The 57,277-nt window shown below is 74.6% G+C and carries 51 protein-coding genes and 1 pseudogene (1 of these 52 cut by a window edge); 29 read left to right on the forward strand and 23 right to left on the reverse strand.

Annotated elements, in window-relative coordinates:
- Positions 1–2,809: glycoside hydrolase family 48 protein (locus tag CUD01_RS03875; protein ID WP_141318886.1), on the reverse strand; the 2,809-nt coding region annotated here is incomplete at its 3' end.
- Between the two features lie 270 nt (positions 2,810–3,079).
- On the opposite strand from CUD01_RS03875, the gene CUD01_RS03880 reads away from it, so the two are divergent.
- The 4 genes from CUD01_RS03880 (at position 3,080) to CUD01_RS16945 (ending at position 6,464) form a co-directional block, all read left to right on the forward strand.
- On the forward strand, positions 3,080–3,673 hold the full coding sequence (locus tag CUD01_RS03880) for an NUDIX hydrolase (RefSeq protein WP_141318888.1): 594 nt from the start codon (positions 3,080–3,082) through the stop codon (positions 3,671–3,673).
- Between the two features lie 9 nt (positions 3,674–3,682).
- Complete coding sequence (locus tag CUD01_RS03885; RefSeq protein ID WP_141318890.1) at positions 3,683–5,161, forward strand: hypothetical protein; 1,479 nt, start codon at positions 3,683–3,685, stop codon at positions 5,159–5,161.
- A 149-nt stretch (positions 5,162–5,310) separates the two neighbouring features.
- Positions 5,311–5,586, forward strand: a complete 276-nt coding sequence (locus CUD01_RS03890; RefSeq protein ID WP_094180891.1) for an iron-sulfur cluster assembly accessory protein — start codon at positions 5,311–5,313, stop codon at positions 5,584–5,586.
- Between the two features lie 29 nt (positions 5,587–5,615).
- Positions 5,616–6,464 (forward strand): M15 family metallopeptidase, encoded by an 849-nt coding sequence (locus CUD01_RS16945; protein WP_141318892.1) that lies wholly within the window; start codon positions 5,616–5,618, stop codon positions 6,462–6,464.
- Positions 6,465–6,484: 20 nt separating this feature from the next.
- Here CUD01_RS16945 and CUD01_RS03900 read toward each other — a convergent pair whose 3' ends face one another.
- The gene (locus tag CUD01_RS03900) at positions 6,485–7,105 is read right to left on the reverse strand and encodes a CE1759 family FMN reductase (protein ID WP_094180889.1); all 621 of its coding nucleotides are present in this window, start codon (positions 7,103–7,105) and stop codon (positions 6,485–6,487) included.
- 23 nt (positions 7,106–7,128) lie between these two features.
- Positions 7,129–8,304, reverse strand: a complete 1,176-nt coding sequence (locus tag CUD01_RS03905; protein ID WP_094180888.1) for an LLM class flavin-dependent oxidoreductase — start codon at positions 8,302–8,304, stop codon at positions 7,129–7,131.
- Between the two features lie 288 nt (positions 8,305–8,592).
- Here CUD01_RS03905 and CUD01_RS03910 point away from each other — a divergent pair, with 288 nt between their 5' ends.
- The 6 genes from CUD01_RS03910 to CUD01_RS03930 are packed head-to-tail and all read left to right on the forward strand — an operon-like array spanning position 8,593 to position 14,896.
- Positions 8,593–9,702 carry a response regulator gene (locus CUD01_RS03910; protein WP_244937646.1) on the forward strand — a complete coding sequence of 370 codons (1,110 nt, stop codon included), beginning with the start codon at positions 8,593–8,595 and terminating at the stop codon, positions 9,700–9,702.
- Positions 9,699–10,691: an ATP-grasp domain-containing protein gene (locus CUD01_RS03915; protein WP_141318896.1), complete on the forward strand. Its 993-nt coding sequence runs from the start codon at positions 9,699–9,701 to the stop codon at positions 10,689–10,691. Before CUD01_RS03910 ends, CUD01_RS03915 begins: the two co-directional genes overlap by 4 nt.
- Positions 10,691–11,434, forward strand: coding sequence for a PHP domain-containing protein (locus CUD01_RS03920; RefSeq protein WP_141318898.1), 744 nt, complete (start codon positions 10,691–10,693; stop codon positions 11,432–11,434). The genes CUD01_RS03915 and CUD01_RS03920 overlap by 1 nt, the downstream gene beginning before the upstream one ends.
- Complete coding sequence (locus CUD01_RS03925) at positions 11,434–12,924, forward strand: glycosyltransferase family 2 protein (RefSeq protein ID WP_141318900.1); 1,491 nt, start codon at positions 11,434–11,436, stop codon at positions 12,922–12,924. Before CUD01_RS03920 ends, CUD01_RS03925 begins: the two co-directional genes overlap by 1 nt.
- 11 nt (positions 12,925–12,935) lie before the next feature.
- Positions 12,936–13,100 carry a hypothetical protein gene (locus CUD01_RS16410; RefSeq protein ID WP_166772184.1) on the forward strand — a complete coding sequence of 55 codons (165 nt, stop codon included), beginning with the start codon at positions 12,936–12,938 and terminating at the stop codon, positions 13,098–13,100.
- Positions 13,097–14,896, forward strand: coding sequence for a sensor histidine kinase (locus CUD01_RS03930; protein WP_141318902.1), 1,800 nt, complete (start codon positions 13,097–13,099; stop codon positions 14,894–14,896). Before CUD01_RS16410 ends, CUD01_RS03930 begins: the two co-directional genes overlap by 4 nt.
- A 19-nt stretch (positions 14,897–14,915) precedes the next feature.
- On the opposite strand, the gene CUD01_RS03935 is transcribed toward CUD01_RS03930, so the two are convergent.
- The 4 genes from CUD01_RS03935 to CUD01_RS03950 form a co-directional block, all read right to left on the reverse strand.
- Positions 14,916–15,167, reverse strand: a complete 252-nt coding sequence (locus tag CUD01_RS03935) for a hypothetical protein (RefSeq protein WP_141318904.1) — start codon at positions 15,165–15,167, stop codon at positions 14,916–14,918.
- The gene (locus CUD01_RS03940; protein ID WP_243861265.1) at positions 15,148–15,867 is read right to left on the reverse strand and encodes a signal peptidase I; all 720 of its coding nucleotides are present in this window, start codon (positions 15,865–15,867) and stop codon (positions 15,148–15,150) included. The genes CUD01_RS03935 and CUD01_RS03940 overlap by 20 nt, the downstream gene beginning before the upstream one ends.
- Positions 15,868–15,877: 10 nt before the next feature.
- Positions 15,878–16,558, reverse strand: a complete 681-nt coding sequence (locus CUD01_RS03945) for a TasA family protein (protein ID WP_141318906.1) — start codon at positions 16,556–16,558, stop codon at positions 15,878–15,880.
- 108 nt (positions 16,559–16,666) lie between these two features.
- Positions 16,667–18,733: a putative bifunctional diguanylate cyclase/phosphodiesterase gene (locus tag CUD01_RS03950; RefSeq protein WP_244937647.1), complete on the reverse strand. Its 2,067-nt coding sequence runs from the start codon at positions 18,731–18,733 to the stop codon at positions 16,667–16,669.
- 164 nt (positions 18,734–18,897) lie between these two features.
- Here CUD01_RS03950 and msrB point away from each other — a divergent pair, with 164 nt between their 5' ends.
- The 3 genes from msrB to CUD01_RS03965 all read left to right on the forward strand — a co-directional run bounded on the left by msrB (position 18,898) and on the right by CUD01_RS03965 (position 20,830).
- On the forward strand, positions 18,898–19,308 hold the full coding sequence (gene msrB / locus CUD01_RS03955; RefSeq protein WP_141318908.1) for a peptide-methionine (R)-S-oxide reductase MsrB: 411 nt from the start codon (positions 18,898–18,900) through the stop codon (positions 19,306–19,308).
- A gap of 165 nt (positions 19,309–19,473) precedes the next feature.
- Entirely contained in the window at positions 19,474–20,226 is a 753-nt protein-coding gene (locus CUD01_RS03960; RefSeq protein ID WP_141318910.1) for a nuclease-related domain-containing protein, read from the forward strand.
- Positions 20,227–20,353: 127 nt separating this feature from the next.
- Positions 20,354–20,830 (forward strand): MarR family winged helix-turn-helix transcriptional regulator, encoded by a 477-nt coding sequence (locus tag CUD01_RS03965; RefSeq protein ID WP_094180880.1) that lies wholly within the window; start codon positions 20,354–20,356, stop codon positions 20,828–20,830.
- Positions 20,831–20,960: 130 nt separating this feature from the next.
- Here the strand turns inward: CUD01_RS03965 and CUD01_RS03970 are convergent, their stop codons facing one another.
- From CUD01_RS03970 to CUD01_RS03985, 3 genes are all read right to left on the reverse strand, one after another.
- Positions 20,961–22,529, reverse strand: coding sequence for an MDR family MFS transporter (locus CUD01_RS03970; RefSeq protein WP_141318913.1), 1,569 nt, complete (start codon positions 22,527–22,529; stop codon positions 20,961–20,963).
- A gap of 184 nt (positions 22,530–22,713) precedes the next feature.
- Entirely contained in the window at positions 22,714–23,193 is a 480-nt protein-coding gene (locus CUD01_RS03980) for a MarR family winged helix-turn-helix transcriptional regulator (RefSeq protein WP_141318915.1), read from the reverse strand.
- Positions 23,194–23,337: 144 nt separating this feature from the next.
- On the reverse strand, positions 23,338–24,885 hold the full coding sequence (locus CUD01_RS03985) for a sugar porter family MFS transporter (protein WP_094182315.1): 1,548 nt from the start codon (positions 24,883–24,885) through the stop codon (positions 23,338–23,340).
- A 201-nt stretch (positions 24,886–25,086) separates the two neighbouring features.
- Between CUD01_RS03985 and CUD01_RS03990 the strand changes: the two genes are divergently transcribed.
- Positions 25,087–25,722 (forward strand): hypothetical protein, encoded by a 636-nt coding sequence (locus CUD01_RS03990; protein ID WP_232514439.1) that lies wholly within the window; start codon positions 25,087–25,089, stop codon positions 25,720–25,722.
- Between the two features lie 46 nt (positions 25,723–25,768).
- Here CUD01_RS03990 and CUD01_RS03995 read toward each other — a convergent pair whose 3' ends face one another.
- From CUD01_RS03995 to mshD, 5 genes are all read right to left on the reverse strand, one after another.
- The gene (locus CUD01_RS03995) at positions 25,769–26,770 is read right to left on the reverse strand and encodes an inorganic phosphate transporter (RefSeq protein ID WP_141318917.1); all 1,002 of its coding nucleotides are present in this window, start codon (positions 26,768–26,770) and stop codon (positions 25,769–25,771) included.
- A gap of 5 nt (positions 26,771–26,775) precedes the next feature.
- Positions 26,776–27,396 (reverse strand): DUF47 domain-containing protein, encoded by a 621-nt coding sequence (locus CUD01_RS04000; RefSeq protein WP_094180877.1) that lies wholly within the window; start codon positions 27,394–27,396, stop codon positions 26,776–26,778.
- 375 nt (positions 27,397–27,771) lie between these two features.
- The gene (locus CUD01_RS04005; protein WP_141318918.1) at positions 27,772–28,743 is read right to left on the reverse strand and encodes an NUDIX hydrolase; all 972 of its coding nucleotides are present in this window, start codon (positions 28,741–28,743) and stop codon (positions 27,772–27,774) included.
- Complete coding sequence (locus CUD01_RS04010; protein WP_141318920.1) at positions 28,740–30,980, reverse strand: RNA degradosome polyphosphate kinase; 2,241 nt, start codon at positions 30,978–30,980, stop codon at positions 28,740–28,742. Before CUD01_RS04010 ends, CUD01_RS04005 begins: the two co-directional genes overlap by 4 nt.
- The gene (gene mshD / locus CUD01_RS04015; RefSeq protein ID WP_141318922.1) at positions 30,977–31,963 is read right to left on the reverse strand and encodes a mycothiol synthase; all 987 of its coding nucleotides are present in this window, start codon (positions 31,961–31,963) and stop codon (positions 30,977–30,979) included. The genes CUD01_RS04010 and mshD overlap by 4 nt, the downstream gene beginning before the upstream one ends.
- 270 nt (positions 31,964–32,233) lie before the next feature.
- On the opposite strand from mshD, the gene CUD01_RS04020 reads away from it, so the two are divergent.
- Positions 32,234–33,697, forward strand: coding sequence for an NAD(P)-binding domain-containing protein (locus CUD01_RS04020; protein WP_243861266.1), 1,464 nt, complete (start codon positions 32,234–32,236; stop codon positions 33,695–33,697).
- Between the two features lie 70 nt (positions 33,698–33,767).
- Here the strand turns inward: CUD01_RS04020 and CUD01_RS17220 are convergent, their stop codons facing one another.
- The 4 genes from CUD01_RS17220 to CUD01_RS04040 all read right to left on the reverse strand — a co-directional run bounded on the left by CUD01_RS17220 (position 33,768) and on the right by CUD01_RS04040 (position 39,404).
- The gene (locus tag CUD01_RS17220; protein WP_141318924.1) at positions 33,768–35,174 is read right to left on the reverse strand and encodes a cellulase family glycosylhydrolase; all 1,407 of its coding nucleotides are present in this window, start codon (positions 35,172–35,174) and stop codon (positions 33,768–33,770) included.
- A 260-nt stretch (positions 35,175–35,434) separates the two neighbouring features.
- Positions 35,435–37,447: an acetate--CoA ligase gene (gene acs / locus CUD01_RS04030; RefSeq protein ID WP_141318926.1), complete on the reverse strand. Its 2,013-nt coding sequence runs from the start codon at positions 37,445–37,447 to the stop codon at positions 35,435–35,437.
- Positions 37,448–37,577: 130 nt separating this feature from the next.
- Positions 37,578–38,408, reverse strand: coding sequence for a hypothetical protein (locus CUD01_RS04035; RefSeq protein ID WP_141318928.1), 831 nt, complete (start codon positions 38,406–38,408; stop codon positions 37,578–37,580).
- Between the two features lie 48 nt (positions 38,409–38,456).
- Complete coding sequence (locus CUD01_RS04040) at positions 38,457–39,404, reverse strand: formate/nitrite transporter family protein (protein ID WP_141318930.1); 948 nt, start codon at positions 39,402–39,404, stop codon at positions 38,457–38,459.
- Between the two features lie 90 nt (positions 39,405–39,494).
- On the opposite strand from CUD01_RS04040, the gene CUD01_RS04045 reads away from it, so the two are divergent.
- Positions 39,495–40,622, forward strand: coding sequence for an NADH:flavin oxidoreductase/NADH oxidase (locus tag CUD01_RS04045; RefSeq protein ID WP_218023833.1), 1,128 nt, complete (start codon positions 39,495–39,497; stop codon positions 40,620–40,622).
- Positions 40,623–40,659: 37 nt separating this feature from the next.
- Here CUD01_RS04045 and CUD01_RS04050 read toward each other — a convergent pair whose 3' ends face one another.
- Positions 40,660–42,045: an NAD-dependent malic enzyme gene (locus CUD01_RS04050; RefSeq protein ID WP_094180867.1), complete on the reverse strand. Its 1,386-nt coding sequence runs from the start codon at positions 42,043–42,045 to the stop codon at positions 40,660–40,662.
- A gap of 225 nt (positions 42,046–42,270) precedes the next feature.
- Here CUD01_RS04050 and CUD01_RS04055 point away from each other — a divergent pair, with 225 nt between their 5' ends.
- Complete coding sequence (locus tag CUD01_RS04055; protein WP_166772185.1) at positions 42,271–43,185, forward strand: Fic family protein; 915 nt, start codon at positions 42,271–42,273, stop codon at positions 43,183–43,185.
- A 337-nt stretch (positions 43,186–43,522) separates the two neighbouring features.
- Here the strand turns inward: CUD01_RS04055 and CUD01_RS04060 are convergent, their stop codons facing one another.
- A complete protein-coding gene (locus CUD01_RS04060) occupies positions 43,523–44,356 on the reverse strand; it encodes an HAD family hydrolase (protein WP_141318932.1) in 834 nt (277 codons plus the stop codon).
- 279 nt (positions 44,357–44,635) lie between these two features.
- Here CUD01_RS04060 and CUD01_RS04065 point away from each other — a divergent pair, with 279 nt between their 5' ends.
- From CUD01_RS04065 to CUD01_RS17345, 7 genes and pseudogenes are all read left to right on the forward strand, one after another.
- Positions 44,636–45,598 carry a CpaE-like family protein gene (locus CUD01_RS04065; RefSeq protein WP_174773819.1) on the forward strand — a complete coding sequence of 321 codons (963 nt, stop codon included), beginning with the start codon at positions 44,636–44,638 and terminating at the stop codon, positions 45,596–45,598.
- A gap of 152 nt (positions 45,599–45,750) precedes the next feature.
- Positions 45,751–47,031, forward strand: coding sequence for a TadA family conjugal transfer-associated ATPase (locus CUD01_RS04070; RefSeq protein ID WP_141318976.1), 1,281 nt, complete (start codon positions 45,751–45,753; stop codon positions 47,029–47,031).
- Entirely contained in the window at positions 47,028–47,681 is a 654-nt protein-coding gene (locus tag CUD01_RS04075) for a type II secretion system F family protein (protein WP_141318934.1), read from the forward strand. The genes CUD01_RS04070 and CUD01_RS04075 overlap by 4 nt, the downstream gene beginning before the upstream one ends.
- 4 nt (positions 47,682–47,685) lie before the next feature.
- The gene (locus CUD01_RS04080) at positions 47,686–48,234 is read left to right on the forward strand and encodes a type II secretion system F family protein (RefSeq protein WP_244937648.1); all 549 of its coding nucleotides are present in this window, start codon (positions 47,686–47,688) and stop codon (positions 48,232–48,234) included.
- A 202-nt stretch (positions 48,235–48,436) separates the two neighbouring features.
- Positions 48,437–48,715, forward strand: a complete 279-nt coding sequence (locus tag CUD01_RS04085) for a DUF4244 domain-containing protein (RefSeq protein ID WP_094180863.1) — start codon at positions 48,437–48,439, stop codon at positions 48,713–48,715.
- Entirely contained in the window at positions 48,712–49,056 is a 345-nt protein-coding gene (locus CUD01_RS04090) for a TadE family type IV pilus minor pilin (protein WP_141318936.1), read from the forward strand. The genes CUD01_RS04085 and CUD01_RS04090 overlap by 4 nt, the downstream gene beginning before the upstream one ends.
- A pseudogene (locus CUD01_RS17345) lies at positions 49,053–49,421 on the forward strand (hypothetical protein); the annotation flags it as partial. The gene CUD01_RS04090 and the pseudogene CUD01_RS17345, both read left to right, overlap by 4 nt.
- Before the next feature lie 36 nt (positions 49,422–49,457).
- Here the strand turns inward: CUD01_RS17345 and CUD01_RS04100 are convergent.
- The gene (locus tag CUD01_RS04100) at positions 49,458–51,878 is read right to left on the reverse strand and encodes a DEAD/DEAH box helicase (protein WP_141318938.1); all 2,421 of its coding nucleotides are present in this window, start codon (positions 51,876–51,878) and stop codon (positions 49,458–49,460) included.
- A 70-nt stretch (positions 51,879–51,948) separates the two neighbouring features.
- Positions 51,949–52,509: a GNAT family N-acetyltransferase gene (locus CUD01_RS04105; protein ID WP_141318940.1), complete on the reverse strand. Its 561-nt coding sequence runs from the start codon at positions 52,507–52,509 to the stop codon at positions 51,949–51,951.
- A 68-nt stretch (positions 52,510–52,577) separates the two neighbouring features.
- On the opposite strand from CUD01_RS04105, the gene CUD01_RS04110 reads away from it, so the two are divergent.
- The 5 genes from CUD01_RS04110 to CUD01_RS04130 all read left to right on the forward strand — a co-directional run.
- A complete protein-coding gene (locus CUD01_RS04110) occupies positions 52,578–53,324 on the forward strand; it encodes a LamB/YcsF family protein (protein WP_141318980.1) in 747 nt (248 codons plus the stop codon).
- Positions 53,321–54,055 carry a 5-oxoprolinase subunit B family protein gene (locus CUD01_RS04115; RefSeq protein ID WP_244937649.1) on the forward strand — a complete coding sequence of 245 codons (735 nt, stop codon included), beginning with the start codon at positions 53,321–53,323 and terminating at the stop codon, positions 54,053–54,055. Before CUD01_RS04110 ends, CUD01_RS04115 begins: the two co-directional genes overlap by 4 nt.
- The gene (locus CUD01_RS04120) at positions 54,052–54,990 is read left to right on the forward strand and encodes a 5-oxoprolinase subunit C family protein (protein WP_141318942.1); all 939 of its coding nucleotides are present in this window, start codon (positions 54,052–54,054) and stop codon (positions 54,988–54,990) included. The genes CUD01_RS04115 and CUD01_RS04120 overlap by 4 nt, the downstream gene beginning before the upstream one ends.
- A gap of 257 nt (positions 54,991–55,247) precedes the next feature.
- Entirely contained in the window at positions 55,248–57,071 is a 1,824-nt protein-coding gene (locus CUD01_RS04125) for a ribonucleoside triphosphate reductase (RefSeq protein WP_094180858.1), read from the forward strand.
- On the forward strand, positions 57,068–57,277 hold the start of the coding sequence (locus tag CUD01_RS04130) for an anaerobic ribonucleoside-triphosphate reductase activating protein (RefSeq protein WP_141318944.1). It continues 543 nt past the right edge of the window; 210 of the gene's 753 nt are visible here — the first part of the coding sequence; the start codon lies at positions 57,068–57,070; the stop codon falls past the right edge of the window. Before CUD01_RS04125 ends, CUD01_RS04130 begins: the two co-directional genes overlap by 4 nt.

Raw genomic sequence — 57,277 nt, forward strand, 5'->3', positions numbered from 1 at the left:
AGCCGACCTTGGTGTCACCGCGGTAGATGTCGTAGCCCGTCACGCCGACGTTGTCGGTCGAGGCGGTCCAGGACAGCACCACCGAGGTCTCCGTGACCGTGCCCGCCGTCAGGCCCGTGGGCGCCGTCGGCGCCTGCGTGTCGACGACCGTGCCGGTCTTCGTCGTGACCGCGAGGGCCGACGACGCGCTGGAGACGTTGCCCGCGGCGTCCTTCGCCCGGACGGTGTACGAGTACGCGGTCGCGGCGGTCAGGCCGGTGTCCGTGTACGTCGTCGTGGTCGAGGAGCCGACCTTCGTCGTGCCGCGGTAGACGTCGTAGCCGACGACACCGACGTTGTCGGTGGACGCCGTCCAGGACAGCGCGACCGACGTCTCCGTGACCGTGCCGGCCGTCAGGCCCGTGGGCGCGGTGGGCGCCTGCGTGTCGGTGCCGGTGCCGGCCTCGGTGGTGACGGCGAGCGCCGACGAGGCTGCGGACACGTTGCCCGCGGCGTCCTTGGCCCGCACGGTGTACGAGTACGCCGTGGCGGGCGTCAGGCCCGTGTCGGCGAACGACGTGGTGGTCGACGAGCCGACCTTCGTCGTGCCGCGGTAGACGTCGTAGCCCGTCACGCCGACGTCGTCGGTCGAGGCGGTCCACGAGATCGTGGCCGAGGTGCTGGTCACCGCGGTCGTCTTCAGACCCGTGGGGACCGACGGCGCCTGCGTGTCGCCCGGCGTCGTGCCGTCGCCGAACAGGCGGTCGTAGTCGGCCAGGGCCGCCGCGATCGCAGTCTGCGACCAGAACCGGTGGTAGGTGAACTTCGGGGCCACGCCGGTGCTCAGCGCCGTCTCGATCTTCGACCACGCCGGGTCGTTCTTGTAGAACGAGCGGATGTCGAGGAACGACACGCCCGGCTTGATCGCGTCACCGTTGGGCATGGTGCCCGTCCAGCCCGACGGGATGTAGACGCCGTCGCCGCCCGCGACGTACTTGTCGTCGAAGCGCAGGTAGTCCCCGCGCGTCTCCTCGGTCGCCACGCCGATCGCGTCCTGGTTGTTCTCCCACATCGCGTCGAGCAGCGCCTTGGCGGTGTCACGAGCCTCGGTGTCGCCGGACTTCGCGGCGTAGAAGAGGAGGGCACGGGCGGTGTCGCCGGCGACGCCGACGTCCTGGCCGTAGTCCTTGACCGTGACCGTCAGGCCCGGGTTGCCCGTGGGGCTCGTCGGGTTCCACGTGTCCGGCTTGCCGTTCCAGACGAGCGTGCTCGGGACCTTCCAGTCCGCGCCGTCCGTCGAGATGTTGTCGATCACCCAGGGGACCCACTTGTCGAGGATCGCCTTGGCCTTGGCGTTGCCCGACGCGTAGTAGAGCTCGGCGACGCGCTGCACACCCCAGGCCTGCATGCCGAACCACTGGTTCGACGGCGGGTCCTTGTAGACGGGAGCCTCGGTGTAGCCCATGCCGTAGAACGTGGGCGTGCCGGCCGGCGGCGTGGCGTACGCGCCGTCCCAGCTGTTCGTGGCGCCACCGGCGATGCCGCCGTTGGAGGCCTGGAGCCACGTGTAGAACTCGAGCTGGCGCTCGAGCGACTTGGACCAGTCGTCCTTGGCGGTCGGCGACTTCGGCGTCAGGGCCGGGTCGGTCGACAGCGCGTACGCGGCGAGCGGGTTCTGGTACCCGAAGTGCGCGTGCGACGAGCTGATGCGCCACGACCAGCCGGCGCTCGTGTCGAGCGCGCCACCCCAGGCCATGTACCAGGAGAGCAGGTAGTGCGCGCTGGTCCGGCCGGAGCCCGCGGGGCACGACGGCGAGGTGCAGCCGATGGTCTTGAAGTACTTGTCGAACAGCGTGTACCGCAGGTAGTCACCCATCTTGGCGGCCTTCGCGACCGTCGCGGCGACCTGCGCCTGCTTGCCCTGCTCGGTGGCCCACTTGTTGGCCCAGTACACGGCCTCGATGGCACGCGCGTCGGCGTCGGACGCCGAGGTGTACTTCCACTGCTTGGCGTAGGAGGCGTCACCCGTGAAGATGTCGAGGAAGCCGTTCTTGCCGCCGTACTTGAACTCCTCGCAGCTGGGCTGCGGGACGGTCTCCCAGACCGACTCCTGCGGGCCGCGCTGGAAGGTGTTGATGAAGGACGTGCCGGTGGCCGTCGGGCCGAGCTCGCAGCCGGCACCCGGCGTGACGCCGAAGCCGTAGACGTTGTCCACGTCGGCGAGCCAGTGCATCTGGTAGATGTCCGACGTGCCGTACGTCGACTTGAGCTCGTTGGCGATCGGGTCGGTGCCGACGCTCACGCCGCTGCTCAGCTGGCTCGGGTACTGGCTCGGGTGGTTGTACTCCGACGCGTAGGTCGCGGGGGAGTTGGGGTTGTACGAGGAGCTCGTGGGCTGATCCACCGAACCGGGGATCATGTACTTCTCCATGGTGTCCCACGCGTGGTTCAGCGGCGCCCAGTCGCCCGTCACCTGGCCGTACAGCGCCTCGAGCCAGATCCAGTAGGAGTAGGCCTCGGACGTCGTCTCGTGCCCGTAGTCCGGGGCCTCGACGATGAGGGTCTCGACGGAGTGGTACGGGATGCCCTGCGGGGAGAAGTACCCGTTGGCCGGGTCCTTGATCTTGTCGTACTGCTCCAGGAAGCGCTGCGCGTACTCCCCGTCGACGGCGGCGCGCAGTGGCGACGCCGCCGGGACGGAGACCGTCGAGGGCAGTGCGCCCCCGCCGGTCGCGGCAGCAGCGGGAGTGATCCCGGCCGCCAGGAGTGACGACACGCTCAGGGCGGCGAGAGCCACCCAGGCGTGTCGCCGTCGGGTCGAAGAGGACATCGTCCGTACCTTTCTGGCTGGTGGGCGAGCCGGGCGCAGCCGTGCGCGAGGTCGCCCTCGCACCCGTCGGCTGGAACGGGTGCGGTGACGGAGGTGCACGAACCCCTGCGTGCGTCGACTGGGGCGGGCGACGATGCCGACCACCTGCGAGACACGGCGGGACGCGATCACCATCCCCAGTGGCCCTTCGGGCCGTAAACCACCCGAATCGATTCAGGTGGGAGCGCGACCACGGCGGCGGGCAGGTCGCAGCGGGGGCAGGATCGAGGGATGGCTCCCGTCAGCGCCGGACTGCTCGTCTACCGCCTGGTCGCGCGCGCTGCGGGTCCCGAGCCCGGGACCGGTTCCGGGCCGGGGGCAGCTGCCGGTGCGACCGCCGCCGGCCCGCCCGGCGACGTCGAGGTGCTCCTTGCGCACATGGGCGGCCCGTTCTGGGCCCGCCGCGAACGCGCCTGGTCCGTCCCCAAGGGCCTCGTCGAGCCCGACGAGGACCCGCACGCCGCCGCGCTGCGCGAGTTCGCCGAGGAGCTCGGGTTCGCGCCGCCGCCACCGCTGCGCGACGACGAGCCGCTCGGGGAGGTCCGCCAGTCCGGCGGCAAGCGTGTGCACGCGTGGGCCCGCGAGGGGGACCTGCCGGTCGCCACGCTCGTCGGCGGGCCCGGGGCGGACGGCACCGCCGGCGGGACGCCGGTGACCAGCAACCTCGTCCGGGTCGAGTGGCCGCCGCGCTCCGGCCGCACGCTCGAGGTGCCGGAGGTCGACCGGGTCGCCTGGGTGGGCCTCGACGACGCGCGCGGCCTCGTCGTCGCGGCGCAGGAGGGATTCCTCGACCGGGTGGCCGACATCGTGGCGCGCCGGGGCTAGGTTGCGCCCGTGGACATGCAGCGCGTCGAGCTCGACGAGGACGAGGACCGGTCCGACCTCGCGGCGCCCGCCGGGCCCGACGACGAGCTCGCCGACACGGTGCGCCGGCCGCGCCGGTCACGCCGTGGCGCGGTCGTCCTCGGCGCGGGTGCCCTGCTCGTCGTCGGGAGCCTCGTCGGCGCGCAGGCCGTGCTCGACGCGCGCGAGCGTCGGGCCGTCGCCGCGCTCCAGGACGTCGACGGGGTGGTGCCGCCCGTCGGCGACCGGATGACCGCGGTCTTCTCGATCGCCAACCCGCTCGCGTTCGAGGCGGTCGACGACCTGCTGATGACGGTCGCGGCCGAGCCGGACGGCCGGCAGCGGGTCGCGGTGCACTCGGCGCAGGACGGGCGTGAGCTGTGGTCGGCGCCCATCGGTACCGCGCGGACGTCGGACGACGCCGTGCTCGCGCGGCCGCCGTGCGCCACCGGGACGTCGAGCGCCTGGGGCGACGTGGTGCTGTGCCTCGACACCGACGGCAGCGTCCGGTGGGGCGACACGGGCGAGCTCGAGCGGGACGAGGCGACCTACGCGCGCCTGCTCGTGCTCGGGCTCGCGGACGGGACGGAGCACGTGCGCCGCGACCTGGCGCCGGACGTCCGTGACGTCGTGCTGCTCGACGACCTGCTGGTCACGGCGAGGGAGGGCGCGGGCCAGGTGGTGCTCGTCGCGAGCGACGTGGACGGGACGGTGCGCTGGCGCAAGCGGCTCGCCGACGGCGGCGCGGGCGCCGCTGGGGCCGGCCCGATCAGCCTCTCGATCGCAGGCGGCGGCGTGTGGGTCGACGGCTCGTCGGGATCGCCGCTCGGGCTGGTGACACGCGAGGGCGAGGTCCTGGCGAGGGCGGTGGGGAACCGCTGGTTCTCCGACGAGCGGTCGCTGCTCCTCACCACGTCCCGCGGGTCCGCGACGCAGACGCGCGTGGTCCGGGACGCGGCCGTCGTCGCGACCGTCGAGGGCGATCCCGTGTCCAGCACCGTCGACGACGGGAGCCTGGGGGACGTGCTCCTGACGGACGACGAGGGCCTCACGCTGTGGGACGTGGCGACGGGTGAGCGGCGGTGGGTCGTGCCGGAGGGCGACGACGACGGCTCCGACTCCTACCGGCGGACGGCCTCGGGCTCGATGGTGCTGCGCGGCGTGGTCTACGTCTGGGACGACGCCGTGATCCGGGCGTTCGCGGGGTCCGACGGTCGGCTCCTGTGGACCGACGCGCCGCCGGGGTCCTCGGTGGCCGAGGTGCTCACCGACGGTCGGCGGCTGCTCGTGTCGCCGCAGTTCGAGGAGGGCTCGGACACCGTCATGTCGTTGCGCGCCCTCACGCTCGACGGGGAGCCGGCGGGACGGGTCGAGCTGCCCTCCGGTCTGCGGTGGACCACGTCGTTCGAGGGGATGTTCTGGGGCGTGCGGGAGGGCGACGGGGAGTACGACGTGGTGGCGCTGCGCTGAGCCGGGCCGTCTCGCCCAGCGGACCCTCCGGTTGCCCGGACGGCGGCGACCTGGGCACGGTGGTGCCGACCGAAGGCGAGGCACCACGGCGCAGGACCCGCGTGGACCTGTGGGTGGCGCTCGTCCCCAGGCGACGAGAGGAGAGCCCCGTGCTCACCCTGACCGACAACGCCCGCACCGCCGTCGAGACCCTCACCGCCCGATCGGGCCTGCCCGCCGAGTCCGGTGGGTTGCGCATCGAGGAGCAGGAGTCGGGGGCGTTCGACCTCGCGCTGGTCGCGGGACCGACCCCCGGTGACGAGGTCGTGGAGGCGGGCACGGCCCGCGTGTACGTCGACGAGCGCACGGCCGAGACCCTCGCGGCCTCCCGGCTCGACGTCGAGGCGTCGGGCACCGGCCCGGCGTTCACGCTCAGCGCGCAGTGATGCGCTGAGCACGGCGCCGACCGCCTGACATGACACGGCGACCGCCCCGGAGGTCCTGGCAGGACCGCACCGGGGCGGTCGTCGTCTGCGCGCTCGGGCCGGTGCTCGTCGCGGTCCTGGCGGTCGGCGCGTGCTCCGGGCCGACCGCCACCGTGACGGGGGGCGTGACGGGGGGCGCGACGGGCGGCACGACGGGGGCCACGCAGTCCGTCACGGGCACGCCCGGGACCAGCCCGGCGGCCCGCCCGACCTCAGCCCGGACCACGCGGCCTCCCCGCACGTCACCGACCCCGCCCGACGACCGACGCCCGCCGTTCCGCGCGAGCGTCTCGCGCGTCGACGCGGCGTTGGCGGCGCGCATGCACGCCTCGTGGCGACCGGGCTGCCCGGTGCCGTTGGCGGACCTGCGCCACCTGCGGCTGCGGTACGTGGACTTCGAGGGGCGGGTCCGGGACGGCGAGCTGGTCGTGCACGCGGACGTCGCGACCGGCGTCGTACAGGTCTTCGAGCGGCTGTACGACCTCGAGTTCCCCCTTCGCTCGCTGCGGCTCGTCGACGACTTCGGCGCGGACGACGAGGCGTCGATGGCCGCCGACAACACGTCGGCCTTCAACTGCCGAGCGGTCACGGGTGGCACCGCCTGGTCGGAGCACTCGTACGGCCGCGCGATCGACGTGAACCCGGTCGAGAACCCGTACGTGAGCGGCACGTACGTCGCGCCGCCCGCGGGACGGGCGTTCCTCGACCGGGTCCCGGGCCCGGGGGTGATCCTGGCCGACGACGAGGTGGTGCGGGCCTTCGCCGCGCAGGGCTGGTCCTGGGGCGGGTACTGGACCCGGCCGGTGGACCACCAGCACTTCTCGACGACGAACCGCTGACGGGGACGCGGCCGCGGAGCTCAGTGACCCAGCAGGTCCTCGAAGCTCGGCACCGCGTCGTACAGGCCGACGGGCTTGGCGGGCTCACGCTCGGCGACGGTCTCGGCGAGCTCACGGCCCGCGCGCCGGATGCGCTCGGGCAGCGGCTTGACGTCGTCGCCGCCCCCGTCCGCCCAGTCGTCGGTCGCGGCGAACACGCCGGTCCCGACGACGTCCGCGTGCAGGTAGCCGAACAGCGGCCGCAGCGCGTACTCGAGCACGAGCGAGTGCCGGCCGGTGCCGCCGGTCGCGCCGAGCAGCACCGGCATCCCGGCCAGCGCGTCCTTGTCGAGCACGTCGACGAACGACTTGAACAGCCCCGCGTAGGACGCCGTGAACACCGGGGTCACGGCGATCACGCCGTCGGCGGCGGCGAGCTTGGCGAGCGCGTCGGCCAGCGCGCCGGACGCGAAGCCGGTGAGCGTCATGTTGACCACCTCGTGCGCGAGGTCGCGCAGCTCGATCGTCGTGACGCTCGCGCGCAGGCCGCGTGCGGCGAGCTCGTCGGACGTCGCGGCGGCGAGCCGGTCCGCGAGCAGGCGGGTCGACGACGGCTGGCTGACGCCGGCCGAGATCACGACGAGCGAACGCTCCTGGCCCATGGGTCCTCCGATCGGGGGCGTGCTCATCGTGCCACCGCGTCCGCGGCCGCGACGTCGTCCTCGGCGGTCCGGCCGGTCCAGTGGTCGGCGGCGGCGACGGGCTGGGCGTGCACCTCACCGGCCGCGCGGGCAGCGGCGACGCGCTCGGCGTGGCTCGGGGGGTTCGCCGGGACGTGCGCGGGACGACGAGCCTCGGCCTCCTGGCGGAGCACGGGGACGACCTCGCCGGCGAGCAGGTCGATCTGCTCGAGGACGGTCTTGAGGGGCAGGCCCGCGTGGTCCATGAGGAACAGCTGGCGCTGGTAGTGCCCGACCTGCTCCCAGAACGCGCCGTACCGGTCGATGACCTGCTGCGGCGAGCCGACGGTCAGCGGGGTCTCGCGCGTGAAGTCCTCCATCGACGGGCCGTGGCCGTAGACGGGGGCGTTGTCGAAGTACGGGCGGAACTCGTCCCATGCCTTCTGCGAGTCCTTGCGCATGAAGACCTGGCCGCCGAGCCCGACGATCGCCTGGTCGGCGCTTCCGTGGCCGTGGTGCTCGTAGCGCCGGCGGTAGAAGTTCACCATCTGCGCGGTGTGCTCCATGGGCCAGAAGATCGCGTTGTGCAGGAACCCGTCGCCGTAGTACGCGGCCTGCTCGGCGATCTCGGGCGAGCGGATGGAGCCGTGCCACACGAACGGCGCGACGCCGTCGAGCGGGCGCGGCGTCGAGGTGAAGCCCTGCAGCGGCGTGCGGAACGTGCCGGACCAGTCGACGACGTCCTCGGTCCACAGGCGGCGCAGCAGCGCGTAGTTCTCGATCGCGAGGGGGATGCCCTGGCGGATGTCCTGGCCGAACCACGGGTAGACCGGGCCGGTGTTGCCGCGGCCCATCATGAGGTCCATCCGGCCGTCGGAGATGACCTGGAGCATCGCGTACTCCTCGGCCAGCCGGACCGGGTCGTTCGTCGTGATGAGCGTCGTCGCGGTGGACAGCGTGATCTGCTTCGTGACGCCCGCGAGGTAGCCGAGCATCGTGGTGGGGGAGGACGGGACGAACGGCGGGTTGTGGTGCTCGCCGGTCGCGAAGACGTCGAGGCCCGCCTCGTCGGCGTGCTTCGCGATCGTGAGCATCGCGCGCACGCGCTCGGTGTCGTCCGGCGTGCGGCCGGTGGTCGGGTCGGTGGTCACGTCGCCGACGGAGAAGATGCCGAACTGCATCGCGGCTCGCCTCGTTTCGCTGGTCCTGGGCGGTCTCGTCGACCGTCAGATTCATGCGTTTGCATGTACTGCTGGCGACAACCCTACGGCGGGGAGCCCTATTCCCCCGCCCCCGCCACCGACCCATCCTCCCTGCCCGCCGTGCCGACCACCCGGGTCACGGCGCCCCGGTCGTCCCGGTTCGTCCACAGGTGCTCCTGTGAGACGCGCCGCTTCGCCCTCCGACCGTTTGCCGGGTGGCCCGTCCGGTGATGCGATGACCGCACGGAGACAAGGGGGGCGTCGTTGGTGGACGGCCAGATCAAGGTCCTCGTCGTCGAGGATGACGCCGACACGGGGCTGTTCGTCCGGACGGTGCTCGAGCGCCGCGCCGGGATGTCCGTGACCGTCCTCACCGACGCGCTCGGGGCGCTCGCGCACGCGACGACCAGGCCCGTCGACCTCGTGATCACCGACATCCAGCTCCCCGGCATGTCCGGGCTCGAGCTGCTGCGCGAGCTGCGGCGCGCCGTGCCCGGCCTCCCCGTCATCGTCATGACCGCGTTCGCGAGCGTCGACTACGCCGTCGACGCGCTGCACGAGCAGGCCGACGACTTCCTGGTCAAGCCCGTGTCCGCGGCGGACCTCACCGAGCGCGCCACGCAGATCGCCGAACGCGGGCGCGCGCGGCGCGAGGCGGACCGCGGTGCGGTCGTGCTCGCCGTCGGCGCGCACCCCGACGACGTCGAGATCGGGATCGGCGCGACGCTCGCGTCCCACCGCGACGCGGGCGACACGGTCGTCGTGCTCACGATGTCCTGCGGGGCGGTCGGCGGCGCGACCGCGGACCGGCGGCACGAGGCGCTCGCCGCCGCGGGCGTCGTCGGCGCGCGGCTGTTCCTGCTCGACTTCGTCGACACGCAGCTCGAGTCCGCACCGGACCTCATCCCCGCGGTCGAGCGGACCGTCGCCGAGGTCAGGCCCACCGTCGTCTACACGCACTCGGTGCATGACCGGCACCAGGACCACCGGGCGGTGCACCGCGCCGTGCAGGTCGCGTCCCGTGAGGTGCCCACGCTCGGCTGCTTCCAGAGCCCGTCCTCGACCATCGACTACCGGCCCACGCGGTTCGTGACCGTCGACGGGTACCTCGACGTGAAGCTCGAGATGCTCGCGGCGTTCACCTCGCAGTCCCACCGCGTCTACATGGACCCCGACGCGGTGCGGTCCGCGGCGCGGTACTGGGCGAGGTTCGGCACGGGGACCTACGTCGAGCCGCTCGAGATGGTGCGCGCCGCGGGCGGCGTGCCGTCGTCGGGCGCGCGTATGGCCGCCGACGAGCGCGCCGACGACAAGGCCCGAGGCAGGGCCGGCGGCGGCGCCGGCCGCGACACGCAGGACGGATCGGTGAACGCATGACGCGGGTGCTCGTGACCGGGGTCGGAGGACCCGCCGGGGTGGCGGTGGTCCGCTCGCTGCTGCGGCGCGGCGACGTCGAGGTCTACGCCGCGGACATGGACCGCTGGGCGAGCGGCATCTACCTGGTGCCGCCCGAGCGCAGACGGCTCGTCCCCGCGGGGCTCGCCCCGCACTTCGTCGACACCGTGCTCGAGATGTGCGCCTCGGACGGCATCGAGGTGCTCTACCCGACGGTCGACGTCGAGCTCCCCCGCATCGCCGCGCAGCGCGAAAGGTTCACTCAGGTCGGCACGCGCGTCGCGTCACCCGAGCTGCGCACGCTCGAGACCGCGCTCGACAAGCTGACGCTCGCGCGGACGTGCGCGCACGTCACCTACGTCCCGCGCACCGAGCTGGTCGGCACGCCGCAGGCGATCAGCGGCTGGCAGTTCCCCGTGATCGTCAAGCCGCGCCGCGGGGCCGGGTCGCGCGGTGTCCGCGTGATCGCGACGGCGGCCGAGCTCGACGCGGTGCACGACGACGAGGACCTGCTGGTGCAGGAGCTGCTGCCGGGCGAGGAGTTCTCCGTCGACGTGTTCGCGGACCTCGACGGCCACGTGGTCGCCGCGGTGCCGCGGTCCCGGCTGCGGGTCGACTCGGGCGTGGCGGTCGCGGGTGTCACGGTGCAGGACGAGCGGCTCGTCGCGGCGGCCACCGCCATCGCGGAGGCGATCGGGCTGACCACGGTCGCCAACGTGCAGCTCAAGCTCACGGCCGACGGCACACCCGGGCTGCTCGAGGTCAACCCCCGGTTCCCGGGTGCCATGCCGCTGACCATCGCCGCGGGCGTCGACATGCCGTCGCTCGTGCTCGACGCGGTCCTGGGCCTGCCGGTGCCGCGCCACGTGGAGTTCGTCGAGGTCGCCAACGTGCGCTACCTCGAGGACGTGTTCCTGCCGGTCGGCGACGTCCTGCCCCCGATCGAGCCACCGCCCGCGCCGGAGGGCTGATGGTGCCGTCCCCGCCACCGTCGCCCGCCGAGGACCACCACGTCCACTCGACGTTCTCCGACGACGCCGTCAGCACCCCGCAGGAGAACCTCGCGGCGGCGCTCGAGCGCGGGCTGCGCGTCGTGCGGATGGTCGACCACGTCCGTGCGACGACGGCGGACGTGCCGCAGCGGCTCGACGCGCTCGCGCGGCTGCCACGCGCCGCGGGTCTGCGCGTCGAGACCGGCGTCGAGGCGAAGATCCTCGACGTCGCGGGCGGGGTCGACGCCCCGGCGGACGTGCTGCGCGCCGCGGGCGGCCCCGGCGGCGTCGACCGCGTGCTGCTCGCCGACCACCAGCTGCCCGGCCCGGACGGGCCGTGGAGCCCTCGCCGCACGCGCGAGGCGATGGCCGCGGGCGACGTGACCGCGGCCGACGTGCTCGCGATGCTCGTCGACGGGACCGTCGCCGCCCTGCGGCGCACCCCCGCCGCGCAGCTCGCGCACCCGCTGTCGCTCGTCCCCAAGCTCGGCCTGACGGAGGACGACGTGAGCGACGAGCACCTCGACGCGATCGCCGCCGCCGCGCTCGCGGCCGGCGCGCTCGTCGAGGTCAACGAGAAGTGGCGGTGCCCGGGACCGCGCGCGGTCGCCCGGTGGCGTGCGGCGGGCGTGCCGCTCGTCGCCTCGACCGACGCGCACGACGCGCGCGACGTCGGCCGCTACGACTGGCTCCGGCGGTCGGCCGGGGCGGGGGAGCCGTGATGGCGCACGACGCGCTCGTCGTGCTGCTCGTCGCGCTCGTGGTGTGCGGGGCGGTCCCCGTGCTGGTCGGTCTCGTGCAGTACCTCCTGGTCCCCGTCCACGCGGTGCGCAACCACCTGCGCGACGCCTCGCCGTACCTGCCGCGCGTCGTCGTGATCGTGCCCGCGTGGAACGAGGGGGCCGTGCTCGCGCCCTCGCTCGAGCGGCTCATGCGCCTGGAGTACCCGCCCGACCGGCTCAGGGTCTTCGTCGTCGACGACGCCTCGACCGATGACACCCCGCAGGTCGTCCAGGCCAAGGCCGCCGAGCACCCGGGCCGGATCGTGCACCTGCGCCGCGCACTGGGCGGTCAGGGCAAGGCGCACACGCTCAACCACGGCATCGAGCAGGCGCTCGCGGACGACTGGATGCAGGCGCTGCTCATCATGGACGCCGACGTCATCTACCGCCCCGACGCGCTGCGCAAGATGACGCGGCACCTCGCCGACGAGCGCGTCGGCGCGGTCACCGCCTACATCCGCGAGGGCAGCGCGCGGCCCGGCTCGGTCGCGCGGTTCATCGGCTACGAGTACGTGACGGCGCAGGCCGCGGCACGCCGCGCGCAGAACGTGCTCGGCGCGATGGCGTGCCTCGCGGGCGGCGCGCAGCTGCACTCGCGCACGAACCTCGAGTCGATCGGCGGGCGCGTCGACACCACGACCCTCGCCGAGGACACGTTCACCACGTTCCTCACCCAGCTCGACGGCCGCGAGGTGGTGTTCGAGCCCGCGGCGGTCGTGGCGGCCGAGGAGCCGGACTCCGTGCGCGCGCTGTGGAAGCAGCGCGTGCGCTGGGCGCGCGGCAACGTCCAGATCACGCGGCGGTTCTCCGACGTGTGGTTCCGCCGCCCGTGGCCGCTGCGCCGCGGCGGGCAGCGGCTCGGGTCCTGGACGTTCGGGCTCATCTGGTTCTCCGTCTACATGCTGCCCGTCGCGATCGTCCTGGCGACCGCCGGCCTCGTCGGGCTGCACCTGCTCGACTCGGCGGTCGCGCTGACCGCGTTCCGTGCCCTGTGGTGGCTCGGGGTCGTCGCGTACGTGTACATCACCGTCACGACGCTCCTGCTCGACCGCGAGACCGCGGGCCGGGCGTGGTTCCAGGCGTTCACGTTCCCCGGCCTGCTGGCGCTCGTCGTCATGACCGCCGCGTGGGTGCCCGGCCTGTGGGAGGAGCGCGTGCCGGCGCTGTTCGGCCTGCGGATGACCGACCAGGGGCGCGACGCGTGGCAGCTCGCGCTGTACGCGTGGCCGCTCGTCGCGATGCTCGTCGCGCCCGTCGTGCGGGCCGTCGACGGCGTGCGCGGCGTCAAGGTGCTCGCCACGCCGCTGCTGTACGTGATCGGATACGGCCCCGTGCTGTGCGCCATCACGCTGGACGCGTACGTCAAGCAGTGGCGCGGGGCCTCCGCGCAGTGGGACAAGACCGAGAAGACGGGACGGGTCGTGGGATGACGGGTCATGGCATGGCGGGTCCGACGAGCGGGCAGCCGCCCGTGCGGCTGGACCAGCGCGCCCTGGAGCGCGAGATCCGCGCCGATGCGCGCGCCGAGCGCCGGGTGCTCGCCGTCGGGCTCGTCGCGGCCGTCGTGACCATCGCCGCCCTCGCGCTGCTGTCGACGCTGCGATGAGCACGCCACCGGGAGTGGACCGCCGCAGGCGGGGCTCGGGGTTCCTGCGGTTCGTCTCGCGGTACACCGGCCCCGAGGCGGGCGTCGTCGAGCGGCAGCTGCCGTTCGTGCTCGCCTTCTCCGTCGGCATGGTCGTCCTCGCGGTCGTCGACGTGGTCGTCGACCCGACGCTCGTGCTCGCGTCCGCGATCGTGACCGTCGCTGTGCTGGTGCTCGCGGTCACGCTGCCGTGGCGCCGGTGGCCGGCCTGGGCGGCGGACGTGCTGCCCGTGGCCTCGCTCGGCGCGGTGTCGCTGCTGCGGGCCGGCACGGGAGGGCCCAGCTCGGTGCTCGCGGCGCTGCTGTTCATCCCGGTGCTCACGCTCGCGTCCCAGCGCGGGCGACGGGGCGTGACGCTCGCGACGGTGTGCGTCGTGCTCGTCGTGTTCACGCCCGCCGTCATCGACCCGAGCACGTTCACCTCCCTCACCGTCGCGCGCGCCGTCGTCGTCGCGCTCGTCGCGTTCGTCCTCGCGCTCGTCTCGCACGAGACCACCGAGCGCCTGCGGGTGCGCAACGCCGCGCTCGACCGGTTGCGCGTGGACCAGGACGAGCTGCTCGACCTGGTGCGCACCGACGCGGAGGTGATCGCGCGCGTCGCCGCGGCCCGCGAGTCCGCGCTCGAGCAGATGGTCGCGGTGATCGACTCCGCGACCGAGCAGGCGATCATCGCGACCGACGCCGACGGCGTGATCCAGGTGTTCAACGCGGGAGCCGAGCGCCTGCTCGGTCACGCGCAGGGCTCCGTGGTCGGCCGCCTGCGGCTCACCGCGCTGCACGACCCGGACGAGCTGCGCGAGCGGTACCGCAGCGCGACCGGCCACGACGTGCGCGGTGAGGGCGAGCAGGCCGACCGGCGTCTGCTCGACGTGGTCGTGTCCCCCGCGCGGGGCGACGGCTCGAACGTGCGCGACTGGACGTGGGTGCGGCGCGACGGCGAGCGCCGGACCGTGCGGCTCGCGGTCACGCGTCGCGTCGAGGGCGACGGGGCGAGCAGCGGCTTGGTCGTCGTCGCCACCGACGTCACCGCCGAGCGCGAGGCGGCGGCGTTCAAGGACCAGTTCGTCAGCCTCGTCAGCCACGAGCTGCGCACGCCCCTGACCGCGGTGCTCGGCTACCTCGAGCTCCTGCAGGACGGGCCGGACCCGCTGTCCGACGAGCAGCGCGAGTACGTGACGATCATCGAGCGCAACGCGCGCCGCCAGCTGCGGCTCGTGAGCGACCTGCTGCTCACCGCGCAGGTGGACGCGGGCACGTTCCAGGTCTCCCCCACGCGGATCGACCTCGCCGACGTGGTGCGGTCCTCGGTGGCCTCCGCCGCGTACGCCGCGCAGAACGCGGGCGTCACGCTCACGCAGGACGTCGCACCGACCCCCGTGGTGGCCGACGCGACCCGGCTCGCGCAGGTCGTCGACAACCTGCTGACCAACGCGATCAAGTTCACGCGGCCCGGGGGCACGGTCGTGGTGTCGGTCGCGCCCGGCCCGCCCGACGAGTCGGGGCGGACGGGTGCCGTCCTGGAGGTCAGCGACTCGGGAGTCGGCATCGCGCCCGACGAGATCGCACGGCTCACCCAGCGGTTCTTCCGCGCGGCGTCCGCGCAGCGCGGCGCCGTCCCGGGCGTCGGGCTCGGGCTGTCGATCGCCAAGGCGGTGGTCGACGCGCACGGTGGGACGCTGGACGTCGCGAGCACCCTGGGGGAGGGCACGACGATGACCGTGCGCCTGCCGGCGCAGCCGGAGGACCCGCGCGGCTGACGGGCGTCGCGGCGGGCCGTCAGGGGGTCGCGGTCGGCGCCGGCGCGTCGAGCGGCGCGGGTGCGAAGTCGACCGCCGTGCCCACCGTCGCCGGGACCTCGACCGAGTCGGTGAACTGCGCGGACGTGGGCGTCAGCCGGGGTCCGACGAGCGCGGCGAGGCCGAGCAGCACCGTCACGACGAGCCGGACCAGCGACCCGCGGTCGACCGCGAGGAACTCCCGGCGCGCACGCCGGTCCTCAGCGCCGTGCTCAGCCGTGGAGGACCGCATCGAGGTACCTCTCGTCCGGTGGCGGCGTGCGGGGACGGCGGGCGCGCGCCTCACGCACCGCGAGCAGCTCGAGGACGCCCAGGGCGAGCAGCGGTGGCACGAGCATCACGGCCCGCCCGACCGCGGAGCTCGCCCACTGCAGCACCCATCCCCACCCGGGGTGGACGTCGAGCACGATGCCGCGCACGCGCGTGTACGGCGTCGCGTTCGGGTCGTTCTCCGCGTTCGCGTCGCCCTTCGTCACGATGTACGGGCTCGTGATCACGTCGCCGGCGGCGTCGCGCACCTCGACCATCGTCCCCGTGGCGTCCTGCTCGAGCTTCGGCAGGCTGACCAGGTCGACGATGCGGTGGGTCACCATCTGCCGGGAGCCCAGCGGCCAGAACGAGATGATCTGGCCGACCTTGAGCTGGGACGGGTCGTCGACCTTGCGCATGACGACCGCGTCTCCCGCGTCGAACACGGGCGACATCGACCCCGACGTCACGATGAGCAGGCGCTGGTCGCGCGCCTGGAACCACAGCGGGACGGCGAGCGACGCGGTGAACGCGAGCGTCCCGACCGCGACGACCGTCCACAGCGCGACGGACGTCAGCAGACGCCACCGGGGACGACGCCGAGCCGGCTCGGGGCGGGCCGGGCGGCGCTGTGCGCGCCGCTCGCCCTCGAGCCGGATCGGTTGCCGCGGCGGACGAGGCATCGCGCAGGGGTCAGGCGCCGGACTCGTCGGGGTCGGCCGGGTCGAACGTGATCTGGCGCGCGTCGAAGGTCAGCTCGAGCGTGGTCGACGTGTCCTGGAAGGAGTTGTCGGCGGTCTCGTCGAAGTCGATGCGGACGCACAGGTCCTCGGACGCGGTCGCGTTGAGGAACCGGTTGCCGGTCGCCTCGTCGACGCCGGGCGTCCCGACGATCGGGGTGTCGCTCGTCGCGAGCCCGAACGTGCCGGGAGCGCCGCTCTGGCCGATGCGGTTGGTCGCCGTCGACGTCCCCGCGAGCGTGCACGTCGACGTGTCGTAGATGCTGACGCGCAGCGCGCTCGACAGGTCCGCCGTGTCGCCCGAGCGGTCGTCCGCGCGGTAGCTGATCGCGTACTGGTAGCGCAGCGAGCCGTTGTTGCTGACCGTGACCGGCGCGACGACGGACGCCCCGGGGAGCATGTTGTCGACCGGCACCGAGAACTCGAGCTGGCCGAGCTCGAGGTTCACGCGGCCGGTGGTGATCGCGTCGTTCGCCTTCTCCTGGTCGGTGAACAGCGCCGACGTGGTCAGCGAGGTGACGCCCAGGGCCGCCAGGCCGACGATCGTGACGGTCGCCCACAGGCGGCGCCGGCGGGCCTTGTCGGCCTGCGCCGGGGCAGGGTTGACCATCTCCTCGATCAGGTCGTCCATCATCGTGCGGTTCCCCCCTCGGGCGGGTCTCGGCTGACACCACGGGTACTCGGCTCATCGACGCGACGGCCCCGTGACTTGAGCGGTTGGCCCGACTTTCTCCGGATGATCTCACGCGCCCCGGGCGCCCCGCACGCGTGGCGCGCGCGCGGGGCGCTGCGCTGCGGGGACCTCCTCGGGCGGCACGGCGGGGGAGTACCAGAACCCCTGGGCGCGGTCGACCCCGAGCCGGCGCAGCGTCGCCGCGGTCTGCTCGTCCTCGACGCCCTCGGCGACGACGCGCAGCCCGAACGAGTGCGCCAGGTCGACCATGGCCTGCACGACGACCTCGGACCGCTCGCCGTCGCGCAGGTCGGCGACGAACAGCCGGTCGATCTTGAGCTCGCCGACCGGCAGGTCGCGCAGCTGCGAGATGGACGTGTTGCCGATGCCGAAGTCGTCGATCGCGACGTGCACACCCAGCGCGCCGAGCCGCTCCAGCACGGGCACGATGCGCGAGGGGTCGGCGACGAGCGCGGTCTCGGTGATCTCGACCTCGAGCAGCGCCGCGGGCACGTCGTGCTCGACCAGGAGCCCCTCGATTGCGTCGACCACCGCGGTCGTCGTGACGTCGTGCGCGGACAGGTTGACCGCGACCGGCAGCGGCGTGCCCGCCTCGCGCCACCGTGCGAGCTGGGTGATCGCACTGGTCAGCGCGAACCTGGTGAGCTCGTGAATGAGGCCCGACTGCTCCGCCAGCGGGATGAACGCGCCCGGCAGCAGCAGCCCGCGCGTCGGGTGGTCCCAGCGCATCAGGGCCTCGTACCCGACGGGGCGGCCCGTCTCGAGGGACACCTTCGGCTGGTAGTGCATGACGAGCTCGGACTCGCCGACGGGCGCCTCGATCGCGTGGTGCAGGTCGCCGAGCAGGACGAGGCGCTGCGGCGAGGAGTGGTCCTCGTCGGGGTCGTACACCGCGACGCCCGTGCGGTGGTGCTTGGCGGAGTACATCGCGACGTCCGCGGTGCGCATGAGCGAGGACGCGTCGCTCGCGTGGTCCGGGATGCACGCGACGCCCACGGACGTCTCCACGTGCAGGGACATCTCCCCGAGCTGGAACGGCGGGATGAACAGCTGGCGCACGCGGCGGGCCAGCCGCTCGGCGTTCGCGACCGACCGCACGTCGGGCAGGAGCACCGCGAACTCGTCGCCGCCGAGCCGCGCGACGACGTCCTCGTCGCGCAGCGCGCCGCGCAGCCGCTCCGCGACCTGCTCGAGCAGCTCGTCGCCGTGGTCGTGCCCGAGCGAGTCGTTGATGTCCTTGAACCGGTCGATGTCGAGCAGCACCAGGCCGACCCGACCGCCGGACCGCAGCGCCTCGGCGACGTCGCGGCGCATGCGGTCCGCGAGCAGGCGACGGTTCGGCAGGCCGGTCAGCGAGTCGAGCAGCGCGAGCCGCGCGTTCTCCATCGCCGACGCCTGCAGACGCTTGGACGTCGCGTGCACGGTGCGGAACAGCAGGAGCCACAGGGCGACCAGCCCGCCGCCGACGACGAGCGTGACCGTGCCGCGGGCCTGCGTGAGTGTGGCGACCGCCTCGGTGTGGTCGAGCACGATCTCAGCCGCGCCGATCACCGGGTCGGAGCCGCCCGCACCCGGTGCGGCGGTGGGCAGCGGCGAGCCGATCACCGCGCCCGCCAGGTCGCGCGCGTCCGACGCCCGCACGGGCACGTACACGTCGAGCACCTCGGTGACGGTCGCGCCCGTGCCGATCGAGTCGACCTGGTTGACGTCGTCGAGCACCTGCGCGTCGGCCTCGCCGTCGGCGAGCACCTGCGCGAGCCGCTCGGTGTCCGGGAAGCCCACGGTGGCATCGGTCGAGCTGTACATCAGCGCGCCCGCGGTGCTCCACAGCCGCAGCTCGACGAGGCGCGACGAGAACAGCGAGGTCGCGCTGCGCACGGACTCGCGCTGCGCGTCGCTCAGCACCGCGATGTCGAACGCCTCGGGAGGCAGCGGTGCGGCGGCGTACGCCATGACCGAGGCCGCCGACTGCGTGCCGTCGCGCACCGACTGCTCGTGCATGACCCGCCCGGTCATCCACACGAGCGCGACGCCGAGGGCGGCCATGGCGAGGAAGCTCACGACGCCGAAGTAGCGCGTGAGCGACCAGCGTCGCCGTGCGGCGGCTCGCGCCACGGGGCCTCCCTCCGGTCCGCCCGGTCCCTACCGGAGGTTAGGCGGTGGCGGCCCCCGCGGCGAGCACCACCCGTCCTCGACGCGCGGGAACGACCGCGCATGTGGTCGTGTTGAGGGCGATGGACGGCGCGCACGACGCGCGTCGCGGGCGAGGAGGTGGGCACGTGACGTACGAGGTCACGAAGACCGACGAGCAGTGGGCGCTCGAGCTCGAGCCGCAGGAGTTCGCGGTCCTGCGGCGCGCGGGCACCGAGCGCGCGTTCACGGGCGCGCTGCTCGGCGAGAAGCGCCGCGGCGTGTACCGGTGTCGCGCGTGCGGTGGCGAGCTGTTCTCGTCGGACGCGAAGTTCGACTCGCACTGCGGGTGGCCGAGCTTCTTCACGCCGCTCGCGGGCGACGCGGTCGAGCTGGTCGAGGACCGGTCGCACGGGATGGTCCGCACCGAGGTGCGGTGCGCCCGGTGCGGCTCGCACCTGGGCCACGTGTTCGACGACGCGCCCCAGACGCCGACGGGCGACCGGTTCTGCATGAACTCGGTGAGCCTGACGTTCGAGCCGGTGGACGCCCAGGGCTGAGGACCGGGCCGTCAGCCGGACGAGGGCTCCCGACCCGCCGCCCGGGTGCCGGGAGCACCCGTCCGGGCCTCGTCGGCGGGACACGCCTGATCCGTTCGGTCGACACACCGGGCGAACCTGCGAGACGGGCTGAAGCCGGGGCCCGTACGCGCCGATAATGACCGCGTGGACGAGGTGCTCACGGTGCGACGGTGGCGGCGGTACGGCGCCGACCGGCTCTACGTGACCCACGAGACCGGTGCGCGGGTCGGGTCGATCGACCTGCAGTCGGGTGAGGTGGTCGTCGAGGAGCCGGAGCTCGAGGAGGGTCTGCGCCGGGCGGCGCAGGAGTTCCTGCGCGGCGACGGCAACGAGATCACGCTCCCGCTGCCCCGCCAGCCGTTCGGCGAGCCCGAGCGCACCGCGCTGCACGCGTGGCTCGGCCCCACGGACGAGCCGCGCGCGGAGCGCGGCGCACCGCTGCGCACGCGCCTCGAGCGCCTGTACGCCGAGGGCTGGCACGTGGTGCACGACGTGCCGCTGGGCCGGCAGGGGACGGTCGTGGAGCACCTGCTCGTCGGCCCCGGCGGCATCCTCACCGTCGCGGAACGCGGCACGCCCGGCGAGCGCGTCGTCGTGCGTGGCCGGCTCATGACCATCGGCGGGACGCCCGTCGGCCACCTGCACGCGGCCCGCATGGAGGCCGCCCGGGTGCAGGGGCTGCTGCTGCGCGCGGGGTGCGCCGACATCACGGTCCGGGCGCTCGTCGTCGTCCGCGGGGAGCTGCAGGTCGAGGTCCCGCCCGCGCCCGGGGAGGCCGTCGTCGTGACGCGTGGCGAGCTGCCGCGCGCGATCCGCGGGCTCGCACCCGTGCTCGAGCCGGACCGTGTCGCGGCCGTCGCGCACGTCGCCCGGCAGCGCGTCACCTGGACGCGATAGCACCCGGATGCGTCCGATCCGGGCCATCGGGCACGGACCGGCGCAGAACGTTCACCCCTTCGGGCTCGACGTCGGCCCGGGCGAACCGTTCCCACAGGGGCACCTCACGCGCCAAGATGTGCGCGTGATGGACGACGACCTGCAACAGCTCGAGCGCGAGCTCGGCTTGTTCCTGCGCCGAGCGACCGCGTCCTCGACCGCGATGGCGCGGCGGGTGCACCCGGAGCTCGAGCCCTCGGCGTACGAGCTGCTCGCGCTCATCGAGCGGACGCCCGGGGTGCGCGCGAGCGACCTGGCCGCGTACATCGGGGTGGGACGCGGGACGATGTCCCGCCAGCTCGCGCGGCTCGGCGCGCTGGGGCTCCTGACGCGCTCGCCCGACCCGGACGACTTCCGCGGCCAGCTCCTCGCGCTGACGCCCGAGGGGTCGTGCCGGCTCGCCTCCGCGCAGCAGGCGCGGACCGACTTCCTGGCCCGCGCGCTCGAGGACTGGGCGCCGGAGCAGATCTCCCAGCTCACCGCGCAGCTGGGCCGGCTCAACCGCGACCTGTCCTCGGCGTGGGCGACGCAGCCCGCGACGCCGGCCGCGTCGGCGGTGGGCTGACCTCGACGGCTTCACGCCGTGGCTCGACCTGCGGACGACGATCACGCTGGGGTGCACCTGAGCGGACGGTCGGACCGACGACGACGGGGACGGGCGCGGGGCGAGTCCCCGTCGTCGTCGGGGTGGGACGTCAGCGGCGTCGCGCGCCGTCCGCGAGCTCGTCGCGCACCTGCTCGTCGGTGGCCTGCTCGTCGAGGAGCTGCTCGACGCCCGAGCGCCGGCCGAGCGGCACCTCCTTGAGGAACAGCACCGCCACCAGCGAGATGAGCGCGACGGGCGCGGCGAACAGGAACAGGTCGGCGATCGCGTCACCGAACGACTGCTCGACGACGGTGCGCACCGGGCCGGGGAGCGTCGACAGGTCGGGCAGCGTGCCGTCGCCGCCCATCGCGCCCGGGTCGATGCCCAGCTTGCCCAGGCCGGTGACGATGTAGTCCGTCGAGCGGTTCGACAGGACTGCGCCGAGCACCGAGACGCCGATCGCGCCACCGAGCGTCCGGAAGAATGCGACGGTCGAGGTGCCGGAGCCGACCTCGGAGACGTGCAGCGTGTTCTGCACGGCGAGCACCAGGTTCTGCATGAGCATGCCGACGCCCGCACCGAGGATCACCATGTACGCGCTGACGAGCACGAAGCTCGTGTCGTAGTGGATCGTGCCCATGAGGCCGATGCCGGCGGTGAGCACCGCGGCGCCCCAGATCATGAACGCCTTGTAGCGGCCCGTCTTGGAGATGATCTGGCCGGACACGGTCGACGAGACGAGCACGCCCGCGATCATCGGGATCGTCATGAGGCCCGACTCGGTGGGGGTCTTGCCGCGGGCGAGCTGCATGTACTGGCTGAGGAACACCGAGGTGCCGAACATCGCGATGCCCACCGCGATGCTGGCGATGACGGACAGCACGAGCGTGCGGTTGCGGAACAGGTGCAGCGGGATGATCGGCTCCGCGGCGCGGGACTCGACCCACAGCGCGGCCGCGAGCGTGACGACGGCACCGCCGACCATCGCGGCGGTCTGCCACGAGGCCCAGTCGAACGAGCTGCCGGCGAACGTGATCCACAGCAGGAGCAGCGCGATGCCGACCGAGATCAGCGTGGCGCCCCAGTAGTCGATCCGCACCACGCGGCGCGCGACCGTGGGCAGGTGCAGCGTGCGCTGGAGGACGACGATCGCGAAGATCGCGAACGGCAGCCCGACGAAGAAGTTGGCGCGCCACGTGAGCGAGGAGTCGGTGATGACCCCGCCGAGCAGCGGGCCGCCGACCATCGAGATGCCCATGATCGCGCCCATGAGGCCCATGTACCGGCCGCGCTCGCGGGGGCTGATGATGTCCGCGATCAGCACGGTGCCGAGCGCCGTCATGCCGCCCGCGCCGATGCCCTGCAGGGCGCGCATCGCGATGAGCATGTCGGTGTTGTGCGCGAGGCCGGCCAGCGCGGACGACACGACGGTCACGGCCAGCGCGAGCTGCACGAGCAGCTTGCGGCTCACGAGGTCGGCGAGCTTGCCCCAGATCGGCGTGGAGATCGTGGTGGTCAGCAGGGTCGCGGTGACGACCCAGGTGAACGCCGACTGGCTCCCGCCGAGGTCGGTGATGATGCGGGGCAGCGAGGACGACACGACGCTCGTGGCGAGCATCGAGACGAACATCCCGAGCAGGATGCCGGAGAGCGCCTCGAGGACCTCGCGGCGGGTCATGGCGGGCGCGGTGGTGCCGGGCGCGGTGGTGCCGGGCGCGGTGGTGCCGGGCGCGGTGGTGCCGGGTGCGCCGGGCGGGGTGGGGTGCTGGGACACGGTGTTCCTGGTTCTCTTCGTGCGGTCGGGGCCCGGCGTCGTCGGCGGGGTGCGGTGCGGCTGGTGCGAGGGGGAGCGCGAGGCGGCGTCAGGCGGGTGTGCGGTCGGGTAGGACGCTCGCGCGGTCGAACGTCGCGCTGAGCCGGACGAGCATTTCGGTGGCCGCCGCGAGGTCGCGGTCGTCCCAGTCGGCGAACAGGTCGGCGGTGCGCTCCGCGAGGGCCGCCTCGATCTCCTCGGCGCGCGCGACGCCCGCGGGGGTCAGGTGCAGCGTGCGGGCCCGGCGGTCGTCGGTGTCGACGATGCGCTCGACGAGACCGTCGTCGACGAGCTGGCTGACCTGGCGGCTGGCGACGGACACGTCGACCCGCATGAGGTGTGCGACGTCGCCGACCTGGGTGGGGTTCCCCTCGCGGGCGCGTGTCGCGAGGGTGCGGATGAGCGCGGCGGTGGCCCGGCTGCAGTCGATGCCGCGGACGAGGGGTGCGCTCGCGTCGCGCAGCGTGCGCCAGAACGTCTCGGCGGCACGGAGCATCGCGAGCTCGGGGTTCTGCTGGTGGGCGGTCACAGGGTCCTCACTGGTGGTTGCTGCATGCAACTGTACCCGCCGATGTGTGCAGCATGCAACGAATCCGGACGTCTCGTGGCTCACACGCCGAGCGCCGCCCCCGGCAGGGAGCGGCGCTCGCGAGGGACGGCCCGGCGGGGCGCGTCAGGCGGTCTGCCCGCGGCGCTGGACCCGCACCCCCTCCATGTCCTCGAGCTCGACGCCCTTCGTCTCCGGCACGCGCCAGAGCGTGAACACGAACGACAGCGCCGCGAACAGCGCGTACATGAAGTACGGCACCGACGCGCCGAACGCTCCCAGCAGCGGCGGGAACGAGATCGTGATGAGGAAGTTCGCGATCCACTGCGCGGCCGCGGCGACGCCGAGGGCAGCGGCCCGGATGCGGTTGGGGAACATCTCGCCGAGCAGCACCCACACCAGCGGGCCCCACGTCGCGCCGAAGAACACGACGAACGCGTTCGCCGCGATCAGCGCGGTCGTGCCCCAGCCGTCGGGCAGCTGCGTCAGCACCTCGCCCGCGTTCTCCGGGTCGGGCACCTCGTAGGAGTTGAGGAACGCGATCGCCATGACCGCCAGGCACACCGCCATCCCCGCGGAGCCGATCAGCAGCAGCGGACGGCGGCCCACCTTGTCGACGAGCGCGATCGCGATGAACGTGACGACGACGTTGGTGACCGCCGTGATCGTCGAGATCGTGAACGAGTCGCTCTCGTCGAACCCGACGGCCTGCCACAGCGTGTTCGAGTAGTAGAAGATCACGTTGATCCCGACGAACTGCTGGAACACCGACAGCAGGATCCCGACCCACACCACCGGCAGGAGCCCGAACCGCGGCCCGCGCAGGCTCGCCTTGGGCGCGTGCTCGTCGCTGCGGATCGTGTTCTCGATCTCGGCGACCCGGTCGGCGGCCTCCTCGCGCGTGCCGAGCACGTCCGTCAGCACCGCCAGCGCCTCGTCCTGGCGGCCCTTGCTCACCAGGTAGCGCGGCGACTCGGGGATACGCAGCGCGAGGATCCCGTACACCGTGGCGGGCACCACCGCGACGATGAACATCCACCGCCACGCCTCGAGCCCGAGCCACAGCTCGCCCGCCGCGTCCGCGCCCTCGCCCGGCGTCGCCAGCGCGAGCAGCTGGTCGGACAGCAGCGCGGCGAAGATGCCGATGACGATCGCGAGCTGCTGCAGCGAGCCGAGCCGCCCGCGGATCACCGCGGGCGCGATCTCCGCGATGTAGGCGGGTGCGATCACGGACGCGATGCCGATGCCGACCCCCGCGAGGAACCGCCACAGGATCAGGTCCCACACGCCGAACGCGATACCGGACAGGATCGACGAGACGAAGAACAGCACCGCGCCGATGAACATGACGCGCGTGCGGCCGTACCGGTCCGCGAGCCGACCGCCCAGCCAGGCACCGAGCGCGCAGCCCAGCAGCGCGACCGCGACCGCGAAGCCCGACAGCGCGTCGCTGAGGCCGAACTCGTCGGTGAACGCCTTGACCGCGCCGTTGATCACCGACGAGTCGAAGCCGAACAGGAACCCGCCGACCGCCGCCGCCACGGCGAGCGCGACGGCCTTCCCGTGGTGCGGGCTGCGCCGGGCGTCCGCGGGACCCCCGGCACCCCCCGGCCCGCCGCCCGCGCCGCTGCGGACCGTCTCCGGACCTGTGGACGCCTCCGGACCTGTGGACATGGTGTGCGCCCCTCTCGTCACGTCGCGGCCCCGTCGCGCCGCCCCGAGGTCCACCCTGACGCCGACGCCCGTGCGCTGCACGTCGAGAGGTGGCACGTCGAGCGCCCACGGTGCCGTCCGCGTTGCTATCTGCGACGACGGCTGCGACGTCGGCCGATGCCCGGGCGGCCCGCTCGGGGGAGACTGGGCGCGGAGGTGACGATGTCCGACGAACCGCGCCGGCCCCGGCGTCCCGCGATGCTCGACCCCCAGGCGGCGGACGAGCTGCCCGGCGAGCTCGACCCCGCGCTGCGAGCCGAGGTCGCGCACACGACCGCGGCCGCGCTCGTCCACCAGGGCCGCGCCAACCAGGACCCGCAGGTGGTGGCCCGGCTGGTCGCGCTCGTCGAGACCGAGGGGCTGGACGTGGTCGCCGGGCTGTGGTCCGACAGCGCGCCCGCGACGCTGCCCGGCGCGCTGTGGCGGCTGTACGTGCTGCGCGAGTGGGTGCGCCGCGACCCGGAGACCATCGCCGACCGGTACCGGCAGGGCACCGCCGCGGTCCCGGTGCACGACGTGGTCGCGGGCGTCGCACAGGCACCGGGGCCCGCCGACGTGCGGGCGGTGGCCGACGCCGTGCTCTCGGGCGTCTACACGGGCGACCTCGACGTCGCGCTCGAGCGGGCGGGCGCGTTCTGCCGCGTGCTGGCCGCGGGGGCCGCGATCGACGCCGACCACCTGGACGCGGTCGACCCGCGCGGTGCGACGCGTCAGACCTTCGGCGCGTCCGCGCTGCTGCGCACGGCCGAGGAGCTCGAGCACGCCGCACAGCTCTGGCGCGCCGGCCGGCTCGAGTAGGGCCGGGGCCGCGTCGCGATGCGGGTGGTCCGCCGCGGCGTGCGGGTCAGCCGAGCAGCGGGTGCACGAGCAGCGTGAACACCGCGGCGACGAGCGCGGCCGCGGGGATCGTCAGGATCCACGCGATCGCGATGTTCTTGGCCACGCCCCAGCGCACGGCGGACAGACGCTTGGTCGCGCCCACGCCCATGATCGCCGAGGTGATCGTGTGCGTCGTCGAGACCGGCGCGTGCAGCACGAACGCGTTGACGTAGAGCACCGTGGCGGAGACCGACTCGGCGACGAACCCGCGCGCCGGGTCGAGCTCGATGATCTTGCGACCGAGCGTGCGCATGATGCGCCAGCCGCCGGAGTACGTGCCCGCGGAGATCGCGGCCGCCGCGGCCAGCTTGACCCACAGCGGGATCTCGCTCGGCTCGGCCCAGCCGACCGCGGCGAGCGCCATGACGATGACGCCCATGGTCTTCTGCGCGTCCTGCAGGCCGTGCCCGAGCGCCATCGCGGCGGCGGAGACGGTCTGCGCGAGGCGGAACCTGCGCGTCGCGCGCGACGGGTTGGCGTTCTTCACGACCCACAGCAGCGCGACCATGATGAGGAACGCGAGGCCGAAGCCCACGAGCGGCGAGAAGATCATCGGCAGGACGACCTTGTCGACGATCGCGGAGCCGTACACGCCGAGACCCCCGGCGACGCCCGCGCCGACGAGCCCGCCGATGAGCGCGTGCGTCGACGACGACGGCAGGCCGAACCACCACGTGATCATGTTCCAGGTGATCGCACCGACCAGCGCGCACAGCACCACGACGAGCTGGGTGTGCGCGGGCGCGTCGCCGAGGTCGACGATCGACTTCGCGATCGTCTCGGCGACCTCGGTACCGAGCAGGGCGCCGGCGAAGTTCATCACCGCGGCCATGAGCAGCGCGATGCGCGGCGTCAGGGCCCGCGTCGACACCGACGTGGCGATGGCGTTCGCGGCGTCGTGGAACCCGTTGGTGTAGTCGAACCCGAGAGCGAGCGCGACGACGAGGATGGCGAGCGCGACCTCCACGACGCTCAGGACTCCTTGAGGGCGATCGTCTCGACCGCGTTCGCGACCTTCTCGAAGGCGTCCGCGGCCTCCTCGAGCTTCTCGACGATCTCCTTGAGCTTGAGCAGGAGGATCGGGTCGCTGATCTCGTCGAACAGCTGCGCGAGGAGCTTGCGGTAGGACTTGTCGGCCTGGTTCTCGAGGCGGTTGACCTCGACCCAGTACTCGGCGAGCGAGTCCATCGAACGCAGGCGGGGCATGGCCTCGGCCGTGAGCTCGGCGGCGCGCTGGAGCACCTGGACCTGGTCGGCGACGCGCGGCGGCAGCTCGCCGATCTTGTACAGGACCATGAGGTCCGCGGCCTCGTCCATGAAGTCCATGCAGTCGTCGAGCGCGGACGCGAGCATGTAGATGTCGTCGCGGTCGAACGGGGTCACGAACGTCTGGTTGAGCCGACGCATGATCTGGTGCGTCGCCTCGTCGGCCAGGTGCTCGGCCTCCGACATCCGCTTGTTGAGCTCCTTGCGGGCGGCGCTGGACGCACCGAGCATCTCGCCGAGCAGGTTCGACCCTGTGACGAGGTGCTGCGCCGAGGCGGCGAACAGGTCGAAGAACGTGGTGTCGCGCGGTGTCAGGCGCAGGCGCACTTCAGGCTCCGGAGGAGGGGCGGCAGGTCGGGATCAGGCTAGTTGCACGACGACGCTCACGTGAAACGCGAGTGTCGCGGGTATGGACCCGGGGTGACAGCCGAAGTCTGCCACTGTCCGGGGCTCTCCTGGTCAGGACCTGGGTCGGGGGTTCCGGACGCGGGGGGTGCATCCGGTCCCACGGCCGGGTGGTCGTGGGTGCGACGTCGGACCGGGAGCGCCTCTCGGCGCGCGGCCGCTCGAAGCGGCTGAAGATGGAGCCCGGGGCTACCGCGGTCCGACGTCGCCCGACCATCGTAAGACCCCGCAGCGGTGCGATCGACGCCGCGGGCGTGGGCACGGTCCAGGTCCAGGTCCAGGCCCCGGTGCCGCACGTCACAGCGGCCGGTGCACCTCGACGGCCACCACGCGCGGTCCCGCGGCGCGCTGCGCGACGTGCGCGACGAGCACCTGGCCGGGACGCAGGTAGGGGTCCGTGGGCGGGAGCGCCTCACGGGCGCCGCGTCGCGCGTGCGCGGCGAGCGTCTCGAGCACCGTGGGGAGTACGGGCCGGTGCGTGCACAGCAGAGCGTCCTGCGTGCGGTGCAGCAGGTCCGTGACGACCTCGACGACCGCGCCCGGGTCGGCCGCGTGCCCGTGCTCGGACAGCGCGGGGACGTGCTCGATCGGCACCTGCGCGTGCGACGCGTACGGCTGCGTGGTCTCGACGCAGCGCCGCCACGGGCTCGTCACGACGCGCGCGGCGCCGAACGCCGACACGACCGGCACCAGCCCCGCCGCCTGGTGGCGCCCGTCGGCCGTGAGCGGCCGTGAGGCCTCGTCGTCGGGCCACGCGGCGCGGGAGCGCGCGCTGCCGTGCCGGGCGACGACGAGCGCGCGCGTGTCCAGACGGCCGCGGGCGTGCTCCTCGACGAGCGCGACGAGCGGCACCCGGTCCGCCGGGCGGGTGAGCCGCGCCGCGGCGGCCTCGACGTCGTACCAGCGCACCTGGTCGATCTCGTCGCGCGACGCCCGCGGGACCGGCGGGCGGGCCCGCAGCGCGGCCGCGTCCTGGCGCCCGGCGACCTGCGCCGCCCAGTAGTGCACGCGCTTGAGCCGGCCGTCGGACAGCCGGTACTCGAGCGGGGGCAGCGGGACGCCCAGCACCACGTCGTGGGTGGTCTCCTCGGCGACCTCGCGCCACGCGGCCTCGACGACCGTCTCGCCCGGGTCGATCTTGCCCTTGGGCCACGACCAGTCCCGGTACCGGGGCCGGTGCACGAGCGCGACCTGCAGCCGGCCCGTGCGCACGCGCCAGACGAGGGCACCGGCCGCCTCCACGACGGCCCCGCGTGCCGGTACGGTCACCGGCCCGAGCCCGGGCGCCGCCGCTGGCGCGTGATGAGGACGGACTGCAGGTCGACCAGCGGGGTGCCGTCCTCGGCGTACGCGTGGCGCCGCCAGGCGCCGTCCGGGCCGAGGTGCCACGAGGACGTGGTGTCCGCGACGGACTCGTCGACCAGGTCGACCAGCTCGGCGACCTGGTCGGGGTCCGCGACACGCACGAGCGCCTCGACTCGGCGGTCCAGGTTGCGGTGCATGAGGTCCGCCGAGCCGATCAGCACCTCGGGGCCCGTGAAGCCGTCGTCGTCGGCGGGCGTCGCGTGCGCGAACGCGAAGATGCGCGAGTGCTCGAGGAACCGCCCGAGGATCGAGCGCACCCGGATCGTCTCGCTCAGGCCCGGCACGCCGGGCCGCAGCGCGCAGATGCCGCGCACCACCAGGTCGACGGGCACGCCCGCCTGGCTCGCGCGGTACAGCGCGTCGATCGTGGTCTCGTCGACCATCGAGTTGACCTTGATCTTGATCCACGCGGGCTGCCCGGCCCGCGCGGCCCGCGCCTCGCGGTCGATGCGCTCCACCAGCCCGCTGCGGACCGAGCGCGGCGCGACGAGCAGGCGGTGGAACCGGCTCTTGGGGGCGTACCCCGAGAGCTGGTTGAACAGCCGCGTCAGGTCCTGGCCGACCTCGGGGTCCGCGGTCAGCAGGCCCAGGTCGGTGTACAGGCGCGCGGTCTTCGGGTGGTAGTTGCCGGTGCCGACGTGGCTGTAGCGGCGCAGGCCGTCGGCCTCCTGGCGGACGACGAGCGAGAGCTTGCAGTGCGTCTTGAGCCCGACGATGCCGTACACCACGTGCACGCCCGCCTGCTCGAGCTTGCGTGCCCAGGAGATGTTGTTCTGCTCGTCGAACCGCGCCTTGATCTCGACGAGCGCGAGCACCTGCTTGCCGGCCTCGGCCGCGTCGATCAGGGCGTCGACGATCGGGGAGTCGCCCGACGTGCGGTACAGCGTCTGCTTGATCGCGAGGACGTTCGGGTCGGCCGCCGCCTGCTCGAGGAACGTCTGCACGCTCGTCGAGAACGAGTCGTACGGGTGGTGCAGCAGGATGTCGCGCTCGCGGATCTTGGCGAACACGTCCGTCGGCGTGGCCGACTCCACCTCGGCGAGCTGGCGGTGCGTCGTCGGGACGAACCGCGGGAACTGCAGCTCCGCGCGGTCGAGGTCCGCGATGACGTTCAGGCCCGTCTGGTCCAGCGGCGCGGGCAGCTCGTACACCTCGTCCTCGGCCATGCCGAGCTCGCGGACCAGGAGCGTGCGGATGCGCGGGCTGATCCCCTCCGCGAGCTCGAGGCGCACGGGCGGGCCGAACCGCCGGCGCAGGAGCTCCTTCTCCATGGCCTTGAGCAGGTTCTCGGCGTCGTCCTCCTCGACCTCCACGTCCTCGTTGCGCGTCACGCGGAACGTGTGGTGCTCGCGCACCTCCATGCCCGGGAACAGGTGCTCGAGGTGCTCGGAGATGACGTCCTCGACGGGCACGAAGCTCGTCGGGCCCTTCTCGACCGTCGCCGACTGCTCGTCGGGCGCGCTCGGCCGGCCCGAGGCGTCCACCACGATGAACCGCGGCAGCAGCGGCGGCACCTTGACGCGCGCGAAGTGCTCCTTGCCGGTCGTGGGGTTCACGACGACGACCGCGAGGTTGAGCGAGAGCCCGGAGATGTACGGGAAGGGGTGCGCCGGGTCCACCGCGAGCGGCGTCAGCACCGGGAAGATCTGCCGGCGGAAGAACTTGCGCAGCCGGTCCTGCTCGGAGTCCCCGAGGTCCTGCCAGCGCACCAGCGTGATGCCCTCGGCGGCGAGCGCGGGCTGCACCTGGTCCGCGAACACGCGCGCGTGCCGGTCCATCAGCTCGTGCGCCTTCTCGCTGATCGCCTCGAGCACCTGGCGCGGGCTCAGGCCGGACGCCGCGGTCATCGCGATGCCCGTCGCGATGCGTCGCTTGAGGCCCGCGACGCGGACCATGAAGAACTCGTCGAGGTTCGACGCGAAGATCGCCAGGAACCGCACGCGCTCGAGCAGCGGCAGGTCCGCGTCTTCCGCGAGCTCCAGGACCCGCTGGTTGAACGCGAGCCACGACAGCTCTCGGTCGAGGAAGCGGTCGTCGGGCAGGGGGGTGCTCTCGGCGTCCCGGTGCGCCTCCTCGGCCAGCGCGAGGTGCTCGGCGATGCGGGCCTCGAGCTCGGAGTCGAGGGCGGTCGCGTCGGTCATGCGCCCATCGTGGCATCCCCGGGTGAACGAGGCGTGTCGTCGCCGAACATCACGTCGACCGCGGACCGCTCGAACCCCGCACGGCGGTAGGTGCGGATCGCGACCTCGTTCGAGGCCTCCGTGTAGAGGATCACCTCACGCAGCCCGGCCAGGGTCAGGTGCGTCAGCCCGAGGTCCGTCAGCGCGCCGCCCAGGCCGAGGCCCTGCGCGTCCGGGTCCACGCCGACGACGTAGATCTCGCCGACGGGCTCGGGGCCGTGCTCGCCCGCGGCGTGCACCTTCGTCCACACCGAGCCGAGCAGCATGCCGTCGCGCTCCGCGAGCAGGAACCCCGCCGGGTCGAACCACGGCTCGGCCTCGCGCGCCCGCAGGTCCGCGCTGGTCATCCGGCCCTGCTCGGGGTGGTGCGCGAACGCGCGCGAGTTGACGCGACGCCACGCCTCCTCGTCCTGCCCGGGGACGAACCGGCGGACGCGCACGCCCGTCGGCAGGGTGCGGTCGGGCGCCTGCGGGCGGCGCGCGAGCTCCAGGCGCATCTGCCACAGCTCGCGCACCACCGCCATGCCGGCGGAGCGCGCGAGGGCCCGCGCCGCGGGCAGGTCGCCGTGCGCCCACACGTGCAGCGCCCGGCGCGGCGACTCGTCGGCCGTCGCGCGGGCGGCGTCCAGCAGCGCGCGGCCCATCCCCGCGCGGCGGTGGTCCGGGTGCACGACGAGCTCCGCGCGCGCGGTCGTCCCGCTGCCGACGTCGACCTGCGCGTAGCCGACGACGTGCGCGTCGGCGTCGTCGCCGGTGGTCGCGACGAGGTGCACGACGCGCGCTTCGTCGGACTCGAGCGACAGCAGCGGCTGCTCCGACAGCGGGGCGACCTCGTCGTGCACGGCCGCGGCAGCGGCCAGGGCCCGCACGGCGTCGGCGGTCACGGGTGCGAGGGGTGCGGGGCGTGCGGCCACCGCGATGCGCGCCTTCGTCGGCTCCACCATCCACCCATCCCACCACGCGAGACGGGTCAGGGGCACCAGGTCACCCGTGCGAGCGACACGTGGGCTGCGGCTCGACGCCGGTCGCGTCACGCCACCCGCAGGCGGTCGCCGAACCCCCTGTGGCACGACCCCACGGTGACGTACGTTGGTCCGATCATGGACCTCAGCCCCGACCTCTCGCGCGTGAGCGGACGGGACCGTGACCCGGTGCCCGCAGCAACCGCGCCCACGGGCGCGCCGACCAGGGAGGACGCCTCGCCGAGCAGGACAATGCCCCCGCTGCCGACGACCGCCGACCCGCTGGACCATCGGCCGGACGCCGGTGCGCCGACGAACCCGTCGGGCACCCGGCGCGTGACCCGCCGCAGCCTGCGCGAGGCGGCGGACGCGGCTGCCGAGCCGGCGCGGGCGGACCTCGAGCAGGCCGCCCCGGCCACCGGCGCCCCGGGCCGGCGCGCGACGCCGGACGTGCCGCAGCCCTCGCGCTCGACCCGCCGCTCGCGCCGGGCCGCCGTGTCCGAGGCACCCACGCGTCCCGTCGTCGACGTCGACGTCGTCGTGATCGGCGCCGGCCAGGCCGGCCTCTCCGCGGCGTACCACCTCCACAAGGCCGGGCTCGTGCCCGTGGGCGACCGCGGCTGGCAGGACGCGGAGGCGACGTTCGTCGTGCTCGACGACGCCCTGGCGCCCGGCGGCGCGTGGCAGCACCGCCCGCCCGGCATGCGCGTGTCCGACGCGCACGGCGTGCACGACCTGCCGGGCATGCCCCTGCTCGTGCCCGACCCCGCCGAGAGCGCCGCACACGCGGTGCCGTACTACTTCGCGCAGTACGAGGAGGCGTTCGGCCTGCACGTGCAGCGGCCCGTGGCCGTGACGCGCGTCGAGGACGAGGACGCCGACGAGGCGCCCGCAGGCGGACGACGCCTCGTCGTGACGTCGCACCTCGTCGACTCGCCGGGCGAGGAGGTGCTCTGGCGCGCGCGTGGCCTGGTCAACGCGTCGGGGACATGGCGCAAGCCGTTCTGGCCCACCTACCCCGGGCGGGCCGCGTTCCGCGGCCGCCAGCTCCACTCGCGTGACGTGCTCGACCCCGGCGCGCTCGCCGACGGGCACGTCGTCGTGGTCGGCGGCGGGACCTCGGCCGCGCAGCTGCTGCTCGCGCTCGCGGACGTCACGACGACCACCTGGGTCACCCGCCGCCCGCCGGCCTGGCGCGACGGACAGCTCACGCCCGAGCTCGGGCGGGCCGCCGTCGCGCTCGTCGACGAGCGCACCCGTGCCGGGCTGCCGCCGGGCTCGATCGTCTCGGTCACCGGCCTCCCGCTCACCGATGCGTACCGCGCCGGCATCGACGCGGGCGTGCTGCGCGCCCGGCCCGCGTTCAGCCGGATCGTCCCCGACGGCGTCGTGTGGGACGACCCGGTGCCGCCGCCCGTGCCCGCCGCGGAGCCGTTCGACGGTGTCGTGCCGGGGCTCGGTGCGTGGGTCGGCGGGGACGCGCACGTCGCCGCCCGGACCCTCGTGTGGGCGACCGGCTACCGCCCCGCGCTGGACCACCTGGCGCCCCTGCGGCTGCGCGGCCCGCGCGGCGGGATCGTCATGGACGGCACGCGCGTCGCCGCCGACCCGCGCCTGCACCTCGTCGGGTACGGGCCGTCCGCGTCGACCGTCGGCGCCAACCGCGCCGGGCGCGACGCGGTGCGCGAGCTGCTGGGTCACCTCGCCCTGCGCTGACGCGCCCGCACCCGCACGTGCCGGGGGCCCGGGCACACGGTCCGGGCCCCCGGTACGGGGTGTGCGTCCGTCAGGAGCAGACGACCGGGACGGCGCCCGTCGGCGCGGTGCCCGAGCCGATGAACCCGTACTCGGCGCTCTGCCCCGGCGCGAGCGAGCCGTTCCACGCCGCGTTCGCGACCGTGACCGCGCTCGTGCCGGAGAACGTGCCGCCCCAGCCCTGCGCGACCGTCGCGCCGGACAGCGTGAACGACGTCGACCACGCCGCGATCGGCCTGGCGCCCGCCGTGACCTTCACCGAGCCCTGGAACCCGCCCGGCCAGCGCCCGACGACCGTGAACGTCGCCGTGCAGGTGCCGCCCGGCGTCGTCGTGGGCTCGTGCGTCGGCTCCTGGGTGGGCTCGTCGGTCGGGTCGACGGTGGGCTCGACGGTGGGCTCGTCGGTCGGCTCCTGGGTCGGGTCGGTCCCGCCGCCGTAGACCTTCGCCGTCACGGCGGTCGCCTTGATGCCGTTCGCGCCGTCGAAGATGCGCGTACCCCACGTCGACTTCCGGGCCGGGTCGAACCCGGTCACCATGTCGAGGTACTCGACCCCGCCGCCGTTGCCCGACCACGACCAGCCGTAGTAGCCGATCCCGCGCGCCGCGGCCTCGGACATGATCGTGTCCTCGTCGGGGTCGCCGTCGGAGTGCATGTTGCCGAACTCGCCGATCACGAGCGGCAGGCCCTTGGCCTTGAACGCGTCGAGGTACGTCCGGATCGTCGACGCGTTGTTGTACACGCCGTACATGTGGACCGAGAACAGCACGTTGCCGTCGGGGTCGCCCGCCGCGACCGTCTGGGCGTTGTCGCGCATGATCCCGGCCCAGTCCTGGCCCCACGACGGGGCGTCGACCACGATGTTGTGATGCAGGCCCGCGGCGCGCAGCTTCTTGATCGCCGCGACGGTGTCGGCGGTCCACGTCGCGTTCGCGGTGGCGTTGTTGCCGTACGGCTCGTTGCCGATGTTGATCTGGACGTAGTCCTCCTGGCCGATCAGCGCCGACCTGATGCCCACCCAGTAGCTCGCGGCGGTGTCGAGCGTGACGGCGCCGCTCTGCTCGCCGTACCCGGTGGTGTCGTGGTTCTCGAGCATGCAGATGAGCTTGTTCGCCTTGCACAGGCTGATGACGTTCGCGACGTCCGCCGCGTCGTTCTTGGTCCACCGGTCGCCGCCCGACAGGACGACGCGCAGCGCGTTCGCGCCCGCGGCCCGGATCGCGGGGATCGCGGTCGGGGTCTGCGAGGTGTACCAGGTGTGCGCGTGGCTCACGCCGCGTGCGACGAACGGGGTGCCGTCCTTCTCCACGAGCGTCGTGCCGGAGACGTGAAGCCCGGGCGGGGTGGCGGCATGCGCCGAGGTGGCCAGGGCCGTCGCGCCGAGCGCGGCGACGAGGGCGGCCGCGGCGGCGCCGGCGAGCAGGGGTCGAGACCTCATGGAAATCCTCTTTCCTGAGAGCCTCGGCGACTGGGCTGTGGGGTCTGCCGAAGTTCCACTGGTGTCCGTGGTCACGACGTCGTGACCGATGGGTTGGCTGAGTGCCCGCCGAGGCGCGCACGGGCGACACCCAACCACCCGCACCATCCGACGAGGACCCGCTAATCGATTCCGTCCGCACCTGCCACGGACGGACGCGGGCACGCGTGCCTCGAGCCCGGGCCGTCTCGACGACGACCCGGGCCCGAGGGCGTGCGTGCTCAGTCCTGCGACGCGGCCGCCGGGGTGGAGAGCCCCTGGGCGATGAGGTCCATCACGGACGAGTCCGCGAGGGTCGTCGCGTCCCCGACCTGCCGGTTCTCGGCGACGTCCCGCAGCAGGCGACGCATGATCTTGCCCGAGCGCGTCTTGGGCAGCTCGGCGACGACGAGCACCTGACGCGGCTTGGCGATCGGGCCGATCTCCTTGGCGACGTGGTTGCGCAGCGTCGTCTGCACGTCCTGCGCCGGCAGGTCCCCCGCCTCGGAGTCGCCGCGCAGGATCACGAACGCGACGACGGCCTGGCCGGTCGTCTCGTCGGCCGCGCCGACGACCGCGGCCTCCGCGACCCACGGGTGCGAGACCAGCGCGGACTCGATCTCCGTGGTCGACAGCCGGTGCCCGGAGACGTTCATGACGTCGTCGACGCGGCCGAGGAGCCAGATGTCGCCGTCCTCGTCCTTCTTCGCGCCGTCACCCGCGAAGTACAGACCCCGGAAGCGGGACCAGTACGTGTCGACGTAGCGCTGGCGGTCGCCCCAGATGCCGCGCAGCATCGCCGGCCACGGCTCGGTGAGCACCAGGTAGCCCCCGGAGCCGTCCGGGACCGAATGCGCCTCGTCGTCCACGACGTCCGCGGCGATGCCCGGCAGCGGGACCTGCGCGGAGCCCGGCTTGGTCTCCGTGACGCCGGGCAGGGGGCTGATCATGATCGCGCCCGTCTCGGTCTGCCACCACGTGTCGACGATCGGTGCCCGGTCCCCGCCGACGACCCGGCGGTACCACATCCACGCCTCGGGGTTGATGGGCTCGCCCACCGACCCGAGCACGCGCAGCGACGACAGGTCGAACTGCGCGGGGATCTCCTCGCCCCACTTCATGCACGTGCGGATCGCCGTGGGCGCCGTGTAGAGGATCGTCACCCCGTACTTCTGCACGATCTCCCACCAGCGGCCGCGGTGCGGCGTGTCCGGCGTGCCCTCGTAGATCACCTGCGTCGCGCCGTTCACCAGCGGGCCGTACACGACGTACGTGTGCCCGGTGATCCAGCCGACGTCGGCCGTGCACCAGTACACGTCCGTCTCGGCCTTGAGGTCGAAGACGTTGAGGTGCGTGTACGCCGCCTGTGCCAGGTAGCCGCCCGTGGTGTGGAAGATGCCCTTCGGCTTCCCCGTGGTGCCCGAGGTGTAGAGGATGAACAGCGGGTGCTCGGCCTCGACGTCGACCGGGGTGTGCTCGTCGGACGCCGTGTCGACGACGTCCGACCACCACACGTCGCGACCCTCGGTCCACTCCACCGGCTGGCCGGTGCGCTTGACGACGAGCACGTGCTCGACGCTCGGGGCGCCCTTCGCGAGCGCCTCGTCGACGGCCGGCTTGAGCGCCGAGGCCGCACCGCGCCGGAAGCCCCCGTCCGCCGTGACGACGAGCTTCGCCTCGGCGTCGAGGATCCGGCTGTGCAGCGCCTCGGCGGAGAAGCCGCCGAACACCACGGAGTGCGGCGCGCCGATCCGCGCGCACGCGAGCATCGTGACGACCGCCTCCGGGATCATCGGCAGGTACACCGCGACCCGGTCGCCGGTGGTGACGCCCAGCGACGTCAGCGCGTTCGCGGCCCGCGAGACCTCGCGCTGGAGGTCCGCGTACGTGAGCGTGCGCGTGTCGCCGCCCTCACCCTCGAAGTGCAGCGCGACCTTGTCCCCGCGGCCCGCCTCCACGTGCCGGTCCACCGCGTTGTACGCGGCGTTCAGCCGACCGTCGGCGAACCAGCGCGCGACCGGCGCGTCCGACCAGTCGAGCGTCTGCTCGAAGGGTGTGCTCCACGTCAGCAGCTCACGCGCCTGCTCGCCCCAGAACGCGGGTCGGTCGGCGTTCGCCCACGAGTACAGGTCGGCGCTCGCGTTCGCCTGGGCGGCGAACTCGGCGGACGGCGGGAAGCGGCGGTCCTCGGAGAGCAGGTTCTCCAGGCCGCCGGCGGTCGGGTCGGACACGCGGGCCTCCAGGTGCAGCGACATCGGTGCGGGTGTCGGAGTCGGGGACCAAAGTCCCTCCGCTGGGGAACTCTAGTCACGTCGCGGACCGAAGTGCCCGGAAGACCCGTGTTCCTGGTCCGCCGGGTGGTGCGGACGAGCGCGGCGCCGTGCCTCAGCGGTGCCGTTCGCGGAACGTGCCCAGCCGCACGCCCTGCCGGTGCACGGCGGTCGCCACGACCCCCGCGAGCAGCACCAGGAAGCCCGCGACGAGCAGCGTCCCGGACGTGCCCGCGACCGTCACCTCGACCGCGGTGGAACGCCACTCGCTCCCCTCGACGACGTTCAGCACCTGCGTGCGCACCACGTCGGGCGACACCAGCGCCACACCGCCCAGCACGCTGAGGATCGCCCCGCCCGTGTAGGGCGCGGCGGGCGTCCAGGCCGCGAGGAGCGCGACCCAGCCGAGCGCGAGCAGCCCGAGCGCGACGAGCACGACGCCCGACCAGTCGAGCGTCGCGTCCCACCCGACGACCTGCGCCGCGAGGATGCGCGACTGCCCGAGCAGCAGCACACCCGCCGCGAGCGGGGCGAGCACGAGCCCGACGAGCGCGCCCAGCACGTGGGTGCCCACGGACGCGCGTGCCGGGGCGTGGGCGTCCGGGAACAGGTCCGGCTTCTGCGCTGCGGGCTCGCGCGTCGGTGCGTCGGTCGCGGGCAGGACGCGGGTGCCGTCGGCGGGCGTGCCCGCGGGCGCGGTGGCGACCGTCGGGTCGGCCGGGCCGGCCGGCGCCGCGGGTGCGGCCGGTGCGGTGGTCGCGGGTCCGGCCGGGGTCGGGCGCGCGCTCGTGCGGGCCGGCGGCGGGTCGACGGGAGCGGGCCGGACCGCGGCGTGGCGGCCCGTGTCGAGCCCCGGCTCGGGTGCGGGGGAGGAGGTGGCGTCCCGTGCCGGTCGGTCGTCGGGACCGGTGCGGTCGGGGCGACGCTCGTCGTCAGAGGTGCTCATCACGGCTCTCCCGGGTCGAGGCGGTGCCGTGCTGCACCGCCACCGCGATCACCGTAGGGCGGGCTCCTGCCCCTGCGCAGCCCGGGCGGGCGCGACCACCGGCGTGTCGACGGACCCGTCGAGGGGTTCGTCGAGGGGCTCGTCGGCGGACGCGGCCGCCGGCAGCGGTGCGGTCGGGCCGCCGTCGGACGCGCTCGTCGTCGCGACGAACCCCGGCTCGGCCACGCGCGGCGTCGCCCGGTACGCGTAGGCCGCGCCGACGAGCAGCGCACCGCCGATGGTGTTGCCGACGCCGACGAACAGCACGTTGCGCGCGAACTCGGCGACCGTGGCGCCCGGCAGGCCACCCATGAGACCCAGCGACATCGTCGTCATGTTCGCCACCACGTGCTCGAAGCCCGAGGTGATGAACACCATGACGCACGCGAAGATCGCCGCGATCTTCGCGGCCTCGCTGCGCAGACGCGTCGCGCACCACACCGCGAGGCAGACCAGCAGGTTGCACAGGATGCCGCGCACGAGCAGCTGCGCGTTCGTCTCGTGCGCCTTGTGCTCCACCATCCGGGCGATCTGCTGGCCCGCGGCGGTGTCGGGTGCGGTCACGCCGGAGACGTGCACGAGCGCGGCGAACAGGATCGACCCCAGCAGGTTGCCCGCGAGCACCGCGAGCAGCGTGAGCCCGCCCATGCCCCAGGTGATGCGGCGGCGCATCGCGCCCTGCGTGAGCATCATCATCGCGGAGGTCGCGAGCTCGCCCCCCGCCACGACGACGATCGTCAGCGCGACGCCGAACACCATGCCCTGCACGAGCGGGGCGAACGGGTTGCCGGCCGCGACGAGCGGGCCGCCGGCCTCGACCATGATCACCACGCCGATGCCGATGTACGCGCCCGCGAGCATGGTCCGCACGGCGAACAGCCACGGGGTCGACAGCAGGCGGACCTTGTGGTGCGCGGCCTCGACCTGCGTCTCGACGGCCTCCTCGATGCTCAGCACCCGACCAGGGTCGCAAGGCCGGGCGTCCGGCTCGTGGGACGAAAGGGCCGCCCGGACGCCCGCGTGCCCGCGCGTCGTATGTTCGTCCGCGTGACCCACCTGTTCAGCCCGCTCACGCTGCGCGGCACCACGTTCACCAACCGCGCCTGGCTCGCCCCGATGTGCCAGTACTCCTCGAGCGACGGCTTCCCCGACGACTGGCACCTGGTCCACCTGGGTGCGCGCGCCGCGGGCGGCTTCGGGCTGCTGCTCACCGAGGCGAGCGCCGTGGTGCCCGAGGGTCGCATCTCGCCGCAGGACGCCGGGCTCTGGTCCGACGAGCACGCGGTGGCGTGGCGCCGCGTCACCGACTTCGTGCACGCGCGGGGCGCGCGCATCGGCGTGCAGCTCGCCCACGCCGGGCGCAAGGCCTCGGTGCACCGCCCGTTCGGCCACGGGTCCGGCTCGGTGCCGCCCGCCGAGGGCGGCTGGGCCACCGTCGCGCCGTCCGCGCTCGCGTTCCCGGACCTCGCGACGCCCGCCGCGATGACGCCCGACGAGGTCGCCGCCGTGCCCGCGGCGTTCGCCGCCGCCGCGCGCCGAGCCGTGACCGCCGGGTTCGACGTCGTCGAGGTGCACGCCGCGCACGGGTACCTGCTGCACCAGTTCCTCTCGCCGCTGTCCAACACCCGCGACGACGAGTGGGGCGGGTCCCCCGAGAACCGCGCGCGGCTGCTCGTCGAGACCGTCGACGCCGTGCGGGCCGTGTGGCCCGACGACCGGCCGCTGCTCGTGCGGGTCTCGGCGACCGACTGGACCCCCGGCGGGCTCACGGTCGACGACGTCGCCGAGGTGGTGCGCGGGCTCGCCGGCCACGGCGTGGACCTCGTCGACGTCTCGTCGGGCGGTAACGCGCCCGCCTCGATCCCGGTCGAGCCCGGCTACCAGGTGCCACTGGCGCGGCGCGTGCGGGAGGTGGGCGGTCTGCCCGTCGCCGCCGTCGGGCTGCTCGACGAGCCGCGCCTCGCGGAGAAGGTCCTCGCGGCGGGCGACGCGGACGCCGTGCTGCTCGGGCGCGTCGCGCTGCGCGACCCGTCGTGGCCGCTGCGCGCCGCGTACGAGCTCGGCGAGCGGCTCGACGCCCTGCCCGCGGGTGACGACGCGGGCGGCAGCGTGCCGCTCGAGGCGGTCGGCTCGACGGGCTACCAGCCGCAGTACGCGCGGGGCGCCTTCCGCTGACCGGTCCGGCCGGCCGGCCGTCGGGCTCGCCCTTCGGTCAGTCGCCCCGGGCCGCCGCCGCGACCGCGGCCGCCACGCGCGTCGTCACCTCCGGGTTGAAGACGCTCGGGACGATGTAGGTCGGGTTCAGCTCGTCCGGCCGGACCACCGCGGCGAGCGCGCCCGCGGCCGCGAGCAGCATCGCGTCCGTGATGCGGTGGCCCTGCGCGTCGAGCAGACCGCGGAACACGCCCGGGAACGCGAGCACGTTGTTGATCTGGTTCGCGAAGTCCGAGCGGCCCGTGCCGACGACCGCGGCGTACTGCGCGGCGTCGTCCGGGTCGACCTCCGGGCGCGGGTTGGCGAGCGCGAACACGATCGCGTCGCCCGCCATGCGGGACACCTCGTAGCCCGTGATCACGTCCGGCGCCGACACCCCGATGAACACGTCCGCGCCGACGAGCGCGTCCCCGATCGTCCCGGAGACGCCGCGCGGGTTCGTCGCCGCCGCCGTCCACCGCAGCTGCGGCGTCAGGCCCGGCCGGTCGGGGTGCACGACGCCGTCCACGTCCGCCACCACGACGTCGTCGGCCCCCGCCGCGAGCAGCAGCTTGAGCACCGCGGTGCCGGCCGCACCCGCACCCGAGAGCACGATCCGCACGTCCTCGATCCGCTTGCCCACCACCTGGAGCGCGTTCGTCAGCGCCGCGACCACGACGATCGCCGTGCCGTGCTGGTCGTCGTGGAACACCGGGATGTCCAGCCGCTCCCGCAGCCGGCGCTCGACCTCGAAGCAGCGCGGCGCGCTGATGTCCTCCAGGTTGATGCCCGCGAACACCGGCGCGATCGCGCACACCGCCTCGACGATCTGGTCCACGTCCGTGGTGTCGAGGGCGATCGGGAACGCGTCGATGTCCGCGAACCGCTTGAACAGCACCGCCTTGCCCTCCATCACCGGCAGCGCCGCCAGCGGGCCGATGTCCCCGAGCCCGAGCACCGCCGTGCCGTCCGTGACGACCGCGATGGTGTTGCGCTTGATCGTGAGGCGGCGTGCGTCCTCCGGGCGGGCCGCGATCGCCTCGCACACGCGCGCGACGCCCGGCGTGTACGCCATCGACAGGTCGTCGCGGTTGCGCAGCGGCACCTTGGACGTGATCTCGAGCTTGCCGCCCAGGTGCAGCAGGAACGTGCGGTCCGAGACCCGGTCGACCGCCACCCCGGTGAGCGCGCCGAGCGCGGCGACGATCTGCTGCGCGTGCTCCTCGCCGAGGGTCGCGCACGTGACGTCCACCTGCATCTGCTCGTGCCCCGAGGCGGTCACGTCCAGCGCCGTGACGATGCCGCCCGCCTGCTCGATCGCCGTCGTCAGCTCGCTGACCGCGGTGGGCCGCGCGGCGACGTGCAGGCGCGCGGTGATGGACGACGACACGCTCGGCCCGACCATGGCGCCAGTCTGTCGCCGCCCACGCCCCCCGTCGCGCCGAGCGCCCCCACCCCGCCGCCCGCACCCACCCCCCTTGCCGTGAAGTCGCGGATCCCTCGCGGGGTCGTGCGTCTCTCGGTCAGTCGCGCGGTCATCCGCGCGACGTACCGGCAGACTCGCGACCTCGCGGACCGGGGCGGGGGCGGTGTGGGGCCGGTGGTGTGGGGGGGCCGGTAGGTTCGAGCGGTGACGCAGGATGCGCTGGCCGGGTGGGTCGACGTGACGGCCGACGCCGTCGGACGAGCACGCTCCGCGTGCGCCGAGCTGCGATGGCACGAGGCGTACCGGCGGCGGTGGCGCGAGGTGCGCGCCGAGGCCGGGCTGCGTGCCGCGCACGCCAGTGCGGCGCTCGAGGGCGCCCGGCTGCCGCTCGAGCTGGTGCGCTCCCTCGCGACGGGCGGCACGGCGCTCGGGCACACCGACGCCTCGGCGCGCTCGGACACCGACGCCTCGGCGCGCGGGGGCACCGGCGGGCCGGCGCGCGAGGCGGGCGCCGAGGCCGTGCTCGTCGGGGCCCTGCGCGGAGCCTCGTTCGTCGACGCGCTCGTGCCCGACCTGGGCGCGCAGCAGGCCGCCGCGCTGCCACCGCTGCCGCAGCTCCTGGCGCGCGCGCACACGCTCGTCGGTGCGGGCTGGCTGCCCGTCGAGCAGCTCGGGCGCCTGCGCACCGACGAGCCCGCCCTCGACCAGCGCGGCCTCGGCCGCGCACCCACCGGCCGCGAGGTCGCCGCCCGGGTCGACCTGCTGGCCCGCACGATCGCGACCACGCAGGCCCCCGCGCTCGTCGTCGCCGCGCTCGTGCACGCCGAGGTGCTCGCGGTCCGGCCGTTCGTCGCGGGCAACGGGCTGGTCGCGCGGGCCGTCGCGCGCGCGCTCGCCACGACCGGCGGGCTCGACCCGACCGGTTCCGTGCTGCCCGAGGTCGTCTGGGCCGCGGCGCCGCAGCAGTACGTCGCCGCGGTCGCCGGCTATGCGACCGGTGAGCCGCAGCGCGTCGCTGCCTGGTTCGGCACGTACGCCGACGCCGTGGTCGCGGGTGCTGCGCAGGCGCGCCAGGTGGCGGACGCCGTCCTCGCGGGCCGCCTGACCCCACCGCAGTGACATCACCGCGCTGACGTCACCGCTCTGACGTCAGCGCTCTCGTCGTGTGGACGCAAGACGACGGCGTCCCGGAGGACGCCGTCGTCGGAGCTGCTGCCGCGAGGGTGATCATGCGTGCACTCGAATGGTTCGCAACGGGACCAGCCCGGTCGACCTGCCCGAAGGTGGGCAACACCTGCGCGTGGGTGCCTTCGCGGCTCTGCAGTTGTGCTCACTGTGATACGCCGGTTCCCGCCGCGGCGGTAGTGGGACGCGCGTCGCCGCAGGTCAGCGACGAGCCAGTCGCCGGATGGCAAGACTCACGTCCGGCATACGGACCTTGATCCGCGCGAACCGGTCATCTCGGACGCGTGCGGCGCCACCACCACCAGGCCACCACGCCCGCGACCGCCGCCCCGACGACGACCGCGCTCGCGACACGGGCCTCGCGGTCGAACGCGAACAGCGGCACGGGCCGACGGAACGTCAGCACGCCCCACCCGGACTCCGCCGCGAGCCGGCGCAGCGCCCGGTCCGGGTTCACGGCGAACCCGTGCCCGACGGTCCCCAGCATCGGTGCGTCCGTGATCGAGTCCGAGTACGCGAAGCACTCCGCCAGGTCGTAGCCGTGCGTGCCCGCGAGATCGCGGATCGCCCGGGCCTTGTTCTCGCCGTACGCGTAGAAGTCGATCTCGCCGGTGTACCGGCCGTCGACCACCTGCATGCGCGTCGCGACGACGTGGTCCGCGCCCAGCACCGCCGCGATCGGCTCGACGATCTCGCTGCCTGACGCGGAGACGATCACGACGTCACGGCCGGCCGCGTGGTGCTCCGCGATGAGGTCCACCGCCTCGGCGTAGACCGTCGGGTCGATCGCCTCGTGCAGCGTCTCGGCGACGATCTGCGAGACCTGCTCGGTGGGCCAGCCGGTGACCGTGCGCGACAGGCTCGCGCGCAGGCGCTCGGTCTGGGCGGCGTCCGCGCCACCCATGAGGTAGAGGAGCTGCGCGACCGCCGTGCGCAGCACGTTCCGGCGGGTGAGCAGCCCCTCGGCGAGGAAGCCGCGCGAGAACGCGGTGGCCGACGACGTCGCGATGATCGTCTTGTCGAGGTCGAAGAACGCGGCGGAGCGCGGGTGCGACCCCCGGTGCGCGCCGGGCGCGGAGCGGTGCGCGGGGGCGTCGTCGGACATCCGCACTCCTCTCGTCGGGCTGTCTCGTCGGCCGGTCTCGTCGGGCTGTCTCGTCGGATGCGCTCGTCGGATGCGCCCGCCGGAGGCGCTCGTCGATCGAGTTGGACCCCGCGAGCGTAGCGAGGGCCGCCCACACCGCACCCGCGTTCGGCTCCGGTCCGCCACCCGACCCCAGCCCCCCGACGCGCACCGTCCGTCCACAGCCGGCGCCCTCCGTGCTTCGGCCGTGCGCGGCGTGCGGCAGCGTCGACGTCGTCCGGGACGTGACGGAGGTGGACGGTGACGGAGCTCCCTGGAGCGACATGGCGCGGTCGGGACGGCGGCACCCCCCGCCCGGTGCTCGACGCGCCGGTCGCCGTCCCGCCTCGTGGTCCGGACGGCGCGGCGGCGGCGTGGGGCGCGCCGTCGCCGCGTCCCACGACGCCCGCGCTCGCCGCACCGCCCGCCTGGCCCACCCCGGTCGGGGCGCGCACGGAGCGTGGCCGCGCGCTCGTCGTCGGCGTCGTGGGGGCGCGTGGGGGAGCCGGGGCGTCGACGTTCGCGGCCGCGCTCGCGGCGCGCTTCGCGCGGCGGACCGCCACCGCGCTCGTCGACCTCGACCGCTGCTCGGCGGGGGTCGACGTGCTGCTCGCGCTCGAGGACAGCGACGGTGTGCGCTGGCCCGACCTGACCTCGGCGCGCGGCGACGTCGACGGTGCCCAGGTGCTCGCCCTGCTGCCGCGCTGGGGTCCGTGCGCCGTGCTCTCCGCGGACCGGCACCGGCCGGGGCTGCCGGACGCCGGCGTGCTGGCCGACGTGCTGCACGCGCTCGGCGGCGTGTGCGGGGTCGTCGTGCTCGACCTCGAACGAGTCGGCGTCGTCACCGGTGACTCGTTCGCGCCCGTCTGCGACGCGGTCGTCGTCGTCGCGCCGCGCGATCTGCGGTCCGCCGCCGGGCTCCTCGCGCTGCGCGGGACGCTCGTCGCGCACGGTGCGCTCGTCGGGTTGGTGACGACCGGGCCGTCGCCCGGAGGGCTGGGGTCCGACGAGCTCGCGCACGCCGTCGACCTGCCGGTCCTGGCCCGCCTCGGGGTCGACCGGCGGACCGCCGCGGCGACCGAGCGAGGTGGTGTGCCGCTCACCGGCGCCGTGGCGCGGGCCGCCGCGCGCGTCGCCCGCGCGGTCGTGCGGGACGCGCCGTCGCCCGGCAGCCCGGTCGCGGTGCGCGACGAGCCCGCGGCCGTCGTGCGAGGGCCCTGGTGAGCGGCGGTGCGCACGCGACCGGTGCCCTGGCGGCCGGTGGGCTCACGACCGGTGCGCTCACGACCGGTGCGCTCACGACCGATGCGCGCGGGGTCGGTGGGCGCGCGGGCGGTGGACCCGGGGTCGGTGGGCTCCCGCCGGCCGGGTCCCCGGTGCTCGCCGGCGAGCTGGTCGACGCCGTGCGCGAGCGGCTGCGTGGCACCACGCCGGGCGACCACGAGCTCGCCCGCGCCGTCGAGCAGGTCGCGCGTGAACGCGGGACGGTGCTCGGCTCGGCAGCGCTGCCCACGGCGGTGCAGGCCGTGCGCGCCGCGATCCTCGGTGCCGGGCCGCTGCAGCCGTTCCTCGACGACCCGAGGGTCAGCGACGTGCTCGTCAACGGCCCGCGGGACGTGTGGGTCGAGCTCGACGGGCGCCTCACCCGCACCGACGTCGACCTCGGGGCGCACGACGACGTGCGCGCGCTCGCGGTGCGGCTCGCCGCCGCCGGCGGGCAACGGCTCGACGACGGGGCGCCCACGGTCGACGCACGCCTGCCCGACGGCACGCGCCTGCACGCGGTGCTGCCCCCGGTCGCGGGCGGGTGCACGCTGCTGAGCCTGCGCGTGGTGCGGCAGCGCACGCTGTCCATGCCCGAGCTCGTGCGCGTCGGGACGGTCGCGCCCGGTCTCGTCGGCGTGCTGCACGCCCTGGTCGAGTCGCGCGCCAACCTCCTCGTCTCCGGGGCCACGGGCGCCGGGAAGACGACGCTGCTGGCCGCGCTGCTCGCCTGGGCGGGGCACGACGAGCGGATCGTCGTGATCGAGGAGTCCGGCGAGCTCGCGCCGCAGCACCCGCACGTCGTGCGGCTGCTCGCGCGCCGGGCGAACGTCGAGGGCGTCGGCCGGGTGGACCTCGCCGAGCTCGTGCGCCAGTCGCTGCGCATGCGGCCCGACCGGATCGTGCTGGGCGAATGCCGCGGCGCCGAGGTGCGCGAGGTGATGGCCGCCCTCAACACCGGCCACGACGGCGGTTGCGCGACCGTGCACGCCAACGCGGCTGCCGACGTGCCGGCCCGGCTCGAGGCACTGGCCGCGCTCGCGGGGCTCGGCCGCGAGGCGACCGCCGCGCAGGCGTCGGCGGCGTTCGACGCGGTGCTGCACCTGCGCCGGACCGGGCCGGGGCGGACGCGGCGGATGCTCGCGGAGGTGGCCGTCGTCGGGCGCTCGTCCGACGGGCTGGACGTGCGCACGGCAGTCGAGGTGGACGAGGCCGGTGGTGTGCGCCGCGGTCCCGGCTGGCCACGGCTCGCGGCGCGCATCGGGCTCGGCGCGCGCATCGGGCCGGCCGACGACGCGGACGCCGGTGACCGCGGCGGGCCGCCCGTCGCGCTCGCGCCGCCCGCTGCGCTCGCGCGGCCCGTCGCGCTCGCGCCGGCCGGGCGCGCCCCGTGAGCGTGGTCGTGGGGATGTCGAGCGCGGCCGCGGTCCTGGTGGTCGCGGGAGTCGGGCCGCGCCGGGCGCTCCTGCGGACGTCCGCGCCTGACCCGTCGCCACGCGGTGACGCCCCCGGCCCGGGCCGGGACCTCGAGGACGTGCTGGTGGCGGTCGGTGCGCAGCTGCGTGCGGGTCGTCCGCCCGGTGCCGCGTGGGCGTCGGCGCTCGGCCGCCCCGTCGACGGCGACGTGCCTGAGCTCGCCGCGCTGGTCGCCGCGTGCGGGCGCCGCGGTCGGCTGGGCCGGCGCGACGACGAGCGGCTCGTCGAGCGGGCTGCGGCCGTGGTCGCGGCCGCACGCACCGCGCACGAGCTCGGTGCGCCGCTGGCCGCGATGCTGCTGCACGTGAGCGACTCGCTCGCGGCCGACGCGGCCGAGCGCGACGACGTCGAGGCGGCGCTCGCCGGCCCGCGCGCGACGGCGCGGGTCCTGGGGTGGTTGCCGGTGCTGGGTGTGGGTCTCGGTGCGCTGCTGGGTGCCGACCCGCTCGCGGTGCTGCTGGGCGGTGGCCTGGGGAGCGTGGCGGGCGTCGCGGGGGTCGTGCTCCTGCTCGTCGGGCGGGGATGGACGCGGCGTCTCGTCGCCCGGGCTGCGCGCGGCGGGGGCTGACGTCGTGCTCGCGGCCGTGGGCGCCCTGCTCGTGGTGACCCCGTGGGTCGTGGCGCGCCGGAGCCCGGGTGTGCCGGGAGGAGCCGCGCGCGTCGCGGTCGAGCGGGCCGCGCCACCCGTCGACCCGGTGCTGCTGCTCGAGCTCGTCGACGCGGCGGTGGCGTCGGGTGCGTCGCTGCCGCGCGCGCTGCGGGCGGTGGGTGCCGCGGCGGGCGGGGGTGCGGGCCGTGCGGTCGACGCCGCCGGTGCCGCGCTCGTGCTCGGGGCGTCCTGGGCCGCGGCGTGGGCGGACGCGCCGCCGGAGGTCCACGACGTGCGCGACTGCCTCGAGCAGGCGTGGGCGAACGGTGCCGCGCCGGGGCCGGCGGCGCGCGCCCGGGCGGCTGCGGTGCGGCGCGACCGTCGTCGTCGTGCCCGGACGGCGGGCGCCTCGCTCGGGGTGCACCTGGTGCTGCCCCTCGGGTTGTGCTTCCTGCCCGCGTTCGCCCTGCTCGGCCTGGTGCCGCTCGTCATGGGACTCGGCGCCGGGCTGCTCGACGGAGTGCTCCCGTGACGCCTGCCCTCCACCCGACCACAGCCCGCCGACCGGGGCGGCCCGTCCCCAGATGCGCCGAGCACGCCGGCACCCGCGCGGCGGGCGCACGACGCTGGCCGCGGCCGGGTCCGACCGGCCGGGCGACCACCGCCCACCGACCGTGCCCGACGGGCCGGCGGACGACCGACGCCGGCGCGAGCCGGCAGACAGGAGGTGCTCGATGGACGGCACGGCACTCGCGCAGCGCCCGCGCACCACGCCCGACGAGGGTGCGCGCGACGACCGCGGCGACGGGCAGCGACGCGCGCCGGGCTGGGTCCCGCAGCGCGTCGCGCGCAGGCTCGCGGCCGGGACCCGGGACGCCGGCATGGCGACCGCGGAGTACGCGATCGCGACGCTCGCCGCGGTCGGCTTCGCGGGGCTGCTCGTCGTGATCCTCAAGAGCAACGAGGTGCGCGGGCTGCTCAGCGGGATCGTCAAGCAGGCGTTGTCCCTGTGAGGCGCGGGCAGGCCGACCGCGGGGCGGTGACGGCGGAGCTCGCGGTCGGCCTGCCCGCGGTGGCCGTCCTGCTGCTCGTGGTGCTGGGCGTGAGCGCGGCGGGCGTGGTGCAGCAGCGCTGTGCGGAGGCGGCGCGCACCGCGGCCCGGCTCGCGGCGCTCGGGGAGGACGACGCGACGGCCGTCGCGGGTGCGCGTCACGTCGCGGGAGACGCCGCCCGGGTCGACCTCGCGCGCGACGACGGCTGGGTCACGGTGTCGGTGGCGTCGGCGTTCCCCGTCGCCGGGCTGGGTGAGGCCCTGACCGTCCGGGGCGCGGCGACCGCCTGGGAGGAGCCGTGAGCCTCGAACCGTCCGGGGACCGCGGGCCGCGGCACGCGCGCACCGGTCGGCGCGACGAGCGCGGTGCGGGGACGGCCCTGATGCTCGCGGTCGCGCTCGCGGCGCTGCTCGGCTGCGGCGCGGTCGCCACGGTGGTGGCCGCGCACGCGGCCCGCGGGCGGGCGCAGGCGGGGGCGGACCTCGCGGCGCTCGCAGCCGCGACCCGGGCCCAGCGCGGTGCGGACGCCGCGAGCGCGTGCGCGCACGCCGAGCAGGCCGCCGGGCGCAACGGGGTCGAGCTGGTGGCGTGCGCGCTCGGCGCCGGCGGGATCGTGACGGTGGACGTGCAGGCGCGGGCCGTCGGCTCGTCGGTCCGTGCGCACGCCCGTGCCGGACCGCGAGCGGCGCGCACGCAGTCGCGGTCAGCCGGTGGCGTGGGCGAGGACCGCGTCGAGCAGGCGCAGGGCGGCGGCCTTGTCGAGCGGGTGGTTCCCGTTGCCGCACTTGGGGGACTGCACGCACGCGGGACAACCGGTGGCGCACGGGCAGGAGGAGATGGCGTCGCGCGTCGCGCGCAGCCACGTGGCGCCCAGGTGGAAGCCGCGCTCGGCGAACCCCGCGCCGCCGGGGTGGGCGTCGTGGACGAAGACCGTCGCCTCGCCCGTGTCCGGGTGCAGGGCGGTCGACAGGCCGCCCAGGTCCCACCGGTCGCACGTGGCGAGCAGGGGGAGCAGCCCGATGGAGGCGTGCTCGGCGGCGTGCAGGGCGCCGGGCAGCGCCTCGAGCGTCACGACAGCCTCCTCCAGCACGGACGCGGGCACGGTCCACCAGACCGACGAGGTGCGCAGCGTGCGGGCCGGCAGCTCGAGGTCCTCGTAGCCGAGCACCGCCAGGTCCGGCAGGTGCTTGCGCTGGAACCCGAGCACCTGCGACGTGACGTCGACGGTCCCGAGGTGCCAGGTGACCGGGCCCCACCGGCGCTCGTCGACGACGTCGACCACCGCGGTGGTGGTGAGCCAGCGCGCCCAGGTCCCGTAGTCGACGTCCCGCCGGGTGACGAGCGCGACGTCGTCGGCGTGGTGCAGGTCGTCCACGACGAACGTCGCGCCCTGGTGCACGTAGACCGCGCCGGGGTGCAGCGTCGCGTCGGCGGACGCGGCGTCGACCGTGCCGAGCACGCGGCCGGTCTCCGACTCGACCACGCGCACCGGGTTGCCGCCCGAGCCGCGCAGGTCGGTCAGGCGCGACGCGGGCTCGGCGTGCGTCCAGTACCACCCGGACGGGCGGCGACGCAGCACGCCGTGCGCGACGAGGTCGTCGAGCACTGCTGCGGCACGCTCGCCGAACAGGTCGAGCTCGTCGGTGCGCACGGGGCGCTCGGCCGCGGCGGCGCACAGGTGAGGCGCGAGCACGTACGGGTTGGTCGGGTCGAACGCGGTGGCCTCGACGGGGGCGTCGAGTGCGGCCTCGGGGTGGTGCACCAGGTAGGTGTCGAGCGGGTCCTCGCGCGCGACCAGGACGACGACCCCGTCGGCCCCCGCCCGTCCGGCGCGGCCCGCCTGCTGCCAGAACGACACCCGCGTGCCGGGCCAGCCCGCGATGAGCACGGCGTCCAGGCCGGAGATGTCGACGCCCAGCTCGAGCGCGTTGGTGGTCGCGAGCGCGCGCAGCGACCCGGTGCGGATGGCCTGCTCGAGCGCACGTCGCTCCTCGGGCAGGTAGCCGCCGCGGTACGCCTGGACCGTGCCGCGCAGCGCGGGGTCGACGGCCCCCACGTGCTCGCGCGTCGTGGTGGCGACCGACTCCGCGGCACGGCGCGAGCGCGTGAACGCGAGCGTGCGCCCGCCGTGCGCGACGAGGTCCGCGAGCAGGTCCGCGACCTCGGCCGTCGCCGTGCGCCGGGGGCGGTCCTCGGGCTCGCCCGGGGTCGCCCAGGGGTCCTCGTCGGGCAGCAGGGACGCCCACGGCGTGTGCGCGTCGGACCCGTGACCGGGCAGCTCGGGGGGCTGCCACAGCACGACGGTCTTGCGTCCGGCGGGCGACGCGTCGACCGTGACGGCCTCGACCTCGGCGGGCGCGACGCCCAGGAGCCGCGCGGCGCTCTGCTCGGGGTCGGCGGTCGTCGCGGACGCGAGGACGAACGTCGGCGTGGCGCCGTACGCGGCGGCGAGCCGGCGCAGGCGTCGCAGGACCAGCGCGACGTGCGCGCCGAACACCCCGCGGAACGCGTGGCACTCGTCGAGCACCACGTAGCGCAGCGACGCGAGCAGGCGGGACCAGCGCTCGTGCTGCGGCAGGAACGAGAAGTGCAGGAAGTCGGGGTTCGTCAGGACGACGTCGGCATGGTCGCGGACCCAGCGCCGCTCGTCGGGCGAGGTGTCACCGTCGCAGGTCGCCACACGCACGTCACGGACCTGCGCGGCGGCCAGGAGCCGCTCGACGGCCGCGAGCTGGTCGGCCGCGAGCGCCTTCGTCGGGCACAGGTACAGCACGCCCGCGCGGCGCCGGGCGGACTCGATGCGGCCCGGGTCCAGCGACGCCTCCGCGGCGCGGCCGCGCACCGCGCTGAGTGCGGGCAGCCAGTAGGCCAGGGACTTGCCGGACCCGGTCGAGGTCGCCAGGACGGTGTGCCGACCGGCCCACGCGGCCTCGGCCGCCTGCACCTGGTGCCGCCACGGCGCCTCGACGCCGAGCGCGCGGTAGCCGCGCACGAGGTCCGGGTCCGCCCACGTGGGCCACGACCCGCGTTCGCCTGCGCGGGCCGGCAGGTGGCGCACGTGGGTCGCGCGGTCGGCTCGTCGTCCGCCGGCGAGCAGCACGTCGAGCAGCTCGTCGGACTCCACGCGACCATGCTCGCACCCGCGCAGGTGTGCTCCGGACGGGGTCGACGGCGGCACGTGGGCACGCCGAGGCTCACCCGCGCAGGCTCCGCACGCGCCACACGGTGGCGAGCGCGGGGTCACCGCTCGGGCGCGGGTCGACGCGGTCCAGCACGAACCCCTCGCGCTCGTAGAACGCGGCGGCGCGGCGGTTGGCGGCGACGTGCTCGACGAGCAGCCGGTCGACGTCCGCCGGGAGCCGGTCGACGAGCGCGGCGAGGAGCCGGGGGCCGAGCCGGCTCCCGCGCAGGTCCGGTGCGACGTAGAGCTTGTAGACCACGTGGTCGGGCCCGGCCCGGCCGTGCTGCGCCACGCCCACGACGCGACCGCCCTGCTCGGCGACGACGACGTCGCCGGCGGCGACCGCCGCCTGCACGTACGGCGGGTTCCACCAGCGTCGTACCTGCTCGTCGGCGGCCGCCACGCCGATCAGCGGCGCGTAGTGCGGCCGCACGTGCGCCTCGCCGAACGCGCAGACTCCCGCGACGTCGGCGTCGCGCGCGGCGCGGACCGCGACCTCGTCGCGCTGGGCGGGGCCCCTGGCGGCGGGGTCCGTGGCGGCGGAGCTCGGGGTGGCGGGGTCGTGCGCGGTCATCGTGCTCCCTCGGCCGGACGGGGGGACGGCGGCGGTCGTCGGGCACGGCGCGGTGGCAGGGTGGTGCCGTGGACCTCAACTGCGACCTGGGCGAAGGCTACGACGTGTGGGAGCCCGGCGTCGTGGGCGTCGACGAGGCGCTGCTGGGCGTCGTCACGAGCGCGAACCTGGCGTGCGGCGGGCACGCGGGTGACGAGCGCACGGTGGCGGCCGTCGCGCGCGTCGCGGCGTCGCGCGGGGTGGTGCTCGGCGCGCACGTCTCGTACGCGGACCGCGCGTCGTTCGGCCGGCGGTTCGTCGACGTCCCGCCCGACGAGCTCCGTGCACAGGTGGCGGCGCAGCTGGCGCTCGTCGTCGGGGTGGCTGCGGCGCAGGGCGCGCGGGTCGCGTACGTCAAGCCGCACGGGGCGTTGTACAACGCGCTGGTGCACCACGAGGCGCAGGCCGTGGCGGTGCTCGACGCGACGCGCGACCTCCCGGTGGTGGGGCTGCCCGGCGCGGCGGTGCTCGAGGCGGCGCGTCGGCGCGGGGTGCGGACGGTCACGGAGGCGTTCGCCGACCGCGGGTACCGCGCGGACGGCACGCTCGTGCCGCGTGGGCGGGAGGGTGCGCTCGTCACGGACGCGGCACAGGTCGCCGAGCGGGTCGTGCGGATCGCCACCCGGGGCGTGGTGCGCGCGGTCGAGGGCGTCGACGTCGCGCTCGACGTCGAGACGGTGTGCGTGCACTCGGACACGCCGGGTGCGCTCGCGCTCGCGCACCAGGTCCGTGCGGCGCTGACCGCCGCGGGTGTCGCGGTGCGGTCCTTCACGTGAGCGAGCAGGTGAGCGAGGTCGCGCCCGGCCCGGGTCCGACGCGCGTCGTGCGGTTCGGGGCGGCCGCGCTGCTCGTCGAGCTGGCGGACCTGGCCCACGTACGCCGCGCCGACGACGCGCTGCGCGCCGCGCGCCGGCACGACGAGCTGCTCGCGCTCGTCGAGGACCAGGTGCCGGCCGCCGAGTCCGTCCTGGTCCGCGTCCGGCCCGGCACGGACCTGCGCGCGGTCGCCGCGCGGGTGCGCGCGGTGCTGGCCGACGCGTCCCGGGCGGACGACGCGCCCGACGAGGGCCGGGTGCCCGGCTCGGCCGCGAGCGATGGTCCGGCGTCTGCGGGCGTCGCTCCGCCCGGCGCGCTCGTCGTGCTGCCGGTGACGTACGACGGGCCCGACCTGGCGGAGGTCGCGGAGCTGACGGGACGCACGGTCGAGGACGTGGTCGCGCGCCATACGGCGGTGACGTACACGGTCGCGTTCGGCGGTTTCATGCCGGGCTTCGCGTACCTCGTCGGGCTCGACCCGGTGCTGCACGTGCCGCGCCGCGCGACGCCGCGCGAGCGCGTGCCCGCGGGGGCGGTCGCGGTGGCGGACCGGTTCGCCGCGGTGTACCCGGCGGCGACGCCGGGCGGGTGGCGGCTGCTGGGCACGTGCGCGACGGTGCTGTTCGACGTGCACCGCGACGAGCCGGCGCTGCTCACCCCGGGCACGCCGGTGCGGTTCGAGGCGCGATGAGTCCCGCCGGTGGGCGCCGTGCCGCGCTCGAGGTCCTCGACCCCGGGCTGCTGACGCTCGTGCAGGACCGTGGGCGTCCGGGCTGGGCGCACGTGGGGGTGGGCCGGTCGGGCGCGGCGGACGCGGGTGCGCTGCGCGCCGCGAACCGTCGGGTCGGCAACGACGACGACGCGGCGGGGCTCGAGGTGCTGCTGGGCGGTCTGCGCGTGCGTGCGGTCGGTGACGTGCGCGTGTCCGTCGGCGGCGCGGTCGTGGACGTGCGGGTCGACGGGCGCCCGGTGGGCCCGGACCTGCTGCTGCGGGACGGTGCGGAGCTCGTGCTCGGCCGGCCCGAGCGGGGTCTGCGGACGTACGTGGCGGTGGGCGGCGGCGTGGCGGTGGAGCCCGTGCTGGGCTCGCGCGCGAGCGACCGGCTGGGCGGCCTCGGGCCGGCCCCGCTCGCCGCGGGCGACGTGCTGCCCGTGGGCGCCCCCGCGGGCGCGCTGAGCACCGACGGCACGGGCACGGGCGGCATGGCCACAGCCGGCACGGGCACGCCGGGCGCGCGCCCGCACGTGCGGCCCGACGAGGGCCCGGTGGTGCTCCGGGTCGAGCCCGGCCCGCACGCGCACTGGTTCGACCCGCGCTGGCCGGGGGTCCTGTGCGCGCCGGAGGGTTATGGCGTGCTGCCGGAGTCCGACCGTGTCGCGGTCCGGTTGGACGGGCCGCCGCTGGCCCGTGCGCGCGGCTTCGTCGGACGTGAGCTCGCCCCGGTCGGTCTGGTGCCGGGTGCGGTGCAGGTCCCACCCGACGGGCGTCCGGTGGTGTTCGGGGTGGACCACCCGGTGACGGGCGGGTACCCGGTGGTCGCGGTGCTGCACGCGGGGGACGTGGACGTGCTCGCGCAGGTGCGGCCGGGCGACGCGGTCCAGCTCGTGCTGCGTCTCGCGCTCTGACCCGGACGGCTCGACGCGCGGGGCCGGCGGCGACACGCCGAGGGCGTTCGGATGAATGTCCGCAGCGACACGCCGCGAGTTGGCGGCGGGTGCGCGCGCACCACCGGCCGGGTCGCCGCGGGGCGGGACCAACGTCCCAGTCGCGACGGGGCGGCGGTCATAGAAATGCCCACATCTTGTGAGCCGCGGACCAACGAACCACTACATCTGGTGATCGCGGCGAGATGCTGGAACCTGAACCCCAAGGAGCGCACACCATGCCCGAGCCCGCCGCCACGCCCGTCACCGTCGACGTCGCGTCCTCGATCGACGAGTACCTGGACCGCAGCGACTGGCGCGTCAACGCCAACGCCAACCAGGGCTACAGCCTCGGCGGCCTGATCCTGAACACCGCGGGCAAGGTCGTCGCGAACTACTGGCTCTCGGAGGTCTACCCGGCGCAGGTCGGGCAGGCGCACCGCGAGGGCGACCTGCACATCCACGACCTCGACATGCTGTCCGGCTACTGCGCCGGCTGGAGCCTGCGCACGCTCCTGCAGGAGGGCCTGGGCGGCATCCCGGGCAAGGTCGACGCGCGTCCCGCGAAGCACTTCTCGGCGGCGATCGGCCAGATCGTCAACTTCCTCGGCACGATGCAGAACGAGTGGGCGGGCGCGCAGGCGTTCTCGAGCTTCGACACGTACATGGCGCCGTACGTGCGCACCGACGAGCTGACGTACGAGCAGGTCAAGCAGGGCATCCAGGAGCTCGTCTACAACCTCAACGTGCCCAGCCGCTGGGGCACGCAGACGCCGTTCACCAACCTGACGTTCGACTGGGTGTGCCCGGACGACCTCAAGGACCAGGTGCCGATGGTCGGCGACGAGCCGTGCGACTTCACGTACGGCGACCTGCAGCCGGAGATGGACGTCATCAACCGCGCGTACATCGAGATCATGACGGAGGGCGACGCCACGGGCCGCGTGTTCACGTTCCCGATCCCGACGTACAACATCACGCAGGACTTCGACTGGCACAGCGCCAACGCGGACGCGCTGTTCACGATGACCGCGAAGTACGGCCTGCCGTACTTCCAGAACTTCATCAACTCGGAGATGAAGCCCGGGGACGTGCGGTCGATGTGCTGCCGCCTGCAGCTGGACCTGCGTGAGCTGCTCAAGCGCGGCAACGGGCTGTTCGGCTCGGCCGAGCAGACGGGCTCGATCGGTGTGGTCACGGTGAACTGCGCGCGCCTGGGGTACGTGTACCCGGGCGACGAGGCGGGGCTGCTGGTCCGGCTCGACGAGCTGCTGGACCTGGCCCGCACGAGCCTCGAGCTCAAGCGCGACGTGATCGGCCGGCTCATCGAGCAGGGCCTGTTCCCGTACACCAAGCGCTACCTGGCGAACCTCGACAACCACTTCTCGACGATCGGCGTCAACGGCCTCAACGAGATGATCCGCAACTTCTCGGGCGACGAGTACGACATCACCGACCCGCGCGGTCACCAGATGGCCGTGTGGCTGCTGGACCACGTGCGGCGCCGGATGGTCCAGTTCCAGGAGGAGACGGGCCACCTGTACAACCTCGAGGCGACGCCGGCCGAGGGCACGACGTACCGCTTCGCCAAGGAGGACCGGGCGCGCTTCCCCGGGATCCTGCAGGCGGGGACGGACGCCAACCCGTACTACACCAACTCCTCGCAGCTCCCGGTGGGCTTCACGGACGACCCGTTCGAGGCGCTCTCGCGGCAGGACGAGCTGCAGACGAAGTACACGGGCGGCACGGTGCTGCACCTGTACATGTCGGAGCGTCTGTCGACGCCGGACGCCGCACGCGAACTGGTCCGCCGCTCGCTGTCCCGGTTCCGGCTGCCGTACCTGACGGTGACGCCCACGTTCTCGATCTGCCCGAACCACGGGTACCTCGCGGGCGAGCACCTCGAGTGCCCGAAGTGCGCGGACGCCGGACGCATGCAGGAGTGCGAGGTGTGGACGCGCGTCATGGGCTACCACCGGCCCGTCTCGTCGTTCAACGTGGGCAAGAAGGGCGAGCACGCCGAGCGCACGCACTTCCGCGAGTCCGTGGCGGCGCTGGCGTGACCCTCTCGACCAGCGGGCAGCCGCCCCTCACGCTCGGGCTGCCGGGCGTGGGGGCGGCGTCCGCCGTCCCGGTCCCCTCGCGGGAGCGCCGCGCGACGTGCGCGGGGGACCTGGTGATCGCGGGTCTCACCCCGATGTCGTCGTGCGACTGGCCCGGGCGGCTCGTCGCGACGGTGTTCCTGCAGGGCTGCCCGTGGCGGTGCACG

This window comes from Cellulomonas uda (assembly GCF_006538705.1).
Taxonomy (GTDB): domain Bacteria; phylum Actinomycetota; class Actinomycetes; order Actinomycetales; family Cellulomonadaceae; genus Cellulomonas; species Cellulomonas uda.

Bases quoted from the DNA above. Each gene is read 5' to 3' on its own strand.
- CUD01_RS04085 (WP_094180863.1), top strand. From the start codon at position 48,437: ATGGACGGCACGGCACTCGCGCAGCGCCCGCGCACCACGCCCGACGAG.
- CUD01_RS03935 (WP_141318904.1), bottom strand. From the start codon at position 15,167: ATGCGGTCCTCCACGGCTGAGCACGGCGCTGAGGACCGGCGTGCGCGC.
- CUD01_RS03925 (WP_141318900.1), top strand. From the start codon at position 11,434: ATGGCGCACGACGCGCTCGTCGTGCTGCTCGTCGCGCTCGTGGTGTGC.
- CUD01_RS03940 (WP_243861265.1), bottom strand. From the start codon at position 15,867: ATGCCTCGTCCGCCGCGGCAACCGATCCGGCTCGAGGGCGAGCGGCGC.
- CUD01_RS04050 (WP_094180867.1), bottom strand. From the start codon at position 42,045: ATGGTCGGGCCGAGCGTGTCGTCGTCCATCACCGCGCGCCTGCACGTC.
- CUD01_RS03985 (WP_094182315.1), bottom strand. From the start codon at position 24,885: ATGTCCACAGGTCCGGAGGCGTCCACAGGTCCGGAGACGGTCCGCAGC.
- CUD01_RS16410 (WP_166772184.1), top strand. From the start codon at position 12,936: ATGGCGGGTCCGACGAGCGGGCAGCCGCCCGTGCGGCTGGACCAGCGC.
- CUD01_RS04105 (WP_141318940.1), bottom strand. From the start codon at position 52,509: ATGACCGCGCACGACCCCGCCACCCCGAGCTCCGCCGCCACGGACCCC.
- CUD01_RS03965 (WP_094180880.1), top strand. From the start codon at position 20,354: ATGGACGACGACCTGCAACAGCTCGAGCGCGAGCTCGGCTTGTTCCTG.
- CUD01_RS04035 (WP_141318928.1), bottom strand. From the start codon at position 38,408: ATGAGCACCTCTGACGACGAGCGTCGCCCCGACCGCACCGGTCCCGAC.
- CUD01_RS03900 (WP_094180889.1), bottom strand. From the start codon at position 7,105: ATGGGCCAGGAGCGTTCGCTCGTCGTGATCTCGGCCGGCGTCAGCCAG.
- CUD01_RS04060 (WP_141318932.1), bottom strand. From the start codon at position 44,356: ATGTCCGACGACGCCCCCGCGCACCGCTCCGCGCCCGGCGCGCACCGG.
- mshD (WP_141318922.1), bottom strand. From the start codon at position 31,963: ATGGTGGAGCCGACGAAGGCGCGCATCGCGGTGGCCGCACGCCCCGCA.
- CUD01_RS03970 (WP_141318913.1), bottom strand. From the start codon at position 22,529: ATGACCCGCCGCGAGGTCCTCGAGGCGCTCTCCGGCATCCTGCTCGGG.
- CUD01_RS17220 (WP_141318924.1), bottom strand. From the start codon at position 35,174: ATGAGGTCTCGACCCCTGCTCGCCGGCGCCGCCGCGGCCGCCCTCGTC.
- CUD01_RS03930 (WP_141318902.1), top strand. From the start codon at position 13,097: ATGAGCACGCCACCGGGAGTGGACCGCCGCAGGCGGGGCTCGGGGTTC.
- CUD01_RS04010 (WP_141318920.1), bottom strand. From the start codon at position 30,980: ATGACCGACGCGACCGCCCTCGACTCCGAGCTCGAGGCCCGCATCGCC.
- CUD01_RS16945 (WP_141318892.1), top strand. From the start codon at position 5,616: ATGACACGGCGACCGCCCCGGAGGTCCTGGCAGGACCGCACCGGGGCG.
- CUD01_RS03990 (WP_232514439.1), top strand. From the start codon at position 25,087: ATGTCCGACGAACCGCGCCGGCCCCGGCGTCCCGCGATGCTCGACCCC.
- CUD01_RS03915 (WP_141318896.1), top strand. From the start codon at position 9,699: ATGACGCGGGTGCTCGTGACCGGGGTCGGAGGACCCGCCGGGGTGGCG.
- CUD01_RS04120 (WP_141318942.1), top strand. From the start codon at position 54,052: ATGAGTCCCGCCGGTGGGCGCCGTGCCGCGCTCGAGGTCCTCGACCCC.
- CUD01_RS03920 (WP_141318898.1), top strand. From the start codon at position 10,691: ATGGTGCCGTCCCCGCCACCGTCGCCCGCCGAGGACCACCACGTCCAC.
- acs (WP_141318926.1), bottom strand. From the start codon at position 37,447: ATGTCGCTGCACCTGGAGGCCCGCGTGTCCGACCCGACCGCCGGCGGC.
- CUD01_RS04020 (WP_243861266.1), top strand. From the start codon at position 32,234: ATGCCCCCGCTGCCGACGACCGCCGACCCGCTGGACCATCGGCCGGAC.
- CUD01_RS03945 (WP_141318906.1), bottom strand. From the start codon at position 16,558: ATGATGGACGACCTGATCGAGGAGATGGTCAACCCTGCCCCGGCGCAG.
- CUD01_RS03905 (WP_094180888.1), bottom strand. From the start codon at position 8,304: ATGCAGTTCGGCATCTTCTCCGTCGGCGACGTGACCACCGACCCGACC.
- CUD01_RS03880 (WP_141318888.1), top strand. From the start codon at position 3,080: ATGGCTCCCGTCAGCGCCGGACTGCTCGTCTACCGCCTGGTCGCGCGC.
- CUD01_RS04125 (WP_094180858.1), top strand. From the start codon at position 55,248: ATGCCCGAGCCCGCCGCCACGCCCGTCACCGTCGACGTCGCGTCCTCG.